Origin of the sequence: Staphylococcus agnetis (assembly GCF_002901865.1) — a bacterium.
In the GTDB taxonomy this organism is placed as follows: domain Bacteria; phylum Bacillota; class Bacilli; order Staphylococcales; family Staphylococcaceae; genus Staphylococcus; species Staphylococcus agnetis.
Window position 1 is genome coordinate 1 of sequence record NZ_PPQF01000080.1, and the last position, 57,671, is coordinate 57,671.

Here is a 57,671-nt window from a genome sequence, read left to right on the forward strand (position 1 = left end):
CTTTCTAATAGTGTTTTAAATAAATTATACAATATTCTGTCATTAACATATATACATTTTACAATTAAATAAATGGAGTTCATATGTTTAGTAAAAATTATTAAATTTTAGATATACGTATTCTAACTATATACAGAAAAATAAATCCTTTAGTGACGTGTTTGACATTATGTAAATATAATTAATATCTCATACCATTGCATCTCGGCCACCTTTTGAGTGGCCGGTAAAAGCTTCAATCTCATGCTTCTTTTTGATTTTATTAATGAACTTATTCGTTTCATTGAAATATGGGTCATTTGCATCAACCAAGCTTAAACCAATGTTAAAATCTGCACCAACATCCTTTAGCATATCGCTTGGATTACCTGACCCTACATTCGTCCCGGCAAAGCCAATCGTCACCTTATTAGTATTAGTGTCTTTAAATGCAACGCCACTCATCCCCGTTTTCTTATCAAGGAAAGAATCATAATATTGGAGGTTGGGTGGAAAATATAGTTTTTTAGCATCATTATTCAACCGACGTTTAATATCCTTTTTAGAGACGTTATTAAGCATACTCGTCTCAACTTCATATGATTTATAAGAAATAGCACTGTTCTTTTCCGTGTATATATTAATAGGTGTTATGTTATTCATAATTTAGACTCCTTTTAGCCCTATAAGCAACTGAAGAACTTAAGTATCCTTCAGCATCGTCATCAAATGCATATTCTATAGTATTTGAATTAAAAGTATCACTTTTAAAATTACCGTCACCATAAATTTCAACTCTAGGCTTCTTGCCAATTTTCACACCAAAATGTTTTTGAATCTGTTTTAAATTATCATCACTTGGATTTAAATGATAACTTATTGAGTAATTAGGTGCTTGAGAATTATATGTTTCATTCCTAGTTTTATTACGATTCAAATTTTTTAAGTTTCCGAACTGAACAAAAAATTTAAAGTTATTTACTTTTTTCTTGATATCTTCATTTACATTTTTATCTTTAAGTATTAATTCATTATCTTTCATAGTTATAAGATATTTCTTTTTGAAATTTTTACGTTTATCTTTACTCTCATTTTCTACATAATAATAACCATCACTTGATTTGGTATTTCTATCAATAAATAAAATAACTCCTTCACTTCTTAATTTCCCTTCATCATTTTGTCTTTCTATCGCCGTAAATATTGACCAAACACCTTTATCATCTTTACTAAAGTTACTATCTCTATATCCTTCTTTATCATAGAAGTCTTCTAAATTCTTTGTTGGATATACTGACAAAGGTTCTTTCAATCCTGATTCTATTTTCTCTCTTGTCGACATACTACAGCCGCTTGTCATTAATGTTAATATGCATAGACATATGCTGATATAAATTTTCCTCACTGATTAGAGTCCCCTCACCATTTACACACAATGTTTTAAATTTATTATACAGTTTTCTATACTTTAAAATCTATCTTTTTTATGATATTTCGCACTTAATCATATCAACAGATTAAACGCTTTCTTTATACATTATTATTCGTGTTAAATTTGATGTTTGACTTTTATTATTTGAACGTCTATGACATTTTATGCATACTGTAGATGTACGATATTTTTAAAAGGAGTGAAATTATGAATCAACAACAACTAGATAAAATAAAAAATGGTAAAGGTTTTATTGCGGCTTTAGACCAAAGTGGCGGTAGTACTCCTAAAGCGTTACGTGGTTATGGTGTGAATGAAGATCAATATCATAATGATGATGAAATGTTCAACCTTGTTCACGATATGCGTACACGTATTGTCACATCACCATCTTTTACTTCTGATAAAATCATTGGTACGATTCTTTTCGAACAAACAATGGATCGTGAAGTCGAAGGCCAACATACAGGTGATTATTTAGCGAATAAAGGGATTGTCCCATTTTTAAAAATAGATAAAGGGCTTGCCGAAGAAAAAGACGGTGTTCAGCTCATGAAACCAATGCCTGAACTTGATGACTTATTAAATCGAGCTACAGAACATAAAATTTTTGGGACTAAAATGCGTTCAAATATTCTTGAGTTCAATAAAGAAGGTATTGACCAAGTTATCGCACAACAATTTGAGGTGGCAAAACAAATTATTGCTAAAGGTTTAGTACCAATTATTGAGCCAGAAGTAAATATTGACGCTGAAGATAAGGCTGGTATTGAGGCATATTTAACAGAAGTGATTCATGCTCATTTAGATCAATTAAAAGAAGATGAATTGGTGATGCTTAAATTAACGATTCCAACGCATAAAAATCAATTTGAAGCGTTAATTAATCATCCAAATGTCGTGCGTGTCGTTGCTTTATCTGGAGGATATAGTCGCGAACATGCGAATGAAGTATTAAAAACAAATGACGGGCTCATCGCAAGCTTCTCCCGCGCATTAATCAATGATTTACGTGTCAGTCAATCTGATGAAGCGTTTGATAAAATTCTTAGTGAAACGATTGATTCTATTTACGACGCTTCTGTAAACAAAGTTCAATAATAGAAAAGGCCACATCCCATCGCGGATGTGGCACTTTTTTATTTATCCAATGCTTTTTCAATGTTTTTAATATTTTCTTTCATTAAAGATTGATATGTCGCATCGTCACTTTGTGATTTTGAAACGGATTCCATATTATTGAATTTTAATGGCTCTGCATCTGTTTCTTGACGAATCGTATCTGTGACTTTATTCGATACATTTTCTTCATATAAAATGTATTTTGTTTTAGAAGATTTGATTGCTTTCACAATGTCAGTGAGTGCTTTTTGTGATGGATCTTCAGCATTCATATTTTGAACACCTTGTTGTTTGAACCCGTAATGGTTCGCAAGATAACCTAATGATTCATGAGACACATAGACTGTTTCACCTTGGTGATCTTTAGTTGCTTTTTGCATGTCTTTATCAATGTCATCAAGTTCTTTTAATAACTTATCTGCATTTTTCTTATATTCTGCTTTATGATCAGGGTCTTTTTTACTTAATTCCTCACGGATAGCTTTTACCATTGTTTCATTCATTTTTGGATCTAACCAAATGTGTGGGTCATACATACCGTGATGGTGCCCTTCGTGATCATGACCTTCATGATCGTGCTCATCTTCTTTGTGCTCGCCATCATGATCATGGTCGTGTTCTTTATGGTCTGCATCATGGTCATGTGCTTTATCTCCATGCTCATGGTCATGATCTTCGCCCTCATGATGGTGCGCATCTTTTAATAAGTCTTGTTTACTTAAATGTTTCTCTAATGACAATTTCTTTTGATCATCTTTAATCGCACCTGCGACTTTTTTCGCAACAGGATCTAAATTATCCCCTGTATAAATAAATAAATCCGCTTTACTTGCATCTAAAATATCTTTTTGTGACGGTTCATAACTATGTAAGTCTGTCCCTTTTGGATAAATGGATTCGACGTCAACATGATCGCCACCAATTTGTTTAACGAATGATTCTACTGGAAACACAGTTGTTTTCACTTGGAGTTTGTCATTTGAAGATGATTTTTTTCCAGAATCAGATTGTCCGCATGCGACAAGTAAAATACTCACGACTGCGATAGTTAAAAAAGCAAAAATACGTTTCTTCATTTTCGCACAATCTCCTTCTACTCAAATAGTAATTATTACGATTTAAAATTATACCCTACCTCTGACAAGCTTGCAATACTTTTTATATTCACTTTGCTTTTTAAACGCTACGTATCATAGTAAAATAACGATAGATTATGTACGTTCACTTTATTATAAGATAATAATAAGTTTAATTTTCAAACAAGGAGGCATCATGATGAAACATCTTCAATCTTTGGGTAAAGTCGCCTTAGGCACGACGACAGCAATAACTGCATCGCTTTACACGTTAAATCAGCTTACACCCATGCCAGGTGTAATATTATCTAAAATTTTATTTAATCAGCCTTCTAAAAAGGCTTATATTAAAGATACTGTGCGTCAAGATGCACGTTTCAAACAAATCGCATCTCGCGTTACGTCTCTTTACGATGTGGTTTATGATTCAACTGAAAAAACGGGCCTTATGGATATTTATATGCCAAACGGAGATCAAGAAACGTACCCGACACTATTTTGGGTGCATGGCGGTGGCTATATGAGTGGTGATAAGTCAGATGTCACACCGTACTTACAACTGCTTGCAAGTGAAGGATATACTGTCGTCAACCTTAATTATGCCCTAGTTCCTGAAGCACACTATCCAGAGCCAATTTATAGTTTAGAAAAAGCCTATGTCGCTGTTCAAAAAAACGCCCAAGCGTATAAAGCGGACTTGTCACATGTTGCTTTTGGCGGTGACTCTGCGGGAGGTCAAATTATCGGTCAGTTTATCAATATTCAAGTTAACGATGCCTATCGTGATACAACTGCATTTAAACAAACTGTCCCACCTGAAACGATCAAAACCGCCATCTTTTATTCCTCACTTTTAAATACACAACGCATGGATAAAACTGATGACATGATGGCAAACAAACTTTTCAGTCGATTGGCATGGGCATATTTTGATGATAAACATTGGCGTGTAAGTCCTAAGACGATGGAAGCAAGTGTGACGCTTAACATGGATCACCATTTTCCACCGAGTTATATTACGGATGCGAAACATCGCTCTTTTGAGGATCAAGCACGTCAATTTGTCGCGACGTTAGAACACCACGATATCCCTGTCAAAGGCACATTTTACGATAGCCCACTATATCATGAATATCAATTTGATATGTCGCTCTATGAATCAAAAGTCAATTACGAGCGTTTAGTTTACTTTCTCAAACAGCATCTATCCAAATAAAATAAGGATTCGCATTGCGTCAAGACGCATGCGAATCCTTTTGTCGTTCTCGTATTAGAATAATCACAGCAGCAACTAATCCGACGGCCATCATAGCTGCTAAATATAGAAATTGCATCGACCACGCTGGTGTACGTTGCGCTAAACCTAATGTTAAAGGGGCAACTGCTGTACCAAAAAAGATGACAAATGTATTTAGCGTGATATAAAAACCTTTATGATGTTTCACGGATAATACGACTTTAGAAATAAGTGTCGGTAACGCAAAGCCAATGCCTCCGCCAAAAATCACACTTAATATAATATAACCTATAATACTTGTATTCAGTGCCATAAGTATGATTGAAAGTACTGTCACCGTTAATGCCCCGACAAGTACTTTTGTGACCGAATAGTGATTGGATAAACGGCCTGCCATCAAGGAAATGATAATCCCACCAACACCAAAAAACTTACTCACCGCTGCAAGGGTTTGAATATGTTGGCCATGTTGAACGAGGACACTCTCTCCTAAAACCACATATACGTTAATAAAGGTCATTAAAAACACAAAGCCAATTAAATAGCAAAGCATCAATATTGGATTTTGAAATATGGACGCAATATCTCGTCCAAAATCTTTGAAATGAATTGCTGTTTCCTGTAATGGGGCTTTAGGTAATAACCAAAGATTTACAACAGCTAGTACAGCATAGCAATTCCCTAATATAAGGAAGACCATACGCCAATCATATGCGTTCGCAATCATTTCACTAATCACTTGTCCGAAAATGCCCGCAAACAAAAAGCCCATTGTCATAAAACTTGTCGCTGTCACGCGTTTATTTTCAGGAAATAAGTCTGAAATGTAAGCAATGATGATCGGCGCATAGGCGGCCGCGGCTAAACCTTGAGCGCCTCTGAATACCACAAGCATCATAAAGGACGTAGAAAAAACGGATAGCAACGTAAAAATAGTATGTGCAATTAAACCATATAACATGATTTGTTTGCGCCCAAATTTATCCGAAAGTATCCCATATATTAAACATCCTAGCGCAAATGTGAACGAAAATGCCATGCTGGCCAATGGTGTATTTGTGACTGGTACGGAAAAGTCTTGCGCAATTGATGCACCTATCGTTATCGTGCTGTATAAACTAAACATGACTAAGAGCCCTGTAATAAATAACACAAAGGTTATCCCATGATAATGGACCCGTTCCATAAATGTCACCCCTCAAAAATATAGTGTTAAGATTAAACAAAATATTATAGAATAAGATACTTTATTTTCCCATATTACCTCAGTCGAATGCCATTCGAAAACCTTTTTTGATTTACCGCAATATAAAAAGCAACATCATAAATAATTCATGACGTTGCTTTCAAAACCCTTAATTCATACAAGGAGGCAAACCATTATTTGGACGCTAATGCATCTTTAACCGCTTCAGCTACTTTCTTCGCCGACGCTGGATTTTGACCTGTAATCAGGTTGCCATCTACTTGGATAAAACCTTTCATAGGCACTTTAGATTTCGTATATTGCGCACCTTTAAGTTTCAATTCTGATTCGAGTTCAAAAGGTACTATTTTTTTGCGGTTCGCTAATACTTCTTCAGCGTTTGAAAATCCTGTTAATTTTTTCCCGTCGATAAGGAAATAATGATTCGGTCTCTTCACTTCGAGTAAGGCCGCTGCCCCGTGACATACAGATGCCACGATACCTCCCTTATCATAAATCGTGTTAATCGCTTGTTGTACATGCGCATTTCCTGGGAAATCATACATCACACCATGTCCGCCCGTAAAATAAATGACGTCATATGCGGATGGATCTGCAGTATCAATACTTGGCGTTAACTTTAATTGATCCATAAACAATTCATTTTCATAATAACTTTTTGTCAGCTTGTCTAATATACCTGGTGTTAAACTAACAGGATCTAAAGGTGTTTCGCCACCTTTAATGTTGTATAAATCGATTTGATAATCTTCATTACCATGAAAGACATCATAGAAATGGACTAATTCACTTAACCATAAGCCAGTGGGTTTATCTGTGCCGTCAAATTGTGTATGGCTCGTATTGACAATCATAATTTTTTTCATGTCGCATTCACCACTTTTTCAAAGATTTGTGTTCATTATAATGAAGTTTTGGGTTGATGACGAATGATTTGTTTATACTTTGTCTGTACCCTTATTAAAATTGGGTGCACACCCCACTTTTAATAAGTTTCCTCTGTTTTTAATTTTGTTTGAATCGCTGCTTCATATTCTTTTATTTTTGTTTCTTTCATCATATGCGCTGCTTTATTGATAGGCACATAGGCAAGCCATTCTTCTTTTTTGGCTTTCAACGTTTCTAAATTTTGATTTTGTATCGATGTCACATAGATCCCCCATTTATTTAATCGCAGCAAAACCTTTTGCCAAATCGTTTAAAATATCATCAATATGTTCAAGGCCAATAGATAAACGAATCGTCTCTGGCGCAATCCCTGCCGCTGCTTGTTCTTCAACGGTTAATTGTTGATGGGTCGTGGAAGCTGGATGGATGACTAATGATTTGGCATCTCCTACATTGGCAAGTAATGAAAATAACTCTAACGCTTCTATAAATTGTTTTCCTGCCTCATATCCACCTTTGACACCAAATGTAAATACAGCTCCAGCACCTTGAGGCAAATACTTTGTTTTAAGGTCGTAATATGGACTCGTTTCAAGTCCCGCATATTTTACCCACGCAACTTTAGCATGTTTCGATAAATAATGTGCTACTTTTTCCGCATTTTCAACATGACGTTCCATACGTAATGACAATGTTTCTAACCCTTGTGTTAATTGAAATGCGTTAAATGGTGACAATGCAGCACCTGTATCACGTAATAATGTCGTGCGAATTTTAAAGGCCAGTGCAGCGTCACCAAACTTTTCGCTAAAGATGATGCCATGATACGATGGATCAGGTTCACTCAATCCAGGAAACTTACCATTATTCCAGTCGAAGTTCCCACCATCTACAATGACGCCACCCATTGATGTCCCATGGCCTCCGATAAATTTGGTCGCAGAATGAACAACGATATTTGCGCCGTATTCAATCGGTCTAAAAAGATACGGTGATGCAAATGTATTATCCACGATTAGAGGAATACCATGCGCTTTAGTGATTGCACTTAGTTTTTCAAAATCTTCTATGTTGCCTTCGGGGTTACCAATGGTTTCAACAAATAGTGCTTTTGTATTCGCTTTTATGGCCGCAGTTACATTTTGTGGGTCTTTCGTATCGACAAGTGTTACCTCTATCCCAAATTTAGGTAACGTATGCGTCAATAATGTGTGCGTGCCTCCGTATAACGTTTCACATGCGATAATATGGTCACCTGCATGAGCGACAGATTGAATCGCATACGTGATTGCTGCCATTCCCGAAGCAACCGCCACACTAGCAATCCCACCTTCAAGCTCAGCCACTCGTGTTTCAAGTACAGCAGTCGTTGGATTCATGAGCCGGGTATAAATATTCCCCAACTCTTCCAATCCAAATAAATTGGCCGCGTGATCCGTGTCATTAAAATTAAATGAGGTCGTTTGATAAATCGGCACTGCGCGTGCATTCGTTGCTGCATCCACTTCTTGTCCTGCGTGCAATTGTCGCGTCTCAAATCGGTAATCGTGTGTCATCTTTATTCCCCCTAAAAATTAAAAAAGCCTACCTTGAAAGATAGACGTGACGTAATCAGACTCATCTCTCAGGTTTCACACCTGCAGGAATTAGCACCTAACTTAAAAGGTTGCCTGGCTTCGTAGGGCCTGTCCCTCCACCATTCTGGATAAGTGTTATGAAATTAAAACTAGTGTATTATAATCATTTATTGAAGTCAACAAAAAATTCAGATAACTCTGATAAAAACTGTGCATTTGCATCATTCGTTTATTGCAAAGTGTCGGTTTGACGCCTATTACAAAAAAAGAAATTTGTAAACTTTATGAACAGCTTTGTGAAAGCGTTTACATTTCTGTGCCTATTTGCTAATATAAACAAAAGTTTAATTTTCAAACTTTTGTTTATTAGGAGGTGCCATGTTGAACAAAAATGAAAAATTGATTCTTGAACGTATTCAAGACAATCCATTCATCTCTCAACAGGAGTTAGCCAAAGCTGTTGGTCTCTCTCGCCCTGCCGTTGCCAACATTATCTCTGGCCTTATACGAAAAGAATATGTACTCGGTAAAGCGTATGTGCTCAATGATGATTTTCCTATCGTCTGTATAGGTGCGACAAATCTCGACCGTAAGTTTTATGTCAATCAAGCACTACAACAAGGAACTTCAAATCCGGTCACATCGACACGTTCCGTTGGAGGTGTCGCCCGAAACATTGCTGAAAACCTGGGTCGTTTAGGAGATAACGTCGCAATTCTTTCGGCCAGTGGCAACGACAGTGAATGGGACATGATTAAACATTTATCTAGCCCCTTTATGAGTCTTGACCACGTTCAACAAGTAGAAAACGCTAATACAGGATCGTATACGGCTTTAATCGATAAGGATGGCAATATGGAGTATGGACTTGCAGATATGGAAGTGTATAAAGAAATCACGCCTGAGTTTTTAATTAAGCGTACACACTTACTGCGGAAAGCTAAATGTATCATTGTCGACCTTAATCTGCCCAAAGATTCACTTGATTTCTTATGTGCCTACAGTGAAAAGCATCACATCAAACTCGTCGTCATACCAGTGTCGTCACCGAAAATGATAAACATGCCCGATTCTTTACATGCGATCGACTGGCTTATTATTAATCGTGATGAAACGGAAACGTTTTTAAAGATGACCATTAATGATACTGAAGATTTAAAACGCGCTGCCAAACAATTAAATGATCTTGGCATTAGTCACGTGATTATTACGAATGGTACAAAAGCACTGATTTATAGCAGTCCTACAGAAAGCATCATTAAAGACATTGTACCTTCAAAACAAGTTGAGGACGTGACGGGTGCTGGAGATGCGTTTACGAGTGCGGTCATTTTTAGTTGGTTAAAAGGATTCGATATTGAAGACACGTTAATTGCCGGTTTAGTAAATGCCCGTAAAACCATCGAAACAAAATACACTGTACGACAAAATTTAGATAAAAAACAGTTATTACGAGATATGGAGGAATATCAAAATGAAACAATACATTGAGTTGTCTCAAGAAGTTGAAAATGCCAAATCAAATCACCAACCTATCGTAGCCTTAGAGTCGACGATTATCTCTCATGGGATGCCTTACCCACAAAATGTACAAATGGCGAAAAATGTAGAACAAATCATTCGTGACCATGGCGCAGTACCTGCAACAATCGCATTAATAGATGGCAAGATTAAAATCGGTTTAGAGGACAATGAGTTAGAATTACTCGCCAAAAGTGATAATGTCGCAAAAGTATCGCGTCGTGATTTAGCAGAAGTTATTGCACAAAAAAGAATCGGTGCGACAACAGTGGCTTCTACAATGATATGTGCAGCGCTCGCAGATATTAAGTTTTTTGTGACAGGTGGCATTGGAGGCGTACACCGTGGTTCTGAAGAAACGATGGATATTTCTGCTGATTTGGATGAACTTTCAAAAACAGATGTCACTGTTATTTGTGCTGGAGCCAAATCGATTTTAGATTTACCAAAAACGATGGAGTATCTTGAAACAAAAGGTGTTCCTGTGATTGGCTATCAAACCGAAGAACTTCCAGCCTTTTTCACACGTAAAAGCGGCGTCAAATTAAATTCAACGGCACATCATGTCGATGACATCGCTTCGATTTGTAAAGTGAAACATGACATCCAACTTGAAGGTGGCATGGTGATCGCAAATCCTGTTCCTGAAGCTGATCAATTAGACAAAGATTATATTGATACAATTATTAATGACGCTGTGAAAGAGGCCGAACACAAAGGCATTCATGGTAAAGATTCTACACCGTTTTTATTAAGTAAAATTGTTGAAAAAACGGATGGTAAGTCCCTTGCAACAAATATTAAACTTGTCGAAAATAATGCAGTCGTTGGCGCACAAATCGCAGTATCATATTCTAAACTGTAGGTGATGTTTATGTCCATACTATTTACGATGACAGGGGTGGTATTTGCATTATTTATCGCCTATATCGTCAGTTTTGATCGCAAACATATTGATTTTAAAAAGACGCTCATTATGCTTGTCATTCAAGTCTTACTGATTTTGTTTATGATGAACACGTCTATCGGTCTCAATATCTTAACAGCACTCGGTAAATTTTTTGAAGGGTTAATGAACATCAGTAAAGCAGGCATCGATTTTGTATTTGGCGATTTAGAAAATAAAGGCGGCTTTACATTTTTTATGCACGTCTTACTCCCTTTAGTTTTTATATCTGTATTAATAGGTATTTTAAATTACTTCAAAATCCTACCATTTATTATTAAATACGTTGGTTTGGTCATTAATAAAATAACGCGAATGGGTGGCTTAGAAAGTTATTTTGCCATCTCAACAAGTATGTTGGGACAACCAGAGGTCTTTTTAACGATTAAAGACCTTATACCGAAACTTTCCAAAGCCAAATTATACACAATTACCACTTCCGCAATGAGTGCTGTAAGCATGGCCATGTTAGGCTCGTATATGCAAATGATAGAACCAAAGTATGTCGTAACCGCAGTGATGTTAAACATTTTTAGTGCACTCATCATTGCGAGTGTCATTAATCCATATGAAGCGAACGATGCAGATGTGGAAATTGAAAACCTTACTGAAACACCTACAAAGCACCAATCACGGACACCATTTTTCCAAATGATTGGCGACAGTGCGATAGATGGTTTTAAAATTGCGATTACTGTTGCCATTATGTTGTTAGCCTTCATTTCATTAATGGAAGCGATTAATGTCATTTTTAGCGCTGTAGGGCTAAACTTTAAACAGCTGATAGGATACATTTTTGCGCCTATCGCCTTCATTATAGGTGTCCCATGGAGTGAAGCTGTACAAGCAGGCTCGATTATGGCAACAAAATTAATCACAAATGAGTTTGTAGCGATGCTAGATTTTAAAGATATGGCGAAAGATTTAAGTGACCGTACGGTAGGGATTATTTCTGTGTACTTGGTCAGCTTTGCCAACTTCGGCACTGTAGGTATCATTGTAGGGGCTATCAAAGGCATCAGCGGTGAGCAAGGCAATAAAGTGGCAGCCTTCGCTTTAAAACTATTACTCGGTGCCACTCTAGCTTCTATCATTTCTGCTGCTATGGTTGGATTAGTCTTATAAAATCCTTCATATTCCCAAGTCAATAAAATAGTCAAAATAACATTAAAGTAGCCTTCAAAATTCATTGGTTGATGAACTTTGAAGGCTTTAATATTGAACACATGTTTAGTGTGCTTAATTCATTATGAAACGGTTTTGTTGCTGCGTTTTTGTAAGCATACCGCAGCTGCTGCGATAATTACTATCATAATGACTACGCCGATAACACCTAATGATTTAACGATATTGCCAAAGACGATACCTACAACTAAGAAATCTGTATCGGAGAATGTTGTCGCTGCTAAGCCTAAATCGCCTAAAAACGGTAAGAATAATAATGGTAAGAATGTAATCAACACACCATTCATTATCGCGCCAAAAACGGCACCTTTAATACCACCACGCGCATTCCCAAATACGCCTGAAGCTGCACCTAAGAAAAAGTGCGGCACAACGCCTGGAAGAATGACAACCCCACCAAGTAGAAACATCACAAACATGCCGAACACGCCTGTTAAAAAGCTAATGAAAAATCCGATTAACACTGCATTTTGAGCGTAAGGAAACACAATTGGACAATCTAAGGCCGGTTTAGAATGTGGCACCAACTTTTCTGAGATACCTTTAAATGCAGGTACGATTTCAGCAAGAATGAGACGAACGCCTGTTAAAATAATAAAGACTCCTGCCGCAAATGTGACCCCTTGAATCAAGGAAAAGACAATAAAGTTTTGGTCATGGCTAATAGATTTATGGACATAGTCTACACCCGCAAAAAGAGATGCAATGAGGTACAACAGAACCATCGTAATCGAAATACTAATTGTACTTTCACGTAAAAAACTTAATCCTTTTGGAAACTGTATATCTTCCGTTGATTTAGATTTCCCTTTAAACAACTTACCAATTTCACCCGCAGCCCAATAACTCACTGTTCCGAAATGTCCAAGTGCTACTTGATCATTTCCCGTGATTTTACGCATCGTGGGTTGAGCGAGCGCTGGAAACACAGACATAATCAATCCTAATATCAACGCACCAATAACAATCGTTAATGTATTGTTAACTTTACCGACAGTTAAAATAATTGCTAAAAAGGCAGCCATATAGAACGTGTGATGCCCTGTTAAGAAAATATATTTTAAATTTGTGAAACGTGCGATCATAATATTCACCAACATGCCAAACACCATAATTAATGCGGCAGTTGTGCCATATTTTTCTAATGCGATTGAAATGATGGCTTCGTTGTTAGGCACCACCCCTTGAACACCAAACGCATGTTGGAAAATTTTCCCAAAGGGTTCAAGTGATTGCACTACGACACCAGCACCTGCACTTAAAATTAAAAAACCTAATAGCGTTTTAATCGTTCCAGTCGTTACAACCGAAGCTGGTTTCTTTTGAACCATTAAACCTATAAACGCAATCAGTGCGACTAATATCGCTGGCTGGCTTAAAATATCAACGATGAAATCAAGAATGCTTTTCATATGAACACCCCAAACATTAAATTTTATTCATTTCTTTTAACTTTGCTGTCAATTTATCTTCAAGTTCTTGCTTGTCTAAAATATTATCTAGTATTAAAACATCCCCTAAACGCGCCGCATTTTCTTCCAAGTCACGTCCACATATAAATAAATCAGCCATTTCAGGACTTGCTGTCATAATATCGCTATGTTCTACATCAATGATTGATTCAACGTTTAACGTCTTTAAAACCTCTTGAACATTCATTTCTACCATAAAACTACTTCCTAATCCGTGACCACATACAACTAAAATTTTCATATTAATCGTCTCCTTTAAAAATTGTAATCATTGATGCTTTATCTTGAGCACGCATTAACGCTTCGATACGTTGCGTGTCCCCTAACACTTGTGCCAATTGCTGTAAAATTGTTAAATGTGATGTATGATCAGTGGAACAGAAAACAAAAACTAAAGCCGCTTCATGCCCCTTTTCTGAAAAATTTATTGGGACACCAAGTTTTAACAAACTTATGCCGACTTTGTTCACATGATCATCTGGCCGTGCGTGCGCAATCGCCACGTTAGGCGCAATCACAATATATGGACCTAACGTCTTGACACTGTCAATCATGGCTTCCACATATCCTGGCTCAATATAACTCTGAGCCACCAATGGTTCAGCTGCGATGTGAATGGCTTCTTCCCAATCATTCACTTTCTCTCTAATCGTAATTTTGTCTTCAGTTAAGACATCTAAAGCCACGTTGCTTCTCCCTCCATTTGTGTTACATATTGTTGAAATTCCGTTAACTTACCGTCAATTAATTGTTGGCGCACATCGTTATTTGTTAATAATTCCGTGAGCTGTTTTAACGCTTTTAAGTGCAACTTCGTGTTTTCTGTTGCTAAACATATCACCACATAGATAGGGTCATAGTGGGGATGTTTAAATGAAATGCCTTTTTCAAAATGAATCAGACTCATGCCTACCCCATGCACATGTGACGTACTTCCATGTATTAAAGCGATATGTGGACTAATGACCATGTAAGGTCCTAACGTCTGCAGTTTATTCATAATTTCCTGTTTGTAGTCATAACTGACGACACCATCCCGTTCTAATGGACGCACACTTTCAGTAATCGCTTGTTGACATGACATAGATTGGTGAATTTTAAACACCCGTGTATGTAAAACATCTGATAAAGATAATCCACGCACTTCAGGTTGAACCAATGTTGCGACTCGTCTCTCATTAACGATGGCATTCAAAGTATCGAGGTCACCACGTGTCAATAACGGAGAAATAGTGACGGTATCAATCGTTTGATACGGTGTCGGTACTGTTGAAATCACTAAATCTACATTCATATCACTTAACTCATCTTCACTGATGTCATAGATGGAATACGCATCTATAATGTCGAATTCCGGATACACATGAGATAACTTCACATTGAGAAGCTGTGAGGTTCCGACACCCGATCCACATACGACGACAACTTTCAATTTGTGATGGCGTTGTGTCATCAATCGTTCAAAACTAGAGGCAAAATGTAACGTGATATAACTGATTTCATGTGCATGAAATTGCAGTTGATAGGCCTCTTCAAGAATATTAATATTTTTCACAATCACCTCATACAATTCTTGATATTCATGAATAATATTGTCATGTAACGGATTCGCTTGATAGATATGATTTTGCAGTCGATACAAAGCGGGTGACAAATGAATACTGAGCCCTTGAATGAGTTTGCCATCCGTAAAAAATGCCACTCCCATTTCAGCGCCAATATGTTCGACAAACTTTTCAATCGTCTGATGCATATAGGCTTCATTGACACGTGTTGAACTTAAAGTTGCACGCTTAGAGCTCAATAAATGGAGCACCATGACATCTCTTTCAGAATCAGGAAAAACTATGTTAAAATGTGATTCAATTTCTAATTTAATTGCTGATGCTACTGCGTAGGAAACGTCATCCTTCTTAGCTACATGCGTTGTAGTAGGTTCAGGTAAAGGGTTATTTTGTTTCATACGTCTTACTGCAATTAAAAGATGTAAAATCAAACCTTCAATCGCCGTTTGAACCAATGGGTAGTGTTCACGTTTCAGCACCTTGATGACACTTTCACGAATTTGTTTCAAATCTGATGTCGCATTCAATTGTGCAATCATCACATCATTCATATTGTCATAATACGCATGTAACAATCGCGCATACGCTTGACGATAATGGGCTTCATTGCCTTCAACGACGTACCCTTTGTTGTTGATATACGTCAGTGTGAGATAATGATGACTGTACCATTTTGAAACAGCTTTAATATCCGATAGTATCGTGCGTCGGCTCACATTTAATTCTTCCGCTAATTGCTTTGTACTCATAGGACTTTCATGTTCTAAAAGCATTAACTTTAACAAGGTTTGCCGTTCATCTTTTGAAAAGTGAAAATGATGACCCTGCCCATCTGTTTGAATCCATTCATGAGAAGCATCAGTTTCTTTCATAGCTTTAATGCCCATGGTTTTATGCCTAACAATATGATAGCCACCTGTTTCCGCCATTGACTCGATATACTCAATATCGTATTGAATGGTTCTCTCAGAAAGATGAAATGTTTTTGCGAGTGTGTGGATTGTCATAAATTGAGATGCTTCAAGGAGCAATGACAAAATTTGTTGTTGTCGATTACTTAACACATCCATGCCTCCTATATTGTTATTGTAAGCGGTTTCTATCTTTAACGGATATGCAATCTATTGCTCATTAGAATCCGCAAAACTTCATACCTAAAATGATGATTAATAATATCCTATAAAAACATTTGACAGAAATAGTGCAATTATACATAATTGTAGTTAGAATTATTTGAATATTCTAATATGGAGTGAGTCGATGTCTTGCGTTCAGGATACTTTATTAACTATGACACCTTTATCATTTAATGAAATGAATGAGATTGCGCTCGTTTCACAGCAATTACAATTGATTGCCAACGTCAATCAATGTTATGCATTCATTGATTGTCAAAGTGATATCACTCAAAATCTTATTGTCGTCGATGAAGCATTTCCTGAGGCAACTGAACATCCTTTATACCATTCGTCTGTCATTGGTGAATCGGTGTTAGAATCATTTGAGCTAGCCGTTTATCAATCATTTAAAAAAGGTATCACAGTCCATAACCATCGTGGCTTAAACCAGGAAGGCTTGTTAATTGAACAAAATGTAAGTCCTATTATTTATAATGCGCGTGTCATTGGTGTACTTGTTTTAGAGAAGAATATACGCAACTTACATATTGAAAATTACAATAGAGACGTCATTAATCGTATGACCTCACTTTATAGCTACGCTGAAACTGTAGGTTCTGATTTTGATATGACTTTATCTAATATTATTGAAGATGCTGTATTTTGTATTAATGAAGCATCAGAGATAAAGTACTTTAATATTGCTGCCGAAACACTATTAAGACAAATTGGCACTGAAAACAAAGCGTTTTTAAACTTAAAGTTTGATAAAGTTTTTCCTGATTTAGAACGTTTTATTCATTCTAAACATTCCATTGAAATGATGGAATTAGAACTAAATCAAAAATTCTATGTTATCAAAAAGATTCATACGTCATTTGGACCAGAAAAACAAATTTTTGTTCTATTTAAAGATGTTTCAAAACTGAGGCATACTGAAAAAGCTTTAACTTCAAAAACAGTAGCAATGAAAGAAGTTCACCATAGAGTAAAAAACAACCTACAAACCATTGCTTCATTAATACGCCTTCAAATGCGCCATGACATTCCAGAAAACTTGCAAGTTTATTTTAAAGATACGCTCAATCGTATTTTAAGTATTGCATCCGTTTATGAAATTATTCTTTATGAATCGTCCAATGACAGTGCTGATATTGCGACGTTACTCAAAAAAATTGGAAATATGGTTATGACGACCCTCACCACTCACAGCAATATTCAAATCACCTATCAACTTCAGCCATCCGTATATTTATCATCTAATCAATCTGTCGCATTGGCTATCGTATATAATGAAGTATTGCAAAACTGTCTCAAACATGCATTTCAACAAACACAACATGGTGAAATTAAGGTGCAATTATCCACTGTTAATCAAAATCAAATTATACTCTCTATAGAAGATAACGGGGATGGGATTTCGCAAAGTAGTCAGACATCATTTGGGAGTAAAATCATACAATTAATAGTAGAAAATGATTTGGAAGGCACGCTCAACATCAACTCATGCCAAAAAGGAACTCAAGTCATCGTCATGTTTGACGTACATAAGGGGTGAAATGATGTCTAAAAACGTTCTCGTAGTTGAAGATGAAGCGATTATTAGATTAGATATTATTGAAATGATTAAAGATTTGGGGTATAAGGTGATCGGTGCTGTTTCAACTGGTGAAAAAGCAATCGAATTTGTTCATCAAAATCAACCAGATTTAATTTTAATGGATATTAAACTACCACAACTCAATGGCATTAAAGCGAGTAAGATTATTAGTAAAAAGTTTGATATTCCAATATTAATATTAACTGCCTATAGTCAACCTGAATATATTGAAGAAGCAAAAAAAGCCAATATCATGGGCTATTTAATTAAACCCATTACAGAATCACAATTGCTACCGGCTATGGAAATTATTTTTTCTCAAAGTAAAAAACAACTTCAATTAAAACATGAGATTCAACATAAAGACACCGATTTAAAACATCGTAAATGCATTAAAAAAGCGAAAGGTTTACTCATGGAACATCAACATAATTCAGAGCAACAAGCTTACCGTAAAATGCGTAAACTCAGTATGCACCATCAAATGGAAATGTATAAGGTAGCCACTCAAATTATTAAGAAGTTAGATCATTAATGTTAAAAGTGAATAAAACCAAGCAACGGCGCTTATTTGAAAATCAAATAGGCGTTTTTATGTTTTTTAGGGGGCATTTTTATGGAATTTGTAGGGAACGTCATTATTTATATTATTATGATTTGTGCAGTACTTGGTGCATTTGGGGCCATCAAAGATGCGAACACAGGCATTGGGAAAGAATTTATGGAAGGGATTTATACCATTGGGCCTATTTTTGCGAACTCAGCCGGCATCATGGCTTCCATTCCTTTTATATCAAAATTTATAGAAAATGTTTTTGGACCTTTCTTTGAAAAAATAGGTGCAGATCCTGCCATTGCAGCGACATCCATTTTAGCGACTGATATGGGTGGTTATCAGTTAGCAAATGTATTAAAAGATTCTTATGAAGGATGGTTAATGGCCATGATTATTGGCTTTATGGCAGGTGCAACGATTGTTTTTTCTATTCCTTTAGGGTTACCAATGTTGGATAAACGAGACCATAAATATATGGCCCTTGGCATACTTTCGGGTCTGTTGGCCATCCCTTTTGGAGCCTTTATTTCAACGCTTATCATTATTGTCAGTCATTTAAAATTTCGAAATGTCATTGAAACTAAGGGCGCTGCCGCTAGCGTATTTGAACTGAGTTTGTCGTCTGTATGCATTAATTTATTACCTTTAATCATTTTTGTCGTCATCACGGCGGCTGGGTTGTACTTTTTCTCGGATATTATGATTAAATTATTTATCATATTTGGAAAGGTGTTAGATACCGCGATTAAATTAGTGTTTGTGTTTTCAGTCGTTGAAATTTTCACTGGATTTTTCACGCATACCTTTGGTGTTTGGGGATTTGACCCTATCATGGCAGATGACAAAGACCGTTTCAGAGCTTTAGAGAATGCTGGAAATATCGCCATAATGTTATCCGGTGCGTTTCCAATGGTGTACTTGATTCGTAAATATTTTACGCATTTCCTCACTAAATTTGGTAAACTCATTGGATTAAGTGAAGTAGGCAGTGCGGGATTAATCGCAACGATAGCGAATATTTTAGCCATGTTCAAATTGGTGAAAGATATGCCACCAAAAGATAAAGTCATTAATATCGCCTTTGGGGTATCCGCTGCGTTCTTATTAGGTGATCACCTATCGTATACCGCAAACTTTCAACCGTCTCTTATTCCAGCAGTAATGATTGGAAAGTTATCTGCAGGTATTTTAGGCATTATTTTCGCATATGTATTATGTGTTCCTAAGGCAAAAAAGCTAGAGGAAATTGATCGTAGGCTTGGCATAATTAAAGAAGATGAGTATATAAAATAAGAGGCATAAATAGTTAATACCGTAGATAAATATAATTAAAGAATAACACCTCACTACAACTCAGGCTCTTTATATGATTTGTAGTAGTTTGATCCACCGATACTTAAAGCTGTTAAGCAATAACATACGTAACACCTTTAGACATGCATATAAGCACTCATTGCCACGCATTCGACAACGCAATGAACACATACAACATCAACTCAAATACACATTTTAAAAGCGGACCGAAAGTTAAACTTTTTTGTCCGCTTTTAAAATTTTGTTTTCAATATATTGACGCATGATTAAAAATAGTTAGACGTGATGCCTCCATCAACATTAATGTTCGCGCCATTCGTCCAATCCGATTCATCTGAGGCAAGATAAATGGCACAGTTCACGATGTCTTCCGGTTTACCGAACCTTCCAGAGGGTTGACGTCCTAATCTGACATTCTTCGCTTCTTCATCTGAAACAAGCCATTCCATTAACAGTGGTGTTTCAATAGGTCCAGGACTGATCGCGTTTGTCCGGATGCCTTTAGGTCTAAATTGAATCGCAAGTGATTTTGTGAGTGCTACAACAGCACCTTTAGACGCAGTATACGCATCTTGTGGTACGGAACATCCCATTTCTGCCACAAACGATGCAATGTTAATAATAGATCCTGACTGGTGTTTTTCCATTTCTGGAATAACATATTTGGTCATAAAGAATATGCCTTTGACATTAATATTCATCACTAGATCCCATACTTCTTCTGACGTGTCTACAACAGAATGATCTGCGGCCGGCATCACACCTGCGTTGTTATAAAGTACATCAATTTTACCAAAATCAGTGACGACACGCCCAACAGCTTCTTGTACTTGTTGCTCATTTGAAATATCCACTTCATAAAAACGGGCCTCTCCGCCTTGACGCGTGATTTCCTGCGCAGTAAGTTCACCAGCATCTTTATTTTTTTCGAAGACTGCTATGCGCGCGCCCTCTTTAGCAAACATAGTTGCAGCAGTTTTCCCCATGCCACCCCCTGCACCTGTAATAATACACACTTTGTCTTTTAATCTCATATTGGCTCACTCCCATACTATGTTCTAATTAACTTTGTTCAAAATAGCGTTGTCTTTCCCAAGTAGTGACATAAGAATCAAAATCATTTAATTCGAGTTGTGCTGTGTGGAGATAATGTTTCCAAACATCCTCCCCTAGCACTTCTTTAACAACATCACTTTGTTTCCAATGTTGTATCGCTTCATGTAAGGAAGATGGAATTTGTTTTACCGATTGATTTAAATAGGCATTACCTTTAAGTTCCTCAGGTAACTCTAATTGGTGTTCAATGCCATAAAGTCCAGCACCGATTAACGCGGAATACGCTAAATAAGGGTTCATATCTGACCCAGGAATACGAGATTCAAATCGCAACGCGTGTTGATTACCTACAACACGATAACCGGCGGAACGATTATCTCTACTCCATGCGATGCTAACAGGCGCCCAACTATTAGGTGCAAATCGTTTATAGGAGTTCACATGTGGTGCAAAGAGTAAGGCAAACTCTTGTGTATATGTCATCACACCTGCTAAAAAATGTTGCATCGTTTCAGACATCGGTTGCGCATCATGACCTGAATAAAAGGCATTTTCCTTCGTTCCTTTTTTCATTAAACTAATATGGATGTGACCACTAGACCCCGTCCATTCTTGAAAAGGCTTAGCCATAAACGTGACAGAATGATCATTTTGAATACAAATTTCTTTCATTCCATGTTTAAATAACACATGTTGGTCTGCAGCTTTTAACGCTTTTGAATATTTTAAGTTGATTTCATGTTGTCCTTTATACGCTTCGCCTTTAGACGATTCGATAAAAATGTTCATTTTTGACATTAAATGACGAATTTTTTGATACAACGGTTCGTTTTTAGTCCCTTGTAATAAGTTATAATCTTCATTGAGATGCCCCGCTGGATTTAATGTGTTATATCCTCTATTGTTGATCGCTTCAAAGGTATCTTTAAATAGGTAAAATTCCAGTTCACTTGCCAAATAAGGGTCGAAGCCGTACTGACTCGCTTTCTCCAATTGCTTTTTTAGAATGTTACGTGGCGCAATCGCTATCAATGATGACCCATCTTCGGTGTAGACATCACATAAAACGAGCGCCGTCTTATCGAACCAAGGCACTACTTTCAAAGTGTCCCAATCAGGAACAGCAAGGTAATCCCCATATCCTTTGTCCCAGTTCATGTATTCATATCCATCATTTGTATCCATTTCAAAATTGGTGCCGAGTAAATAATTACAAAAATGTGTTCCTTCTGAAATATCATTTTCTAAACAATAATCTCCGGTCATACGCTTACCCATGATACGTCCTTGCATATCACAAAAACCAAGAACGACAGTATCAATGTCCCCTTGTTTAATTGCTGCTAACAATTCATCTTTTGAAATATTTCCTTCTAACGGTTGATTATGATTTGATTCATGTAACATAACCCATCACCACCTCTATTTGTTTAACGTTAATGATATGAACTTTAATTCTAAATATTCGTCTAAACCGTAATGACCACCTTCTCTACCGAAACCACTTTCATCTATGCCGCCAAAAGGTGCTTGTGGTAAACTGAGTTGCGTCCCGTTTACACCCACCATCCCAAACGCTAATTGTTCTGCTACTTGATGGACTTTATTGACATCAGAAGTAAAGAAATATGCCGCTAACCCTTGATGTGTGCGATTCGCGATTTCTATAGCCTCTTCATCTGATTTAAACGTGACGATAGGTGCGACTGGACCAAATATTTCTTGTTCTAAAATGGCCATTTCTTTTTCAACTCCATCTAAAATGGTAGGTTCAAAAAAGCTCCCTTTTCTATCCATTTTATGTCCACCCAACACTAATGATGCCCCTTGAGTAGTGGCTTCTGAAACAATATGAGCGACATTTTCTTGCGCTTTCGCGTTTATGAGCGGGCCGACATTTACGTTTTTGTCATTCCATTGGCCAACTTTAAGTGCTTTTACTTTATCAATTAAGCGAGTTAAAAAGCGCGCTTTTAAAGCCTCATGGACTAAAATATAATTAATGCCATTACACATTTGACCGTTATTTTCAAATTTATTTTCAACAATATCTGACACTACTTGTTCTAAGTCAGCATCTTCAAAAACGATTGCAGGTGCATTACCCCCTAACTCTAATGACAATCGGTTCAAATTTTGCGCTGATTTTTCGACTAACAATTTTCCTACTTCCGTCGATCCCGTAAATGAAATTTTTTTAATCACTTTGTGAGATAAAAACGCATCAGAAATCATGCTTGATGCCCCAGTTACGATATTTGCCACACCGTTCGGTATGCCTGTCTGATTGAGTAAATCGATGAATGCAATCGCAATTTGTGGCGTTTCACTTGAAGGTTTTAAAACAAATGCACACCCCGTAGCTATGGCGGGTGCCACTTTCCGAGCTACCATAGCTGCTGGAAAGTTCCAAGGTGTAATTAATGCACATACCCCTACTGGTTGTCTGATGACCGATAATCTTTGGTGAGACTTAGAAGGCACCAAAATATCACCATTCATGCGCTTAGCTTCCTCTGCTGACCATCTAATAAATTTGGCACACACTTGTACTTCTCCTAAAGCTTCGTTAAGAGGTTTGCCTTGCTCTTGACTCAATAATTCTGCAAGCATGTCTTGGTTTTCCAGTATCTTATCAGCCCAAGACAACATATAGGTTTCTCTTTCTTCGGCTGTGTATGTTGACCATATTTCAAACCCTTGTTGTGCCGCATGAATGGCTTCGTCTACTTGATGAGGTGTCACTTTCGGCACCTGACCTATGACCGCTTCAGTAGCTGGGTTTATCACAGTCATTGACTCTGATGCCGTCACATGTTGCCCGTTGATAATGTTAAAATTAAACTCCATATTTCCCCTCCTTACGCACAAAAAGGCACTAACAGTAGTCTGAACTACTCATTAGCGCCTTTGCTAAACTCTATTCACTTGATAAAATTGCTTCGTATGCTAAAACCTTACTAAATTTTCAGAAACTTGTCAATATTCTTTACTTATGGTTAAATGCATTTAAATGTAAACAAGGGGGCATTGACAATGACAGAGACACAACAATTATTGGAACAATTCGTATCAGTAGACAGTTCAAATATCGAAAATACCAATCATCTCATACACATGTGCAACGCATGGCTGCAACAAAATAACATTGAAACGACCATTTTATCTAATCAAGGTTATGACATTTTAATCGCCAAAATAGGCAAAGGGGACAAAAAAATCATCTTGAATGGTCATTTAGATGTTGTACCCGCACAATCAAAACTTTTCACTCCAAAGATTCAAGATGATAAAATGTACGGTCGTGGCACCGCAGATATGAAAGGTGGTGTCGTAGGGTTATTATTAACAATGAAACGCCTTCATCATCTTGATTTAAATACTCAAGTTGAATTACACCTTGTGCCAGATGAAGAAACTGGTGGTCAATTTGGTGCACATTATTTATGTGAGCAAAACATAGATGCGCAGTTAGTCATTTGTAGCGAACCTACCGACTTAGGCATTGGTGTTCAAGCGAAAGGTATTTTACAATTTGATTTAGTCATTAAGGGCAGCGCAGCACATAGTAGTCGACCGTGGGAAGGAGACAATGCGATTACAAAAGCACTCGACATACATCAGCGTCTACTCAACTTGCCATTTGCGAAAGCGTCATCAGAATTGTACGCATGCCCTTCTATCAATTTAGCCAAAATCACAGGAGGCGACGTGTATAATAAAGTACCCGATACATGCGTAATGTCTTACGATATTCGATATTTACCCTCTCAATCAAAAGCCGACATTATTCAACAAATCGAAGCTTTGACACATACGCAGTTAGACATTCATTTAACTGGTCCACCAGTAACAAATGATTTAAACCATCCTGACTTTAAGTTGCTACAACAATACATTCTCAAGCACTCCCCTGAATCCACCGCGCACATGTTTGGACAGCATGGATTTGCAGATACACGCTATTATTCTGCTAAGGGCATACCCGCCATTGAATTTGGACCATCAGGGGCGCATTGGCACGGAGAAGATGAGTATGTTATTCTGAGCTCCATCGATACTTATACTTCAATTCTTGTAGACTTCATTCAACATTATCAATAAAAGTCACTGATGTTAACGCGTCGTTCTTCAAAAAATAACAGCCAACAAAATCCATATGCGCATGAATTTTGTTGGCTGTATTCATTGGGTCAAACGTGATGTCAGAGCCGGATGCCACCGATTTAAAATGTAAATAAGAGGTGACCCATGAGTGCAATGATTGGTAATGCGATGACGGTACGCATTAAGAAAATCGCAAACAGTTTCGTTAAGCTTACTGGAATTTTTGAGCCTAAGATCACGCCACCGACTTCTGATAAGTAAATCAACTGACTGACACTTAACGCACCCACAACAAAGCGTGTTAAGTCATCTTTAACACCTTCAATGAGTAATGACGGTAAAAACATATCCGCAAAACCAATGAGTACTGTTTCAGAAGCTTCTTTTGCTGATGGTACTTGCAACAACTCAAATAACGGTAAAAATGGCAATCCTAATACGCGAAATATTGGCGTATATGTAGCTAAAATTGTAGCGATAGTCCCAATCGTCATAACAACTGGTAAGACAGCGAGCCACATATCAACGACTGTTTTCGTACCATCTTTGAAAAATTGTTTTACTCCAGGTGCTTTCATACCTTGAACTGTTGCTTGTTCAAAGCCATAAGCGACCGGATTTTTATTACCTAAATTGTCTTCTCTTAACGTTTCATGTTTCAAATTGTTTTTAAACGTATCTGGTACACGGTTCAAAGGCCAGAGACGCGGTAAAATGATGGCACAAGCCAAGCACGCTAAAATGACAGTCAGATAAAAGTAATAAAAGTGCTCAGATAAATGAATCGTTTCAGCAATGACAATGACAAATGTGATCGATACAACACTAAACATCGTCGCAATGGTCGTTGCTTCTCGACGCGTGTAATACCCTTGATTATACTGCTCACTGGCAATCATTACACCAATCGTCCCATCGCCTAAAAACGACGCTAAGTTAATGACTGTTGAGCGTCCAGGTAGCTTAAATAATGGACGCATAATAGGTCTAAAAATGGGTCCAAAAAATTCTAGCAGGCCGTAAGACATTAAAAACGGTAAAAATAATCCTGCAAAGAAGAAAATTGTTACGAGTGTTGGCAGTAAACTACTAAAAACAAGATCACCAGTGTCTGCAGAATAAATGACTTCTGAGCCAACTTTTAAATAAATGAGCCATGCGAAAACAACTGCTAATAACCGTACAATCACCCATAAAGGACCTACGCTAAATGTTTTCGCCATTTGACGTTCTGGATTCAATCTATTTTTGTATAAAGTACTACATAAAATCGTTAATATTCCTGATAATGTAATGATTCCTAAAATAATAAAAGGCATCGCATCACCAATGATTGTTTTCATTGTGCTTGCTAGCCAAGCAATCGGTAATGTAGTTTCAGACTCTCCCTTATCATTTGTGACGCCGATCGGTAATAAAAATAAAAATATACCTATTAAAGACATGATTATAAATTTCAAGCGACCACGAACGATATCTTTCTTCTGATATGTCGTCATAATGTACTCCCCTTTACATTTGAAATCCCTTTCATCAATTGTGCCATAAAATAATAGTTAAAGGGGATTTTTTTTGCACAATACTCCAAAACTATAGCATTGCACACATTTATATTTATTTCTTTATGTGTATAAGTATCATTCACGCGCAAAGTAACTCCTAACGTTTACGTATAAATATGCATTAAAACGCTTATTTTCACTTTTCTATTTTACATGAAATAGGCCTCAAATGCACCATTTTGAATAAATTGAAAATATGTAATTTTTTACTTTCATTCAATTTGGATGACGATGCAACGTAGATACGACATGATTGATTCATATATCGTTTACATACCTCAAAACATCGATAAAAGCCCTCAATATTCATCCGTAAAATGAATATTGAAGGCTTACATTGTCCTTTTGACATTGACACATTTCAATTATTTGAGATCTATTTATCCGCTAAAATCTCATTGTAACTAATTTCTTCACGTAGTCTTACCGCAATATCATGTTCAGTAATCTCGCCGTTTAATACCATTTCATCTAATACTTCTCTTTGAGTATAGACTGCATATAATTTCATACGACGCATCTGCTCATTCGCTTGACGTTCTTTAGGTTTTAAACGTGATTGACGATGGATACGTGTAAAATATGAAGTATTAATCATTCCTATTTCAAGCATATTGTGACTGTTACGTTCTTTTGATAAACGTTCTGATACGCGACGATATACTTGATCTAAAGTTTTATCAAGCGCTGGAATATCAATGTTTTTCTTTAATTTTCCTGTGCGCGCACGATAACGTAACACCATCATTTTAATTGTCATTTTAACTTTATCAATAAAGTCTGCTTCTTTAAATTGTTGAGAATTATCGACAATAATTCGATATTGTGATAATCCTTGTTTGTCAATTTTCCCTTCATCTACAAGTGCACTTAACGTCTCTTGTTCTACTTCTCTAGCTATTTCACTTAACCTACGGAATTCACGTGCATCTTTACGATGACTTTGGTTTCTAAGTAAAAACATGTATTCACTATAGTATTCTTGAACAACGGGTCCAAATGATTTTAATGTACACGCCTCAGGTGTCATTTTCATCCGATGAATGACTTCAGCTAAAATTTTAATTTTCGCATCAATATATGTGAGCCCACGATTGGGTTCGATTACTGCTGATTGCGTAATGAATGGTAAAACGACTTGAGCAATAATCAAACTCATTAACACCATCATCGTGGCGATAAAAATAAGGTCATTCCTAAAATCGAATAATTGTTGTTGGCTTAAATATACAGGTAACGTTAACGCTAGAGAAACTGAAATCGTACCATGTATACCACACATCGTCATAATAAACGCATAATGTAAACGATTCATCGGTTCGGGTTGTGTCATATTTCCAAATGAAAAACGCGTATTTTGAGGATAGTAAAATGTATTAAAAAACGCATACACCCATAGAAAACGACAGACATATATTGCAATGGCGATCATAACTGTTACGCCTAATAAAAAGAGTAATTTCTCAGGTTCATTTTGAATAATTTCGACAATCACACTCGGAACGATATAACCTAAAATCACAAACACAAATCCATTTAAGGCATAGCTTACCGTGCTCCAAATTTGCCCGTAGCTCATTTGGATTTCTGGTTGCGCACGTACGAGACGTTCACGTTCAAAACCATGAATAAGTCCTGCAATCACGACTGCAATAATACCTGACGCGTGCACTAATTCAGCGACAATATACACGACAAAAGGGGTTAATAATTGTATATAAATCAGCGTGTTATTATCTTTCAGCCCTTTAGTTTGTAAAATAATACGCAACCGCACTACGAGAATTCCGATGATTAACCCTATAATTAAACCTAATAGCGTTGATACTACAAATTTTTCTATTGCTTCTACTGCTGAAAATGTATGTACGATAAGTGCCGTGATTGCGATTTTGTAAGAAATAATCCCAGCTGCGTCATTCAATAACGATTCGCCTTCTAAAATTGTCATGGCCCCTTTAGGAAGCAGCTTCCCTTTCGTCATTGCTTTAACTGCGACGGCATCGGTAGGGCACAGTATAGCAGCAATTGCGAAAGCTGCTGCCATTGGTAAATCAGGCCACACCCAGTGTAAGAAAAAGCCGGCACCGATAACTGTCACGAAAACAAGCGCCATCGCCATTAATGTAATGGGTTTAATATATTGCAGTAACTTTTCACGATGAATATTCGACCCTTCAACGAATAATAAGGGCGCGATTACTGCAAGCATAAACACCTCTGAACTAAATTCAAAATGGATAGTAATCGGCACTAAAAAGAGGAACGCACCGAATAGAATTTGAATGAAAGCTACGGGCACTTTAGGTATCTTCACACTCACAATAGAACTTAATATTACTGCGACAATAAAAAAGATATACGCTTCTAACAACTGCATTGTGCATCACCCCTATAAAATATTTTTATCTGTGCTTTATGCCAACACTTTTTATGATTTGAATAAATGTTTAGGAATGTGACAGTAATCATTTGGGAAGTGATCTATACGATCTTGATGTTCAGGTGCACTTGGTACATAGCGCGAAAGTGCACATACTTCGACTTTAATTTTAGGCGCATCTGCTCGTTCTGCAATGAATTGACGTGCCTTTTGAAGATGTGTTTCACACGTGCTATAAATTCCTGTACGATATTTCGGGCCTACGTCATCTCCTTGCCGATTGACCGCATACGGATCAATCACATCAAATAACGCTGACATAAGCGCTTCGACTGACGTAAGCTTCGGATCAAATTCGGTTTTCACACACTCGACATATCCATCATAAGGCCCTTCTAATGACGCCGTAGCACCATTTGCGCGTCCTGCTTCAGTATTAATGACGCCAGGTAATGTTTTCACAAATGCTTGTACGCCCCACAAACATCCCCCAGCAAGATAAATGGTTTCCATATGCATCTCCTTTAACATGTGTTAATTTTATTATACATAACAATCCAACCCCACTACATTTCTCAAAACAAAATTATTTTATCCATATATGAATTATTTCAAATACCCAAGGTTTTAACCTTTAATTTCTTCTTCACAAAACGTTCAAATTTCTCTCGAATCACCGCCACAAAACCATATAAAACAACTGTTTCAAGATTATTTTTAGGTTAACCTAACTTTTTATTTTACATGATCGAAAAATTATGTTATCTTAAAAGTGTTCAAGATGATACCCTTACATTTTGAACACATTTCCCTTCAAAAGTATGAGCTGTGTTTTTTCTGGCATTACATCCTCCAAAAATGCATCGTAATTCAGAAATTACTCACACACGCTCGTCGTCCAAATCTGAAGACCTTAGAGGTAGGTTGGGTCCCCTACATAACATCCACCTCACCCGTATAAGGTCAACCTAATAGGGTGGTTATTGCGACAAAAAGCGATACACACATATGGTTCTCCTAAAAATGCGGTATGTTACATACGGTGTAACAGCCGATACGTTCAACCTATTTTAAAACCCTCAATAATATCCCTGACGTCTGGTCACGTCAGGGATTTGTTGTGAGCATGCGTTGGGCTGGGACATAACACCTTTGATAATTAAAAATAAGCCAACAAAATTCAATAATACATGAACTTTATTGGCTAATATCTATCTGTATTAATAAATTTAATTTTTAGTGATGGACCATGTAATGAATTGTAATTGATCCCTTAGCCGAGACTTCTGAGGCATTATCCCGCAAACGAAAATCCATTTTGAGGTAAGACGCCTAGAAAAGCGAGGCGTTAAGGACAATCATAAATTGAAACGATTGATGTCCCCTCATACCGCATGTTTTATTTTTGTGTTTTTAACTTTAAAGGTATTTTGATTTCTTTGTCTACTTTTTTGCCATCCATTAATTTAAGAATGGTTTGTACAGCTTCTTTACCCATAAGATGGGGTTGTTGTGCAACAGTAGCTTCTAATTTATGGTTTTGAATGGCTTTCATCGCATCTTCATTACCATCAAATCCCACTACAACTATATCCTTATCCCCAATTGCTTCAATAGCACCTAAAGCCATTTCATCATTATGTGCGAAAATCGCTTTAATATCAGGATGTGCTTGAATCATATTTTGAGTCACATTCAAACCTTCTGCACGATCAAATTTCGCACTTTGTTTGGAAACGATATTTAAATCTTTATCAGCAATCTCATGGAATCCTTTACCGCGTTCGCGTGTCGCACTGGCTCCGGGTACGCCTTCTAATTCTGCAACTTTGGCATGTTTGCCTACTTTGTCCACGATGTATTGACCGCCCATTTTACCTCCTTCGACATTATCAGAGGCAATAAATGACGCGACATCACCTTTATCTACGGAACGGTCTAGTGTAATAACCGGAATGCCTTCATGATTGGCTGACTCCACTGCACTTGAAATGGCACTAGAATCAGTAGGATTGACGATTAAATAATCGACCTGTTGTTGCACAAGGTCCTCGATATCATTCGTTTGTTTTGCTGAGTCGTCACGCGCATCAACCACTTTTACTTTCATTCCTTGTTGTTTCGCTTCTTTTTCAATATTGTCTTTAATCGTCACAAAGAATGGATTGTTTAACGTTGATATACTTACGCCAATCGTAATGTCAGATTTTTTCTTTGTCGTTTTGCCACTATTATCTTTTTTAACAGGAGATTCTAATGAACATCCTGCAAGTATCATGACACATGCTAAAAATAAAATGACTGCTTTTTTCATTTATGCTGCCCACTTTCCATTATTTTTTGCGATCAATTAATACCGCGATTAAGATGACGACACCTTTAACAACTTGTTGGTAGAAGGAAGAAACTCCTAGTAAATTCAAGCCATTATTTAAAACACCAATAATTAATACACCTATTAACGTCCCAACGATGCGTCCTTTCCCACCTGTTAACGATGTGCCCCCTAGCACAACCGCCGCAATCGCATCTAATTCATATGCTGTGCCAGCTGTAGGCTGTGCGGAGTTTAAGCGCGATGTTAATATTGCACCTGCTAATGCAGACATTAATCCTGAAATACCATAAATTAAAATTTTCACTCGATTGACTTTGATACCTGAAATTTTTGAAGCAATTTCATTGCCACCAATCGCATACGTATGACGACCGAAAGTTGTTTTATGTAATAAAATAAATAACACGATGAAAACTATAGTCATCGTTACAGCGGGGACAGGTACCCCGAAAAAATACCCTTTACCAAATAATTGAAATAAATAGTTATCCCCGAGATTTGTAATTGGGTTACCATCAGTCACGACAAGCGTTAATCCTCTAAATATCGTCATAGTTGCCAAAGTAGCGATGAACGGTGCCATATTGCCTTTTGTCACAAACAGTCCGTTGACAACACCTAAAATAAAACCAATCAGTACACCAAGTATTATCGCTATAATTGGATCGACACCACTTGTAATCATCAATGCGATACACGCTGAAGAGAGCGCTAAAATAGAACCTACGGATAAATCTATTCCTCCTGTTAAAATGACAAACGTCATTCCAAACGCGATTAAACCATTAATGGAGATTTGTCTTAGTAAGTTCAGTAAATTGGATAAATCTAAAAATGCCGGATTGAGTACACTAATCATAATAATGAGTAAAATAAGTCCTAAAAAAGGAATCAATTTTTCAAGCCACGTCGTTTTAGCTGTTAACTGTTTCATCTAATTTTCCTCCTGTCGCAAGTGTCATAATGTTTTCTTCTGTAATACGTTCACCTGTTAAGTCACCTTGGATATGCCCTTCATGAACAACCATCACTCGGTCACTCATTCCGATAATTTCGGGTAATTCGGATGAAATCATAATAATAGACACACCCCGTTCAGTGAGCTCATTCATAAGTTGATAAATTTCTCTTTTTGCACCAACATCAATCCCACGTGTAGGTTCATCAAAAATGATAATACGCGGTGCGGTGCCAATCCATTTTGCTAAAACAACTTTTTGTTGATTTCCTCCAGATAGCGTAGAGGCCGGACGTTGATGTGGTGTTTTAATATTGAGTCGTTCATGCATTGAATTAACAAATTGATTTGCTTCTTTCTCTTTTACGAAGCCGTATTTTGAGAAACTTCTTAAGGACGGGAGTACCATATTGTCACGAATCGAAAAATCTAAAATGAGCCCTTCATCTTTACGATTTTCAGTAATCAATGCGAGTCCATGTTTCATCGCATCTTCTGGAGAGTGAATCTCAACACTTTTTCCCGCTATTGCTACATCGCGACTGCCTTTATCCACACCAAAAAGACTGCGCATCATTTCTGTACGCCCTGCTCCCATTAAGCCACTCACGCCAAGAATTTCACCTTTACGTAAATGGAAGGCGATGTCTTGAATTTGATGTTTCTCATTCGAAAGGCCTTTAACATCTAAAATGATCGCTTCTGGATGATAATGACGTTTTGGATATTGATCTTCTAAATCTCTTCCAACCATGGCTTTCACGATATCGTTGTAAGCGGTTTCTTCAACAGGTTTAAAAAATACTGTTTTCCCATCACGCATGACTGTGATATCGTCGGCAATTTCAAATATTTCAGCCATACGATGCGAAATATAGACAAACGCTACGCCTTGCGCTTTTAAACGGCGTATCATATTAAAAAGTTGAGAAATCTCTTTATCGGTTAATGTCGCCGTTGGTTCGTCCATCACAATGACTTTCGCATCTGTCATAAGAGCTTTAGCGATTTCGATCATTTGTTGTTCGCCTATAGAGCAGTGTTTAGCTGTTTTATGTAAAGGGATATTGAAATGTAATTGTTTAAAAATAGCTGACGCTTGACGTGCCATGTCAGCAGTTTTGAGTACCCCAAATTTGTTTTTAATTTCTTTACCGATAAACATATTTTCTAACACTGTTAATTCTGGCCAAATATTCAATTCTTGATGTATAAATGTAACCCCTTCTTGTTCCGCTTCTTTCGGATTTTTGAACGCTTTAGATTGTCCAAAAAATTGTATATCCCCTTCGTCTTTTTGATGAATACCGACTAATATTTTCATCAAGGTGGATTTACCTGCACCATTTTCACCCATCAAGGCATGGACGGTGCCTGGTTTTAAAGTAAAGTCGACACCTTGTAACACTTTATTTTCTCCAAATGCTTTATGAATATGACGCATTGTTATCATGTCGCATTCCTCCTAAAATAAAACCGCACTTTGTAAAATAATATTGGCATAGGGTGTGGCTTCACCCGTACGTATAATTGCTTTGACGTGCTGCGATTGTAATTTCAATTCATCATGGGATACACTGTTCAAATTGGGGATGTCATTGTTCAAATCATCAAATAATACGGCATTGTGGGTTTTCATTTCTTCTGCAACGATAGCTGTTTCAATCGCCATATGTTTTGACACTTCTGTGTAAACATCCCAAAATGAGGGTTGCCCAAATGTCAATGCAAGGTCAATGCGCTTAACACCATCAGGAATCGGCAAACCACAATCTGCAATCAAAATTTGATCTGTATGACCCAATTGACTTAACACTGTTGAAATGTCACTGTTTAAAGTTCCGGTTTTATACATTAAATTCACCTTCTATATCTTGCCATGTCGGCATACCACCTTGCGCGCCCATGCCTGTCACTGAATAACTCGCTGCGAGATTCGCAAGTTCAATGGCTTTATCTAAAGCAAATCCTTTTTGTAACCCTACCGCGAGCGCACCGTTAAAAGTGTCTCCCGCACCAGTAGTATCTTTAACGTCGCGCTTAAATCCTTTTACCGTCACATGGTTTTCTCCGTTAAAATAACGCGCGCCTTTATCACCAATTGTGACGATGAGTTTATTTGGATAACGTTCTAATGCTTCATCAAGATCTTCTTTAAATAAGGCAGCACTTTCCGTTTCATTAGGTGTAAGATAATCTGCATTGTCAATGACCACCTCATCAATGTCACGATATGGCGCAGGATTTAATATAGAAACTACTCCATGTTGTTTACAATAGGCGAGTACCCTTGCCACCGTGTCAGCTGGAATTTCTTGTTGAAGTAATACAATGTCACCTTCTTCAAGTTGTGCTAATTGGTCTTTAATATTCCTAAACGTCACTTCGTTATTTGCGGAAGGGACCACAATAATACTATTATCATTGTCCGCCAACGTAATATGTGCGGTTCCTGTCGCCATATGCGGTACGATATTCAAATGAGTCACATCCACTTGATTACGTTCGAAATTCTCAACAATCTCTTGTCCAAAATCATCATCGCCGATACGCCCAATCATATGGACATTTTCGCCGAGTCGTGCTGCAGCTACAGCTTGATTGGCTCCTTTACCTCCAGTTGTTCTAAAAAACGATTCACCGAGAGCGGTTTCACCTTTTTTAGGTACCACTCTTGTTGAGACGACTAAATCTATTGATACACTGCCAATGACATAAATTCTTTTCATTTTTGAGACCTCCTCGTTGATTGCCTGTGAATGACTGTCACGTCTAACTTTGAAGCCAATTTTGACGTGCGCCCTTCTAATTGATCAATTAATTGTTCTGCTGCTTGTTGTCCAAGTTCATAAGCAGGTTGACGCACGGTTGTTAAACTCGGTAAAAACATCTCCGCAAAAGGAATATCATCATAACCAATAACTTGAACATCATCCGGCACTACTTTCCCGAGACTATGCAACCATTTCATCACTTTAAACGCCATGACATCGTTACTACAAATGACACTATCAATACGGCGATCACGTATGTAGTATTCAAATTTTTCCACATCTAATACTGCTTTATCTTCCGTTTCAATATGTGCATTCGCTTCTTGTAGTACAGCTTCGGCTGCTTTAAACCGCGCGCGAAAAGACGTATACGTTAAATCTTGATGCAATAGTAAAACGTTAGAAGCCTGACCGCGTAATATCGTGTTCGCTTGTAAGGTACCGCCTTTCGTGTGATCTGCTTCAATACATGCGTCACCTTCAGTCACACGATCAATGAGAATATATGGAGTCTGGAATGCCTGTAACGTTTGAAACGCCTTAGCGGTTGAAAGTTGAGAAGCAATCATGCCGCTACATTGATTCATTTGAAACATCGATAAATAGTTTAATTCTTTTGTTTCATCCATGGCGCCGTTACCAATCATAATGTAATAGCCCCGTTCCATCGCCTTATCCTCAACCCCTCGCGCTACGATTGTAAAAAAAGGATTGCTCATATCAGGCAACAATAACCCAAGCACTTTTGATTTTTTCATATTTAATGTGCGTGCAACTTCATTAGGTTGATAGTTCAATTTTTTGATTGCCGCATCAATTTTGTCACGTGTTTCTTTTTTGACATAACCATTGCCATTAATCGCTCGCGATACGGTCGCAACAGACACTTTCGCATGCTGTGCGACTTCTTTAATTGTCGCCAAATGATCACCTCATCAATGTGTAAACGTTTACATATAAATTAGCACGCTTTTACACATTTATCAAATTTATATTTTTTCAATAAAAAATAAGGCCAAAACGATAGTCTTGACCTTAAATAAAAAGTACATTACATCTTTATACGTTATTTTTGATTGTTTCAGGCATGGCTTGATACCCTTCACGAACGTTGATAATGTGTTGAAAGCCTTTTTGTTCTAAAATTCCAACTGCGATAGAACTTCTGACGCCAGATTGACAATGTACATAAAGCGGTGCTGATTTGTCAAAGTCTATTGCGGTTTCCAACAATTGACCGTGCGGAATATGCAACGCTCGGTTTAAATGTCCGGCTGCCCATTCTTTGTCATTCCGAACATCAATGACATGGGTTTCCTCACCAGTCATTTCACCACTATGAATTGATGTAGTCACCATTTCAAATGTAGGCGCTTTATAACTTTTAACGCGATCAAATCCAATCAGTTGTAATGTTTGAATGGCTTGTTTAATGGTTTCATAGTCTCCAATCAGCTGAATTTCTTGATCGTAATTCAAGTACCAACCGATTTGGTTAATAAAGTTTTTATTATACGGCACATTGATAGACCCTAACGTATGTCCACCATGATATGCTTCTTTCGAACGTAAATCGAATGCTGGTGTGGTCTTATCATTTTCAAGGTATACGCGATAAGGTTGAAATCCTTGTGTGCCCCATTGATTAATACGCTTCATTTCAGCAAAGTGTTTCGGCGGCGCCGGTTGATCTGTTGTCAGCGCCTTTATAAATGCTGTCTTATCTTCAGCTTGAAACGCCCAATTGTTGATTTTTTCATAGCCTAAAGTCGACATTGGAATAGCACCTAACGCTTTACCACATGGACTGCCTGCACCGTGCCCTGGCCAAATTTGAATATAATCTGGATATGCTTTAATCATTTGAATCGATTCATACATCTGATTGGCGCCTTTTTCGGTAGACCCTGCGATTTGAACCGCTTTTTCTAATAAATCTGGACGCCCGACATCGCCAACAAATATAAAATCACCACTGAAGAGGCCCATAGGTACAGTTGCGCCACCACCAAAATCTGTTAACAAGAAACTGATACTCTCTGGGGTATGGCCAGGTGTATGCAATACCTTTAATTCAATATTACCTACATGAATTGTATCCTGATGACCCACAAATACAGTTTGTTCCGGCATATTGCGATACCCAAGACTTTCTTCACCTTCTTTAGACACATAAATGGTCGCGTCTAATCGATTGGCCACCTCACGAATACCTGAGGCATAGTCGGCATGAATGTGTGTTTCTGCTGCTTTCGTAATTTTGAACCCTTCTTGTTCCGCGAGTGCAACATATTGTGATAAATCCCGAATCGGATCAATTATCATGGCTTCACCCGTACGTTGACACCCAATTAAATAAGATGCTTGAGATAAGTACTCATTATAAAATTGCTTGAAAAACATCTTTCCGCCTCCTAAATAAATAGATTATGTCGTGCCTGTTCCGTATCGCCGATATACGCACCTACACCACCATAAGTCACTTCTTCTCTTAATTCTTCTTTTGAAATGCCCATCACATCCATACTCATCGTACATGCGATTAATTTCACACCTTGTTCGATTGCTTGATCGATTAATGCAGGTAACGTTTCAATATTTTTCTTTTTCATGACATAGCGCATCATGACATTTCCTAATCCAAACATATTCATTTTAGAAATTGGCATAAACTCCGGTTGACTTGGTAACATCTTATCAAACATTTTCGCAATCCCTGTTTTCTTTACCGGTGTTTGATTCACTTTTTTAAGCGCGTTGAGTCCCCAGAATGTAAAGAAAATACTGACATCACGGCCTGCAGCTTTCGCACCATTTGCGATAATAAGTGCTGCAAGTGCTTTATCTAACTCACCGCTAAATAACACTATCGTTGTACCATTTTCGGAGTGTTTGACAGCCATATCCTTATCTTTTGTTTTTTCAATAATCGCATGAATATGATCCTCTTTTTCTTCTAAAGTGACTAAGGTATATCCTCTTTGTTTTACCCAACTTTGAATATCTTGTTTAAACCCGAGGTCTGTAACCGTCACTTCAAGTTGTGTACCTTCTGGCATTTGCATCATTTCTTTATTGATTTCAACGATGGGTCCTGGGCATTGCAATCCACTATAATCACGTATCACACGCTTTGATTGTGAGGCATCTTGTGATATAGATTCACTTGACGTTGATGATGCTGACTCAATTGCTAAAAAGCCACCATCTAAATTTACGACCTCATAGCCTCTAGTTGCTAATGCTTCAGCCGCGTTATGACTACGGTGGCCACTACGACAATAAATATAATACGTACGATCTTTTGGTAAATCGAACGTTTCGATTTGTTGTACCGGGTGCAACAACGCCCCTTGTACATGTCCGAGTTCATACTCTTCCGCTGTTCTTACATCTATAAGTTGTTGGTTTTTCGCCAATGTTTCAAGTTCATTTCGTGTCCAATCCGTAATATGTTGTGTTTTAAAGTTCGGCATTTTATTCCTCCTCCATAATACCTTTAGGGGTATCATAAAACAGAATGATATAAAAGTCAAATACCATATAGGGTATTTGACAAACTTCAAGTTCCCCTTTATCCTTGAGTTATTAAAATCAATTGGGGAGGCTAACGATTTTGATTTATGATAAAAAATTAGTGAATCGCATTAAGCGTGTACAGGGGCAATTAAATGGTGTCATTAAAATGATGGAAGAAGAAAAAGATTGTAAAGATGTCGTAACACAATTGAGCGCATCAAAAGGCTCTATTCAACGCTTAATTAGCATTATTATTAGTGAAAATTTAATTGAATGTGTCAAACAAGCCGAAGATCATGATGAAGATGCGCAACAATTGATTCAAGAAGCTGTAGAATTGTTAGTGAAGGCGAAATAATGATGTGGTCTGAATTGATACTACTGTTTGTGATCGGTATCTTCGGTGGTTTTATTTCAGGGTTAGTAGGCATTGGCGGTGCAATCATCATTTATCCCGCATTGTTACTCATCCCACCTCTTTTTGGCTATCCCGTAATGACAGCTTATGTCGCTTCTGGATTAACGTCCGCACAAGTCTTTTTTAGTACGTTAAGTGGGGCATTTTCTGCGCGAAAAAAAGATGCGTTTTCATTACAACTTGTCCTTTATATGGGAAGTGGGATGTTGATAGGAAGTAGCTTAGGCGCGATTGTTGCACATTTAATCAATGCTGATTTTGTGACATATGTGTATATTGGTGTTGCGATGCTTGCACTTGTTTTACTCTTTTTTAAAGTAACACCGCGTCATGAGACACCGACATTTCATCGACTTTTACTCATTTTAATCGGAGGAAGTGTGGGGATTGTGTCAGGTATTGTCGGTGCTGGTGGTGCTTTTATCATTACACCGATACTTTTAGCTGTATTTAAATTACCGATGAATACCGTTGTCGCAAATAGCATCGTCATCGCATTCATTTCATCAATAGGTACGTTCGTGACCAAAGCCTTTCAAGGCTATATTCCTCTAGATTTGGCATGTGCGATAGTACTTGGAAGTATTATTTTTGCACCTATAGGATTACATGTCGGACGCCATATCCCTAGTAGTGTTCAAAAAGGCATTATAAGCTTATTGATTATACTCGCCATTACACAACTTATTTTTTAAATACAGTAAGATAACTAAACAACCTACCACAATCACTTTAAACATGAATGTGGTAGGTTGTTTATTATACGCGCATGTGATGAATATCACTTTTAAATTTTAAATAAGTCATTAAAAGATTCTGCCATGGTCGGATGCGTGTACATCATATCACGTAGTACATCATAGGTTGTACCTTGTTTCATCGCTAAATGAATGAGATTAATCAATTCCTCAGACTGTGCACCGTACAGCGATGCTCCTAATATGAGGTTCGTATTGGCATCAATAACCACTTTAAATAACCCTCGTGGGTCAGCATTAATTTTATGACGTGGTATTTGTTTTACCGGAAGTTGCCCTTCTTTAATCGTATAACCTTGTTTTTGTGCAGCGGTTGCAGTTAAGCCTACACGTGATAACGGCGGATCGATGAATACCGTATAAGGTATCTCACCACGGTTCTCGGTTGTACGTTGTCTTGTCCCAAATACATGATCATGTACGATACGAAAATCATCTAGAGAGACGTACGTAAACTGTGGTCCGCCTTTGACATCTCCCACTGCATAAATATGAGGCACAGCCGTTTGAAGATGTGCATTTACTTTAATTTCACCTTTGTCACCAAGTGCGATTCCTACGTTTTCTAAGCCGATATCGGTATTCGGTGTTCGACCTGTTGCAACTAATATCGCATCTGCGTGAAATGCGCCATTAGAAGTTTCAATGACCGCTTCTTGTGCAGTGTCACTTATTTTTTCAACCTCTACATCTGTCACAATACGCACACCTTTGTTTTCTAAATCTTGAATCACTTCTTTAGCGATAGCGTCATCTTCATTGACGAGCACTTGCGTATGACGCTCAAGTACAGTCACTTCTGTACCAAAACTTGCGAAAAGGGAAGCAAATTCTAAGGCAATATAACCGCCACCAATGATGACTAAGCGTTGCGGTTGAGAAGGAAGTGCCATCACTCCCGTAGAATCATAAACAAATTGAGACGTCTTGATGCCGTCAATCTCAGGTATCACAGGTGTTGCACCAGTATTAATAATTATCACGTCCCCATGTATGATTGTTTCCGCAGTCATACCTTCGATACGTACCTCATGTTCTGATTGAAATGTTGCTTTTCCATCATACACATCGATATGAGGATCATCTGCAAGATTAAGATAATTTTTTTGATTTAACGCTTGTACCACTTCCGCTTTACGTGTCATCGCTTCGGTAAATGGCAACGTTTTACTCGCTTGGATTAATGTTTTAGATGGGATACAGCCAATATTGATACATGTACCACCATACATTTTAGGGGATTGTTCAATCACTGCGACTTTTTTCCCTCTACTTGCCGCCGTTTTAGCAAATGTTTTTCCAGCTTTACCAAATCCAATTACGACAAAATCATATGTTTTCATAGTGTGGACTCCTTTAATATTTTTTCTAAAATTGTTCGTATTGTTTGTCCTTCATAAACTGCTTTTGACCGTGCAAATTCCGCATCATAATAAGTAGTCATGAGGCCCCCTATTTCTCTTGAAATAAGACATGCATTTTCGGACGCTCCGGTTAATAAACGTTGATCAGTCATGTGTTGTGGGACGAACATGTCATACAAAGATGTTAATGACGCATCCACTGTGTGTTGATTGGCTTGATAGCCACCTTGCTTTCCACGGTGCGTTTCAATCAGCCCCGCTTCAATTAATTGCGTTGTCACACGGCGAATTTGGACGGGATGTATACAGACAGACTCCGACAATGCCTTACTGCTCCATCGTTCACCCTTATGTTTCACTAAAAAACACATCACATGAATGGCAATATTAAATTCAAGGTTCATCTTATCACCTCTTAATGTAACTATTATAGTTACATTTAAGCATATATCTATTCATTACACCACTTAAACGCTTTATAACGCTAAAAATTCCGGGTTAACATCGCATCCTTTTAACTCAAAAAGCCGACAAAATCCATTTGTACATGAATGATATGCTCCCTATAAAGTAGACACTTAAAAAGTGAAAACTTTATAGGGAGTTTTTGTATGAGGAAAAGTAAACTAACACTTGAGCAATATCACCAAATCTTTCGTTTATATGAAAAAGGATATTCCTTTCAATCTATTATCGAAAAGCTCAATCTAGATATCGATAAATCTGTATTATCGCATGCTTACAATAAATATATTAATCATGGTGTAGACTCTTTGTTAATTCGGAGAACAAACTATACTTATACGGCAGAGTTTAAAAAAAAGGTTATTGAAGAACATTTAGTTAGCGGAAAATCCATGAGTTCAATTGCAGCTAAATATAATATCCCCTCTCGTGAAACTGTACGAAAATGGATAATTAAGTATACTGAAGGAAAAGAGAATAAAAATTATTCTCCTATTCCGGAGGTCTATAGTATGAAATCAAAAAATACAACACTTGAAGAGCGTATAGAAATTGTAAAATATTGCTTGAATAACGGATTGAATTACAAAGAGACAGCTAAGCACTTTAATATCAAATATTCTCAAATATATGCTTGGGTAAAAAAATATCGCGAACATGGTGAATCAGGACTTTATGATAGACGAGGCAAAGGTAAGCCAACTGAAATTTTAAGTACAGAAGAACAATTAAAATTGAAAATCAAAGAATTACAGTCAAAAAATAAATTTCTTGAAATGGAAAATGAAGCTTTAAAAAAGAAAAAACAAATCGAAAGGCAGTTGATGAATCAAAAGTACGACACATAGCCTCTTATATGACAGTAGACGAACTTAAACATCATTATCCTATAAAATGGTTGTGTAAAATTTTAAGTATATCTAGATCAAGTTATTATAAGTGGTTAAATCGAGAAACCCCAAGTCTAGAAATTGAAAACGAGAAGTTAAAAGAAGAAATTCTTCGAGTTTTCAATTTATCGGGTGGTATCTACGGTTATAGAAGGATTTATATCCATCTAAGATTATTCACTGATTTTCAGGTTAATCATAAAAGAGTACAACGTATCACTCAAAAATATCACATTAAAGCTTTAATTCGACAAAAAAAGAAAAAATATGTTTCTAGCACACCCGAAACAACAGCTTCAAACGTGTTAAATAGAGAGTTCAAAATAGATGAGCCTAACAAAATTTGGTTAACTGACGTAACAGAGTTTAAATTAAGAAATGGTCAAAAAGTATATTTGAGTGCAATATACGATTTAGGTTCTAAAAAAGTTATCAGCCATGAAATTTCAAAAAGAAACGATAACGAATTAGTATTCAAAACCTTCGACAAAGCTATGATAAATAATAACCCTCAAGGTATTCTTTTTCATAGTGATAGAGGATTTCAATACACAAGTAGAAAGTTTCAAAAAAGGCTTAATGAAACTGGCATGATTCAAAGTATGTCAAGAGTGAGTAGATGTATTGATAATGGTCCAATGGAATGCTTCTGGGGATTATTAAAATCGGAGATATTTAAAAGTAAGAAATACATTTTCAATGATTTTAAGCACGCAAAGAATAAAATTAATAATTACATCAAATTTTTTAATGAGGATAGAATCTCATTAAAAATGGCTGCACTTATAGAAGCGCAGCCAAGTAACTAACTTTTATTTTTTCCGTGTCTACTTTACAGGGTGATGTTCAAACTCTGATGGCTCTTTCAGTCCATATAAATGTATCGGGCTGCTTTTCATTTTGATATTACTTAAAATGCTCTTTCAGCAAAAATTACTTTTGCGTTTTCATAACTCAAAATGACAGTTTGATTTTCATATTTAATTTCAAGCATTTGGTTCGTTTCATCTTTTTGTAAAATTTCTACCGTGTCACCCATTTGAATTGATTTACTTGAAAGATAAATTAATAGTTCTGTTTTGTCTCTGATGCGTTTAATAATCACTTTATCCCCTGCATCGTAATCAATTAAAGGTGTCTTGTAACGTTCTTCAAAGTCATGCCCTCTTGGAATCATACCACCATGTGGACATGTCTCAGGATATTGAAGCAACTCATCTAAGCGCTCTACAAAGAGATCAGATACGCGATGTTCTAACACTTCTGCTTCCGCGTGTACTTCTTCCCATGTGTAATTCATCACTTCGATTAAAAATAATTCAATCAAACGGTGTCTCTTAATAATATCTAGAGTAGCTGAGACACCTTTTTCAGATAGCTTTACACCTTTATAGGGTTTTGTTTCAACAAAGCCTTCTTTTTCTAATCTTCCCACCATTTCACTTACAGATGGCGGTTTTATATTCAGAAACTGAGAGAGCGTTTTATTCGAAACATAATGCGTTTTTCCGTCGTGACTTAGTATCGCTTTAAGATAATCCTCTTTTTCCTCAGTTAACATTTTTTCACCTCTTAAAAAGATTCACCTTATTGTATCACGAAACATCTTGACTTTGACAGATTTCATTCTATAATATAAATTTATTAGGGTAACCTAAATTACTTAAAAGGTTGTGTTAAAATGATTGAAATTAACAACTTAAACCTTACCCTTCAACATAAGCATGTTCTTAAAGATATTTCATTAAAGTTACCGTTAAATGGTGAAATTATAGGTATTATGGGACCAAACGGTAGCGGTAAGTCTACTTTAGTTAAAGCATTAGTAGGAGAGTTGCAATATAAAGGTACGATTACTTTAAACGGTAAACCATTAAGTCAACTCAAGCGTCATGTCGCATACGTGCCTCAAAAAATGACTTTAGACCTTGATTTCCCAATTGATGTTGAATCTTTAGTGTTATCAGGGTGCTATGGTGAAATCGGTTGGTTTAAACGGGTACCACACCAAAAACGCCAACAATGTCATTTGTTGTTACAAGAATTAGAGCTATTCGATTTGCGAAAACGTCCACTACATACATTAAGTGGTGGCCAGTTACAACGTGTGATTTTAGCGCGTACATTAATGCGTACACATGACGTTTATATCTTAGATGAGCCTTTTGTAGGCATTGATTTCAAGAGCGAGAAAATGATTATCCAAAAGTTAAATGCGCTCAAAGAAGAAGGCAAACTCATCATCATCGTTCATCATGATTTGTCGACAGCATCAGACTATTTTGATCGTGTCTTATTGCTTAATCAGAGTGTTCAATTTTTTGGTAATACCCGTGAGGTATTAATCCCATCAAATATTGAACAAACGTTCCTAGCCTCATTACATGTGAGCGAAGCCATGACACATATGAATCAACGAAAGGAGCAATCTAACAATGGAATTCCTACAACATCTCGTTGATTATCCGTTTTTAACACGTGCCTTACTCACGGCTATTCTCGTTGGTGCGGTATGTGGTATTGTCGGCTGTTTCATTCTATTAAGAGGTCTGTCTTTAATGGGAGATGCAATGAGTCATGCTGTATTGCCAGGTGTTGCGATTTCGTTTCTACTTAATATTCCAATGTTTATCGGCGCTTTAGTGACAGGTGTTTTAAGTAGCTTATGTATTGGTTACATTTCTGACACAACCAAAACTAAAAAAGATGCAGCCATTGGTATTATTTTCACCACTTTTCTGGCTACAGGTATTATTTTAATCAGTGCGATACAGTCCACAACCGATTTGTATCATATTTTATTCGGTAATATTTTAGCCATTACAGATGATGCCTTCTATACAACACTTTGGATTAGTCTGTGCGTAATTGGTGTTATACTGTTTCTTTACCGTCCGTTAAAAATTTCGACATTCGATCCTATTTTCAGCAGAATGAACGGTATCCCTACACGCTTCATTCACTATTTGGTTATGTTGCTTTTAGCACTCGTCATTGTTACGAGTGTCCAAACGGTAGGGGTTATTTTAGTTGTTGCATTGTTAATTACACCCGCATCGACTGCCTACCTTATCGCCAACAAACTGTCAACGATGCTAATGATTTCATGTATCTGTAGTATGATTAGCGCTACACTCGGCATATACATTAGTTTTCAACTTAATTTACCAAGTGGTGCAGTGATTGTGCTTATCGCCGCAACACTATATGTATTAAGTTTTATTTACATCAAAATCAAATCAAAATTACTCAAAGGAGCTGTCCATACATCATGATTAAGCGTATTATTACCCTTTTACTTGTCGCAGTAATGCTTACAGCCTGTGGATTTGGTAAAAGCGAAAAACAAAACAAATTAAAAGTGGTAACAACGAATTCAATTCTTTATGACATGACTAAAAACGTTGCTGGTGAACATGCGGAGATACATAGTATTGTCCCTATTGGTCAAGATCCACATGAATACGAAATTAAACCTCAAGATATTAAAGCATTAGCTGATGCCGACGTAGTCATTTACAATGGTTTTAATTTGGAAAGTGGTAATGGTTGGTTTGAAAAAGCATTAAAAGAAGCCAATAAATCACTAAAAGATAAAAATGTCATCCAAGCTTCTGAAAAAGTAGAACCTATCTATTTAAATGGTAACGAAAAGTCAGATGCACATATCGATCCACATGCATGGTTAAGCTTAGGTAACGGTATTAAATATGTTGAACGCATTAAAGAAGGATTAGAATCAGCGGACAAAGACCACAAAAAAGATTACCAAAAACAAGGTGACAAATATTTATCAGAACTTAAGTCATTAAACGAGAAAAGTCATAACCAATTTCATGATATTCCAAAAGACAAACGTGTCATGATTACAAGTGAAGGTGCGTTTAAGTACTTCGCAAAACAATATGACATCAAAGCCGGTTTTATTTGGGAAATTAATACAGAAAACCAAGGTACGCCTCAACAAATGAAACAAGCCATTGACTTTGTAAAAGCCAATCACATGAAACACCTTCTCCAAGAAACAAGCGTAAGCGATAAAGCAATGAAACGCTTAAGTGGAGATACTGATGCTAAAATATTTGGTACAGTTTATACAGACTCAATTGGTAAAGAAGGTAGCGATGGAGACTCATATTACAAAATGATGGCTTCAAATATTAAAACGATACATGATAGTATGAAATAAGAAAAAGGAGTGATACGGGTACTTAAACCGTTCACTCCTTTTTTATTGATCAGCGATAGATGCGGTGAGTACACCATTATACATGTTACTAGAATACAACTCGCTTACTTTGTTTGCTCAATAAAATGATACAACCGTGTAATGTCTTCTAATTGACCATTGCATGCCACACTATCATAGCAAATGTAGTCACCCTTTTTTGTGTACGTTCCTTCTTTTTTATTATGTTTAGATTGATTTAGAAATAAAGAAACATACGATTCAGCATTACATATCTTACAAAATCCTTTAACCTTAGTTGGAGAGAGGTCACCATACATACCTTTAAGTTGATTGCCCTCTCTATAAACAATGTATTTTCGATGAGACGCTAAATCATTCCAACCTAAAAATGTTGTCTCTTTGAGATCTATATGGTCAGTCTCCGGTAATTTAAGTTTTTTCACTTTGCGAAAACACTTATGCAACGCGTTAGAGGTTGGCAATTCAAATGCCTCTACATGTACTTTTAAATTTTCTAATAACATGGATGCTTTCTTTTTCGTCAAAGTCACATCATCGATTTGATTGATAAAATCATCAATATAAATATGTTGTGCTTCGAAAATCTCTTTAATTTCATTAAATATGATTTGTTTTTGCATCGCGTGAGTTTGAATATCATTCGTTTTATATAATCGTATAAGTTGATTGACGCGCTGTTTTACTTTTATAAATTCATACGCTTTAATTTGATTCATTTCTCATGCCTCCATTTTATTGAGAAGTACTTTAAGAAATGAATATTTGCCCTAAAGTACTTCAAAATTTGTAATGAATGTACTATGGCGTATGATATAAGACACATTAACATGTCTCATACAATCATCTCCTCGTATAATAATACACTTTATTATATCAGTTTCATTAGACGAGTGATATCATCAAGGATTAATTTCGAATGGAGGAGACATGAACTCAAACCAAGTTTTAAACACATCAATTGCACGCGTTAGGTATCAACCCATTAACATCATTTAATCGTCATCTAGCCGTGAATAAACTTCTTTACGACGTTTGGCTCGCTTTTCCACTCTGATTTGACGTTTGGCTTCATCATCTAAATCCGCTTTGTTAAGATCTGCATCTTCTTCATTTGTCACATGTTTTTGATACATATATGCGCCAGTTCGATAAGCTGCACGGGAAATCAAATGACCACCTACCGGAGAAGTGATATTAATAAAAACCAATGCTAACAATGTGCGGACACTGACATAACCTTGTTCAAATATAAAATAGATAAATACACCTAATAACGTTAATAAAACGGCCAGCGTAGAGGCTTTGGTCGCGGCATGAATCCGTAAAAACACATCTTGGAAGCGAACTAACCCCACTGCACTAATAAGTGCAATGATACTCCCAGCAAACACTAAAAAAGCGGCGAATAGTTTAATGATGTCGTTTATTGTTTCCATTAAACACATTCCCCCCTTCTATAAAGCGAGAAATAGTTACGGAACTTAAAAATGATATAATCGCGATTAAAACGACCGAATCTAAAAACGAGAACGTTTTAAACAATAAACTAAGGACACCTACTGTGGACATTAATATCGCACTGATCGCATCAAATGCGACGACACGGTCAGCCGTTGTCGGTCCTTTTATTAAACGAAACAACACTACAACAAGTGAAATTGCAAAAATAATTAACGCACCGGATAAAAGTAACTCTGTCACTGTTGAAATCATTTCGTCACCTCCACAATAAGTTCCTCATATTTTTTAATACTTCTTAATAATTGTTTTTTCTCTTTCGCTGTAATATCAATCGCGTGGATCAGAAATACATTCGGATTACGGTTCACCCTAATGATTGTTGATCCTGGCGTAATAATGATAAGTATCGTTAAAAATGTAATTTCCCAATCTGTATCTAATTTCGTTTCATAAGATACGAGTCCTGGATCCATTTTATGCGTCTTAAACAATACATAATTGATGATAGAAAATGTAGATGTTACTAATTGATATAAGTATGTCATTAAAAATTTAAAGGATACCCATATCTTTTTAGGATAAAACTCTTGGTCGAAAAACTTATGAAGCAAATAAATAATGATTAAACCGATCATATATCCCACTGCAAATGTAGGAAACTTAAACGCATCTTCATCTTGAAAAAGTACCCAAAGCATAGCTATCATAATATTTAAGGCGATTTGTCTCATTTAGCATCACCTCTTAACTCGGGATTAACCATTTTTATATATTGATTTACGTTCATATTCATAGCAGTTGCACGTTCTGTGACTTGCATGATTACAGGTGCTGCGAGTCCAATTATTAAAACCATCCACGTCATTATCATAATGATGCGTTTACGAACAGGTCGTATAGGATGGAAAGTAATTTCAGCGCCCTTCTCTTGATTGCCTGCGTACATATAGAAAAACACTCTAAATAAGCTATACATACCTACTAGACTCGTTAGAATCATTAATGTTAATCCTATATAGTGTCGATGTTCAATAGCACCCATAAAAATAAATAATTTCCCAGGAAATCCACTGAATGGTGGGACACCACCAATTGCCAGTGTTACAACGATTAAGGCGATACCTAACCAAGGTTCTTTTTGCGCTAAACCTTTCAAATGACGATATTGACGATAACCTGTCGTATACACAATAATACCTATAACAAAAAACAATAAAGCTTTAACAACAATATCATTCACGAGGTAAAAAATCGCACCATTCACACCATGAACCGTATGAGTTCCTAGACCTAAAATAACAAAACCGATGGATAGTACAACTTGATACGCAGCAATTTTCTTAATATCTTTATACGCAACAGTACCGACTGCACCAATCACCATTGTGATACACGCCATAACAATGAGTAGAGGCTCTGTAACATCATTACTTTGATTGAAAATCAGTGTGAAAAAGCGTATAAGTGCATAAGCACCCACCTTTGTCATTAAGGAAGCAAATAACGCGGCAAGTTCAGTGTTTAACACGGCATAAGCTTTAGGAAGCCACATGAATAACACTAAAGCCGCTTTTGAACCAAAGGCCACAATAAATGACATCGCGACTAAATGTATCGCAGTCGGATCCTCAAGTTCATTAATGCGCATCGCTATATGCGTATAATTCAAAGTTCCTAGTTGACGGTATAACAAACCAATACCTATTAAAAAGATCCATGAACCAATGACATTGAGTACGACATAAATGATACTTGCGCGCAATTGTTCAACTGATTGCCCCAGCGTAACAAGTACAAATGATGCTAATAACATAATCTCAAACATCACGTATAAATTGAATAAATCTGCAGTTAAGAAAGACCCTACAACACCGACCGTTAAAAACAAAATAAAGGATGGCAAGTAATAACGATTGGCACGCTTTTCACCTCGACCGAATCCAAACCCTATAATCATAAAGACGACAAAATGTGTTGTAGTAACAAGTAATAAGCTCAAAGGATCCCCAACATATTGGATGCCAAATGGTGCAAACCATCCTGAAAAATCCAATTTAAGCGGTTGATGATACATCACATAAATCAACAACATTAAAGACGAAATAAATGATATAAAAAGGATGACCAACGCAATCATACGTGAAATTTTCACTTGTTTATTCAACATCACTAAAATTAATGCCCCTACAAGTGGTAATAAAAATGGAATTGCTAACATATTATCGTTCATCTTCTTCACCACCTGTTAAAACATTAATTTCATCTTCTTTTGTCACTTTAAAGGTACGATACACTAATACGAGTAAAAATGCGGTAATCGCAAAACCGATAACAATAGCCGTAAGTACAATCGCCTGTAACAATGGATCCACAAAATCTTCTTTACCCGTAACAATTAACGGTTCTGTCTTATTCGCTGTGTATTCTCCCATACTCATAATAATCAGATTGCCTGCATGTGTAAAAATCGCGATACCAATCACAATTCTAATCAAATTTTTGGATAGAATCATATACGTTGCAATAAAAACTAAAAAGCCTATTGTGAGGAGTAATATAATATTCATGATCTCCCCCCACTCAATGATAAAATCGTAGTGACTACCACACCCACGACACTGAGTGTGATACCCGCTTCAAACAATGTAATTGTAGAAAGATGCACTTCACCAAAATAAGGAAAACTAAAATATGCATCAGCTTGATATAAAATGTTTTTACCAAAGAACACGGGAACCAGTGCTGTTGTAAGTGATACAAACGCACCCAATATCATCAATTTTCTAAAATCGATAGGTAACGCTTCAATTACACGTTGAACATCAAAAGCTAAAAACATTAATATAAATGCAGAACTCAATATCAAACCAGCTATGAAACCACCACCTGGATTGTTATGCCCGGCAAAAAAGAGATAGAAACCGAAAGTCAAAATGATAAATATGACAATACGTGTGACGGTTTTTAAAACTAAATCATTCTCTTTCATCTTGTCCCCTCCTATCTCTAAAGTTGAGTAACGTATAGATACCTAGTCCTGCAATAATTAATACCAATCCTTCAGCCATCGTATCGAGTGATCTAAAATCACCTAATATGGCATTGACGACATTTTTACCACCAGACTTTTCATAAGCATCGTGATAGAACACAGATATGGTTTCTAATGCACTCGCTTGTTGAATCATAAATACAAAACCTACGACGGTAAGTGCAGTGATTAAGGATACGATGATTTTTACAGATTCTCTTTTCATATTAAAGGTACCACGCGGAATATTGGGTAATCTTGAAAAACTGACAATAAAAAGCACAGTGGTAATCGTTTCTGTCACAAGCTGCGTTAATGCTAAATCTGGAGCACGCATGAGTATAAAGAATAATGCAACAGCATAACCGATCCCACCGGTTAAAATAACCATCGTAAGACGTTGACGAATAAAAATTAACGCAAAACCAATAACTATAACGGTAATTAATAAAAGAACATGAAAAATATGATAGTTCGTAACATCAATACGATACATTTCAGGTACACCTACACGTATCAAGCCATATACGTTAATCCCAAAATAAATCATTAGCGTGAGAATAATATATGAGTTAAGTCGATTATTCATCAACGTGCGTAAACCATAACCTGAATAAGCTTCTAGAGACATATATGATTCCTGATAAACATTAAGACTAGACCAACGGCTTTCTTTCGATTGAATCCATGAATTCCAGTTGATACATAAGACACTGAGTGTTCCAATGATGATAATCAATACACTCATGATTAACGGTAGTGTCACGCCATGCCATTGGGTTAACTTTGGTGCATACGTTGCTAGAGATTCGGATGCAACAATTGTGGTAAATGCTGCTTTTAAAACAGTATTTCCTATAAGTTGTGGCATTATAAAAAATAAAGGTAAGCCTAAAGCAGTGAACACTGCCGGTAATACAAAATATTTCGGCTCATGAATAGATTTATTCGTTTTCAACTTCCCAAAAAACGTCTCTTTAATCATATTTAATGAATATATGAACGTGAAAATACTCGCAATAAAACCAATTAAGGTGATAACAATCGTTGATAATAGATTAAAATCTTTAAATTGATACGCCTGAACAAGCCCCTCAAAAAACATTTCCTTACTAAGAAATCCATTTAAAAATGGCACGCCGGCCATGGCAAGCGCTGCTAACGTCATGACTACCATCGTTATTGGTAGTACAGATTTTAAGCCTCCAAGTTCACGGATATCACGTGTTCCTGTTTCGTGATCAATTAATCCGACACTCATAAATAACGTCCCTTTAAATAACGCATGATTAAACAAATGAAAAAGCGCTGCAAATAAGACATATGCATAGGCTTCACTCATGGCAGGTTCCGTTGCTGTCGCAATACCACCGCCGAGACCAACCATTGCTGTAATCATGCCCAGTTGGCTAATCGTAGAATAGGCAAGAATACTCTTAAGATCATATTGACGAACCGCTACGATAGCACCAAATATCATCGTTAACAATCCAATTCCCGTCACTATATAAATGTAAAAAGTACTTTGACCTAATATCGGTGTAAAACGCAACAACAGAAATATACCCGCTTTGACCATTGTAGCTGAGTGTAGATATGCACTGACCGGGGTCGGTGCGGCCATTGCTCGTGGTAGCCAAAAATGGAATGGCCATTGTGCCGATTTAGTGAATGCACCGAGTAATAACATCAAAACAATCGGAATAAAGAGCGAATGTGACACAATTACACGTCTTTGAGCAATGAGTTCAGTAATGGTGTTTGTACCTGTTACGACATAAAGCATAATAAATCCAACCAGCATCGCTAAGCCACCAAATACTGTAATCATAAATGAAGTAACAGCGCCACGTTGACTCTCAGATTTGTCAAACCAATAGCTAATTAATAAAAATGAAGAAACACTTGTTAATTCCCAAAAGACATATAACAAAATGGTATTATTCGAAAGTACAATCCCCAACATGCTAAACATGAAAAGGATTAAATACATGTAAAAACGTGGTAAATCATTATGTTTATGAGATAAGTATTGGGTCGCGTAGAAAAAGACTACGATGCCAATTACAGATATTAACAGTCCAAAAAATAAACTTAATCCATCAAGCCTAAAGTCTATATTGATATCATAAGCAGGTAACCATTTTAAGGTGTATGTGACGTATTGATGATTGAGGACATTGGGTATGTGTGTAATAAAAAATAAAGAGGCTACAATAGGTGCTAATAATGCGATATAACCTGGCCATTGTTTAAAATCCCACTTTATCATAATTGACAAAAATAGAATCATTAGAATTAAAAATATCATTAATCCTATAATGTGCATAAATCATCCTCCCTTGTTTAAAATTATAAATTTAAGGCGATTGTGGTATTGATCTCTTTCTTAGTAATACCGATAAATTTCATCGTTTCATATGAAGTTTGATGCCCTAAATATTTTTGAATAATTGAAATGGATACACCGGAACGATACGTATGATAAGCAAATGTTTTACGTAACGTCGTCAATCCAATATGTTCAATCCCTACTCTAGTTGCGGCAGCATTAATAATACGATACGCTTGTTGGCGACTTAAGCCTTTTTTAGTGCGCTTAGATTGAAATAACAAATCGTCACACTGCAACTTCTCCTGATCAATAAACCACTTCAATTCATTTCTTAACTTCTCTGGTATAATGACGCGAATTTCTTCAGATGAACTCGCAACCCAAACATGGACGATTTCATGATGGTCGTTATAAACATCTTTCACCGCAAGATTTAGAAGTTCGTTTAATTTGATTCCTGTATGAATCGCAAACTTAAACAATAAGTAATCTCGCATAGATTGACTTTGCAAATAGACATACATTTTATGAATATCAGATTTATCTCTAATTGGATCTACAAAATTCACTTATCACACCTCATTTAATGTTTCTTATACAATGATATAATATATTTTTGTAACATTAAAGGGTTAAGTTCAAATTTTTCAAAAAAGTTTTGACCTTTTGCTTCTTTTTTAACGATATATAAAGTGAAAGGAGGTCAGACATCATGAACAATTCAAATTTAACACTTATTCTGACACAAACCACTTTATCACCGGAGGGAAAAGCTACTAAAATGAGCCGTCGATTTAATCAAATTAAAGGCTCTGCCACGACACAAGAATTGCTTTCATTCGCTAAAGTGATTGAAGCTCTGACTGGTGAACATTATGACACTATTGAAACTGTAAAAACTGAACAAATCGGATAATTCTGGAGGTACTCAATGAACACTAAAACATTAGAAATCACATTTGAGAATGCATTACAAAAGCCCTTTAAGTTTCAACTTCCTAAGTTAGCAACGACGATTACACGAGAGCTCGTAGAAATTCAAGCGGACAAGATTGTTAAATTAAATATTTTAAATAACAATGGCACGCCGATTACAAAAGTTAAATCTGCACAGTTGATAGACCGCAATATTACAGTATTGTTCTAGATTCATATTTCAAAACATCGTCACTTCCCCTTAAATCCCCAGCTTCATAGCACTTATGCTTGATGTCAAAATTTTTAATAAAGATTTTGATATGAAAGTAAAAGTATTATGATCACACAAATACAGTGCAGCATTTCCTTATATGTATTTTAATAGCCTTCAAAGTTCATTTTAGAATGAATTTTGAAGGCCTTTTTGTTTAAGTAGCATCACAACTGATTAAGCATATTATCGTATGATGAATACAATATGTTATTCAAGTATCCTAACCTTTTCCCCATAAAACACTTTTGATGTGTCAATCGTTTTACATACTATGTATTTGTCATATACTTCACATACGCGTGCTATAATTTGATAAGGTGATTCCACGCGTAATACTTCTACGTAATCATTACTTTGGAATGCACCCTCGACGGCATTGTTTACGATAAACTTTTCTTCATTAATCAGTCTTACCACTTCAAACTCAGACAACAAAAATCACCGCACTCTCTTTAAGTTATTACTATCGTACTAAAACTTGTACATACCATGTAAACTTTAATAGAAATTTATTTTAATCTTTACATTCATTTAATAAGCTTAATACCTTTAGTGCAGTCCCATTTTTCACTTGTCTATATGCCGTTTTAAAATGTGAAAGACATCTTTTATAAATTAAATGCATCATATTACAAACAAAGGAGCTATTATGATTTTCGTTTTAATGTTACTTACACTTTTAGCTGGTACAGTGATTCCTATTCAAACATCCATTAACACACGTTTACGTCAATATACGCAATCTGCATTTTACGCATCTACAGTGTCTTTTTTTACAGGAACGTGTGTTTTAGCGATCATCATTATACTATCGCAACCCCAATATTTTTCGCTCAATATATTCAATTCCTATACGCTTGATTATCGATGGATTATTGGAGGATTAATGGGGGTCATCTTTTTAACAGGTAACCTTCTTTTACTCCCGCGTATTGGTGCGTCTTTGACCGTGATCACAACACTTTCGGGTCAAATGATGATGGGAGTGATTATTGATACGTTCGGCTTGTTTCAGATGCCAGTGCAAACCATAACGGTTCTCAAAATCGTTGGCTTTTTCATTCTTATACTTGGCATCCTATTGATGAACTATCAACCTAAATCAGCGGTAGACACTCGTCAAAAAAACGTCATTTGGATGCTTATTGGCATCATGTTTGGATTTGCGCCCCCCATTCAAACAGCTGTTAACAGCAGCCTAGGTCAGCTCACGCACTCATCTTTATTTGCAGCTTTTGTTTCATTTTTAGTAGGTACATTCACACTTATGCTATTAACCCTTATCGTGCATCGCCGTTTCAAAATCATCACGCACCACGATACTTACGGACCCTTACGCATATGGCATTTTATTGGTGGACCACTAGGTGTTTTATTTGTTACAACGAATATCATCGTGGCGCCTCTATTAGGCATCACCATAACGTTAATCATCGTTATGTTAGGTCAAATTGTTATGGGGTTATGCATCGATCATTTTGGATGGATGGGAATGACCAAACGTTCCATTGATCGCCAACGTCTAGTTGGGCTTTTATGTATCATTACAGCTATTATCTTGATTCAGTTTCATTAACGAACTAACCCCTTTCAACCATCAGTTTCGCCTGTCGGGGCTGGGACATAGCAGACCTTTTAATAAAAAATAAGCTAACAAAATTCCTTTATACATGAACTTTGTTAGCTATTATTTATCTATATAAATCGATTTCGTCTTAGTGATGAACACTATGATGCATTGTGATTAATCCCTTAGCCGAGACTTCTGAGGCATTGAGCCGCAACCGAAAATCCATTTTGAGGTAAGGCGCCTAGAAAAGCGAGGCGTTAGGGACAATCATAGGTTTAATGATCTATGTCACATTCCAAGACGAATTACTTTTTTCAAACCAGTAATTCTTATTCAAAAACTCAGAAAATTAGATATAATCTGTACAATTTGAAAAGTTTTATATCAAATGGAACACATTATCAAGATTTTTTTCATTTTTCTCGAATGTTGTTTTAATTATATTTAGAATTCTGTTTATAACCACCATACTTCTATTGCACAAAAACATTATTAGAGTATAATTTTCATCAACTACATTTCGAGGTGATAAAATGAAAAAGTCCTTTATCCTCTTTATTTCATCAAGTTTAATTTTATTAATTTTAATTCTAAGCATTTCTGTTTATTTTATTTACCAACTAAACAAACCAAATATTCAAACGATACGTGCCACGTTCACATACCCTCAATATTTGAAAGGCATTGTGCAATCTGACTATAACTATATATTAAAATATAATGAGAATTTAGGTTTTGTTCAAGATATTCATGTGAAAGATAATGAAAAAGTAACTATAGATCAACCATTAATCACCTATCACAATCCCTCGAAAATACCTTTGATTCACGCTTTAAATCAATTATTATCCTCTCAATTAAACGCCAACCAAATCTTCGAAATCAATAAAGAAATTATACAACTGAAATCAGATTTGTATCATACAATACCATCACCTGCAGAAGGAATCGTGCGTTTGCATGAATTTGTTCCAGACAAAAATAAAGAAAAAATTTTAGAAATATCATCTAAAGAACAACATATTCTGGTTAAAGTTCCCGAACATTTATATACAAAATTTAAAAAAGCGCAACCCGTTACACTCCGTTCTACTTTAATGGATAAAACCGTTAAAGGCACTGTAGTATCAACACATTTCACCCCTACATATTCCCCTGAAATTTCTAGAAAAACGTACTATTTTATTAAAATTAAGACACCTAAAACCTACCCTATTGGCACTCATTTTGAAGTCCAATTTTCAAAGCCACAAATGATATTACCGCGTGACATTTTACTGGATGAAAATTCCGTGTTGATTTATAAGAAAAGCAAATTGGTTAAACGAATAATAAGTTATGATAGAATAAATGAGCAACTTATAATTAAGAATGGAATATTTGCAGGGGAGAAAGTCGTACGATATCCACATGAAATAAATGCGCACTAAAATAGAGAAGCATGATCATGTTGCTTTAAGGTGACGGAATCCACTATTTTAC

At 36.5% G+C, this 57,671-nt stretch carries 57 protein-coding genes and 1 riboswitch; of the genes, 19 read left to right on the forward strand and 38 right to left on the reverse strand.

Annotated features, from left to right (window positions below):
- Positions 1-189: 189 nt before the first annotated feature.
- Together CD172_RS10660 and CD172_RS10665 are read right to left on the reverse strand one after the other, a co-directional pair.
- Complete coding sequence (locus CD172_RS10660; RefSeq protein ID WP_103346338.1) at positions 190-642, reverse strand: hypothetical protein; 453 nt, start codon at positions 640-642, stop codon at positions 190-192.
- Entirely contained in the window at positions 635-1,384 is a 750-nt protein-coding gene (locus CD172_RS10665; RefSeq protein ID WP_103346339.1) for a tandem-type lipoprotein, read from the reverse strand. Before CD172_RS10665 ends, CD172_RS10660 begins: the two co-directional genes overlap by 8 nt.
- A gap of 234 nt (positions 1,385-1,618) precedes the next feature.
- On the opposite strand from CD172_RS10665, the gene CD172_RS10670 reads away from it, so the two are divergent.
- A complete protein-coding gene (locus CD172_RS10670; protein WP_103346340.1) occupies positions 1,619-2,512 on the forward strand; it encodes a fructose bisphosphate aldolase in 894 nt (297 codons plus the stop codon).
- A gap of 38 nt (positions 2,513-2,550) precedes the next feature.
- On the opposite strand, the gene CD172_RS10675 is transcribed toward CD172_RS10670, so the two are convergent.
- Positions 2,551-3,609 carry a metal ABC transporter solute-binding protein, Zn/Mn family gene (locus tag CD172_RS10675; protein WP_103346341.1) on the reverse strand — a complete coding sequence of 353 codons (1,059 nt, stop codon included), beginning with the start codon at positions 3,607-3,609 and terminating at the stop codon, positions 2,551-2,553.
- A gap of 199 nt (positions 3,610-3,808) precedes the next feature.
- Here CD172_RS10675 and CD172_RS10680 point away from each other — a divergent pair, with 199 nt between their 5' ends.
- On the forward strand, positions 3,809-4,825 hold the full coding sequence (locus CD172_RS10680; protein WP_158694776.1) for an alpha/beta hydrolase: 1,017 nt from the start codon (positions 3,809-3,811) through the stop codon (positions 4,823-4,825).
- Between the two features lie 19 nt (positions 4,826-4,844).
- On the opposite strand, the gene CD172_RS10685 is transcribed toward CD172_RS10680, so the two are convergent.
- The 4 genes from CD172_RS10685 to CD172_RS10695 all read right to left on the reverse strand — a co-directional run bounded on the left by CD172_RS10685 (position 4,845) and on the right by CD172_RS10695 (position 8,497).
- Positions 4,845-6,032 carry an MFS transporter gene (locus CD172_RS10685; RefSeq protein ID WP_103346343.1) on the reverse strand — a complete coding sequence of 396 codons (1,188 nt, stop codon included), beginning with the start codon at positions 6,030-6,032 and terminating at the stop codon, positions 4,845-4,847.
- Between the two features lie 194 nt (positions 6,033-6,226).
- Positions 6,227-6,919, reverse strand: a complete 693-nt coding sequence (locus CD172_RS10690) for a type 1 glutamine amidotransferase domain-containing protein (protein ID WP_060551939.1) — start codon at positions 6,917-6,919, stop codon at positions 6,227-6,229.
- A gap of 119 nt (positions 6,920-7,038) precedes the next feature.
- Positions 7,039-7,203 carry a hypothetical protein gene (locus CD172_RS12770; RefSeq protein WP_157950624.1) on the reverse strand — a complete coding sequence of 55 codons (165 nt, stop codon included), beginning with the start codon at positions 7,201-7,203 and terminating at the stop codon, positions 7,039-7,041.
- Positions 7,204-7,216: 13 nt separating this feature from the next.
- Positions 7,217-8,497: an O-acetylhomoserine aminocarboxypropyltransferase/cysteine synthase family protein gene (locus CD172_RS10695; RefSeq protein ID WP_103346344.1), complete on the reverse strand. Its 1,281-nt coding sequence runs from the start codon at positions 8,495-8,497 to the stop codon at positions 7,217-7,219.
- A 58-nt stretch (positions 8,498-8,555) separates the two neighbouring features.
- Positions 8,556-8,653: riboswitch (SAM riboswitch) on the reverse strand.
- Positions 8,654-8,896: 243 nt separating this feature from the next.
- On the opposite strand from CD172_RS10695, the gene CD172_RS10700 reads away from it, so the two are divergent.
- Genes CD172_RS10700 through CD172_RS10710 form a run of 3 tightly spaced genes read left to right on the forward strand, consistent with a single transcriptional unit; the run spans position 8,897 to position 12,110 of the window.
- Positions 8,897-10,009: a carbohydrate kinase gene (locus tag CD172_RS10700; RefSeq protein ID WP_415410171.1), complete on the forward strand. Its 1,113-nt coding sequence runs from the start codon at positions 8,897-8,899 to the stop codon at positions 10,007-10,009.
- The gene (locus tag CD172_RS10705; protein WP_103346345.1) at positions 9,993-10,904 is read left to right on the forward strand and encodes a pseudouridine-5'-phosphate glycosidase; all 912 of its coding nucleotides are present in this window, start codon (positions 9,993-9,995) and stop codon (positions 10,902-10,904) included. Before CD172_RS10700 ends, CD172_RS10705 begins: the two co-directional genes overlap by 17 nt.
- Positions 10,905-10,913: 9 nt before the next feature.
- Positions 10,914-12,110 (forward strand): NupC/NupG family nucleoside CNT transporter, encoded by a 1,197-nt coding sequence (locus CD172_RS10710; protein WP_103346346.1) that lies wholly within the window; start codon positions 10,914-10,916, stop codon positions 12,108-12,110.
- A gap of 122 nt (positions 12,111-12,232) precedes the next feature.
- Here CD172_RS10710 and CD172_RS10715 read toward each other — a convergent pair whose 3' ends face one another.
- Genes CD172_RS10715 through CD172_RS10730 form a run of 4 tightly spaced genes read right to left on the reverse strand, consistent with a single transcriptional unit; the run spans position 12,233 to position 16,271 of the window.
- On the reverse strand, positions 12,233-13,582 hold the full coding sequence (locus tag CD172_RS10715; protein ID WP_103346347.1) for a PTS ascorbate transporter subunit IIC: 1,350 nt from the start codon (positions 13,580-13,582) through the stop codon (positions 12,233-12,235).
- A 16-nt stretch (positions 13,583-13,598) separates the two neighbouring features.
- Complete coding sequence (locus CD172_RS10720) at positions 13,599-13,883, reverse strand: PTS sugar transporter subunit IIB (RefSeq protein ID WP_103346348.1); 285 nt, start codon at positions 13,881-13,883, stop codon at positions 13,599-13,601.
- A gap of 1 nt (position 13,884) precedes the next feature.
- A complete protein-coding gene (locus CD172_RS10725; RefSeq protein WP_103346349.1) occupies positions 13,885-14,328 on the reverse strand; it encodes a PTS sugar transporter subunit IIA in 444 nt (147 codons plus the stop codon).
- Positions 14,319-16,271 carry a BglG family transcription antiterminator gene (locus CD172_RS10730; protein ID WP_158694775.1) on the reverse strand — a complete coding sequence of 651 codons (1,953 nt, stop codon included), beginning with the start codon at positions 16,269-16,271 and terminating at the stop codon, positions 14,319-14,321. Before CD172_RS10730 ends, CD172_RS10725 begins: the two co-directional genes overlap by 10 nt.
- Positions 16,272-16,467: 196 nt before the next feature.
- Between CD172_RS10730 and CD172_RS10735 the strand changes: the two genes are divergently transcribed.
- The 3 genes from CD172_RS10735 (at position 16,468) to eutH (ending at position 19,774) form a co-directional block, all read left to right on the forward strand.
- Positions 16,468-17,883: a sensor histidine kinase gene (locus CD172_RS10735; RefSeq protein ID WP_103346351.1), complete on the forward strand. Its 1,416-nt coding sequence runs from the start codon at positions 16,468-16,470 to the stop codon at positions 17,881-17,883.
- A 4-nt stretch (positions 17,884-17,887) separates the two neighbouring features.
- Positions 17,888-18,460 (forward strand): ANTAR domain-containing response regulator, encoded by a 573-nt coding sequence (locus CD172_RS10740; protein ID WP_103346352.1) that lies wholly within the window; start codon positions 17,888-17,890, stop codon positions 18,458-18,460.
- 81 nt (positions 18,461-18,541) lie between these two features.
- A complete protein-coding gene (eutH, locus tag CD172_RS10745; protein ID WP_103346353.1) occupies positions 18,542-19,774 on the forward strand; it encodes an ethanolamine utilization protein EutH in 1,233 nt (410 codons plus the stop codon).
- 287 nt (positions 19,775-20,061) lie between these two features.
- On the opposite strand, the gene CD172_RS10750 is transcribed toward eutH, so the two are convergent.
- Genes CD172_RS10750 through CD172_RS10760 form a run of 3 tightly spaced genes read right to left on the reverse strand, consistent with a single transcriptional unit; the run spans position 20,062 to position 23,701 of the window.
- Positions 20,062-20,829 (reverse strand): SDR family NAD(P)-dependent oxidoreductase, encoded by a 768-nt coding sequence (locus tag CD172_RS10750; protein ID WP_103346354.1) that lies wholly within the window; start codon positions 20,827-20,829, stop codon positions 20,062-20,064.
- 28 nt (positions 20,830-20,857) lie between these two features.
- Positions 20,858-22,258, reverse strand: coding sequence for a glutamine synthetase family protein (locus CD172_RS10755; RefSeq protein WP_103346355.1), 1,401 nt, complete (start codon positions 22,256-22,258; stop codon positions 20,858-20,860).
- A gap of 15 nt (positions 22,259-22,273) precedes the next feature.
- Positions 22,274-23,701: an NAD-dependent succinate-semialdehyde dehydrogenase gene (locus tag CD172_RS10760; RefSeq protein ID WP_103346356.1), complete on the reverse strand. Its 1,428-nt coding sequence runs from the start codon at positions 23,699-23,701 to the stop codon at positions 22,274-22,276.
- A 186-nt stretch (positions 23,702-23,887) separates the two neighbouring features.
- Here CD172_RS10760 and CD172_RS10765 point away from each other — a divergent pair, with 186 nt between their 5' ends.
- Positions 23,888-24,955: a M20 family metallopeptidase gene (locus CD172_RS10765; protein ID WP_103346357.1), complete on the forward strand. Its 1,068-nt coding sequence runs from the start codon at positions 23,888-23,890 to the stop codon at positions 24,953-24,955.
- 122 nt (positions 24,956-25,077) lie between these two features.
- On the opposite strand, the gene CD172_RS10770 is transcribed toward CD172_RS10765, so the two are convergent.
- The 11 genes from CD172_RS10770 to CD172_RS10820 all read right to left on the reverse strand — a co-directional run bounded on the left by CD172_RS10770 (position 25,078) and on the right by CD172_RS10820 (position 38,449).
- Positions 25,078-26,457 carry a YjiH family protein gene (locus CD172_RS10770; RefSeq protein ID WP_037565736.1) on the reverse strand — a complete coding sequence of 460 codons (1,380 nt, stop codon included), beginning with the start codon at positions 26,455-26,457 and terminating at the stop codon, positions 25,078-25,080.
- Between the two features lie 439 nt (positions 26,458-26,896).
- Positions 26,897-28,900 (reverse strand): cation:proton antiporter, encoded by a 2,004-nt coding sequence (locus CD172_RS10775; RefSeq protein ID WP_060551975.1) that lies wholly within the window; start codon positions 28,898-28,900, stop codon positions 26,897-26,899.
- 51 nt (positions 28,901-28,951) lie between these two features.
- Positions 28,952-29,416: a peptide-methionine (S)-S-oxide reductase gene (locus CD172_RS10780; protein WP_103346358.1), complete on the reverse strand. Its 465-nt coding sequence runs from the start codon at positions 29,414-29,416 to the stop codon at positions 28,952-28,954.
- A gap of 886 nt (positions 29,417-30,302) precedes the next feature.
- Positions 30,303-31,217 (reverse strand): D-ribose ABC transporter substrate-binding protein, encoded by a 915-nt coding sequence (locus tag CD172_RS10785; RefSeq protein ID WP_103346359.1) that lies wholly within the window; start codon positions 31,215-31,217, stop codon positions 30,303-30,305.
- A 19-nt stretch (positions 31,218-31,236) separates the two neighbouring features.
- Positions 31,237-32,175, reverse strand: coding sequence for an ABC transporter permease subunit (locus CD172_RS10790; protein ID WP_037565731.1), 939 nt, complete (start codon positions 32,173-32,175; stop codon positions 31,237-31,239).
- Positions 32,156-33,652: a sugar ABC transporter ATP-binding protein gene (locus CD172_RS10795; protein WP_103346360.1), complete on the reverse strand. Its 1,497-nt coding sequence runs from the start codon at positions 33,650-33,652 to the stop codon at positions 32,156-32,158. Before CD172_RS10795 ends, CD172_RS10790 begins: the two co-directional genes overlap by 20 nt.
- 12 nt (positions 33,653-33,664) lie before the next feature.
- Positions 33,665-34,054, reverse strand: a complete 390-nt coding sequence (gene rbsD, locus CD172_RS10800; protein WP_103346361.1) for a D-ribose pyranase — start codon at positions 34,052-34,054, stop codon at positions 33,665-33,667.
- Positions 34,047-34,928, reverse strand: coding sequence for a ribokinase (rbsK, locus tag CD172_RS10805; RefSeq protein WP_103346362.1), 882 nt, complete (start codon positions 34,926-34,928; stop codon positions 34,047-34,049). The genes rbsD and rbsK overlap by 8 nt, the downstream gene beginning before the upstream one ends.
- Positions 34,925-35,896 carry a LacI family DNA-binding transcriptional regulator gene (locus CD172_RS10810; RefSeq protein WP_103346363.1) on the reverse strand — a complete coding sequence of 324 codons (972 nt, stop codon included), beginning with the start codon at positions 35,894-35,896 and terminating at the stop codon, positions 34,925-34,927. The genes rbsK and CD172_RS10810 overlap by 4 nt, the downstream gene beginning before the upstream one ends.
- Positions 35,897-36,032: 136 nt before the next feature.
- The gene (gene cstB, locus CD172_RS10815; protein ID WP_103346364.1) at positions 36,033-37,376 is read right to left on the reverse strand and encodes a persulfide dioxygenase-sulfurtransferase CstB; all 1,344 of its coding nucleotides are present in this window, start codon (positions 37,374-37,376) and stop codon (positions 36,033-36,035) included.
- Between the two features lie 11 nt (positions 37,377-37,387).
- On the reverse strand, positions 37,388-38,449 hold the full coding sequence (locus tag CD172_RS10820; RefSeq protein WP_103346365.1) for a DsrE/DsrF/DrsH-like family protein: 1,062 nt from the start codon (positions 38,447-38,449) through the stop codon (positions 37,388-37,390).
- Positions 38,450-38,589: 140 nt separating this feature from the next.
- On the opposite strand from CD172_RS10820, the gene cstR reads away from it, so the two are divergent.
- On the forward strand, positions 38,590-38,850 hold the full coding sequence (cstR, locus tag CD172_RS10825) for a persulfide-sensing transcriptional repressor CstR (RefSeq protein WP_037565722.1): 261 nt from the start codon (positions 38,590-38,592) through the stop codon (positions 38,848-38,850).
- Positions 38,851-38,852: 2 nt separating this feature from the next.
- Positions 38,853-39,605 carry a sulfite exporter TauE/SafE family protein gene (locus CD172_RS10830; RefSeq protein WP_404829380.1) on the forward strand — a complete coding sequence of 251 codons (753 nt, stop codon included), beginning with the start codon at positions 38,853-38,855 and terminating at the stop codon, positions 39,603-39,605.
- Positions 39,606-39,697: 92 nt separating this feature from the next.
- Here the strand turns inward: CD172_RS10830 and merA are convergent, their stop codons facing one another.
- Both merA and hypR read right to left on the reverse strand, forming a co-directional pair.
- Positions 39,698-41,011: a hypothiocyanous acid reductase MerA gene (merA, locus tag CD172_RS10835; RefSeq protein ID WP_103346367.1), complete on the reverse strand. Its 1,314-nt coding sequence runs from the start codon at positions 41,009-41,011 to the stop codon at positions 39,698-39,700.
- Complete coding sequence (gene hypR / locus CD172_RS10840; protein ID WP_037565719.1) at positions 41,008-41,436, reverse strand: redox-sensitive transcriptional regulator HypR; 429 nt, start codon at positions 41,434-41,436, stop codon at positions 41,008-41,010. The genes merA and hypR overlap by 4 nt, the downstream gene beginning before the upstream one ends.
- Before the next feature lie 207 nt (positions 41,437-41,643).
- Here hypR and CD172_RS13150 point away from each other — a divergent pair.
- Positions 41,644-43,196, forward strand: a protein-coding gene (locus tag CD172_RS13150; protein WP_420915925.1) for an IS3 family transposase whose coding sequence is annotated in 2 segments (ribosomal slippage) — positions 41,644-42,318 and positions 42,321-43,196 — 1,551 coding nt in all. Because the reading frame shifts where the segments join, the coding sequence is not laid out codon by codon here.
- A 101-nt stretch (positions 43,197-43,297) separates the two neighbouring features.
- On the opposite strand, the gene CD172_RS10855 is transcribed toward CD172_RS13150, so the two are convergent.
- Entirely contained in the window at positions 43,298-43,948 is a 651-nt protein-coding gene (locus tag CD172_RS10855; protein ID WP_103346370.1) for a metal-dependent transcriptional regulator, read from the reverse strand.
- 120 nt (positions 43,949-44,068) lie between these two features.
- Here CD172_RS10855 and CD172_RS10860 point away from each other — a divergent pair, with 120 nt between their 5' ends.
- Genes CD172_RS10860 through mntC form a run of 3 tightly spaced genes read left to right on the forward strand, consistent with a single transcriptional unit; the run spans position 44,069 to position 46,576 of the window.
- The gene (locus CD172_RS10860) at positions 44,069-44,848 is read left to right on the forward strand and encodes a metal ABC transporter ATP-binding protein (protein WP_103346371.1); all 780 of its coding nucleotides are present in this window, start codon (positions 44,069-44,071) and stop codon (positions 44,846-44,848) included.
- Positions 44,823-45,662: a metal ABC transporter permease gene (locus CD172_RS10865; RefSeq protein ID WP_037566395.1), complete on the forward strand. Its 840-nt coding sequence runs from the start codon at positions 44,823-44,825 to the stop codon at positions 45,660-45,662. The genes CD172_RS10860 and CD172_RS10865 overlap by 26 nt, the downstream gene beginning before the upstream one ends.
- Positions 45,662-46,576 carry a manganese ABC transporter substrate-binding lipoprotein MntC gene (gene mntC / locus CD172_RS10870; protein ID WP_060552533.1) on the forward strand — a complete coding sequence of 305 codons (915 nt, stop codon included), beginning with the start codon at positions 45,662-45,664 and terminating at the stop codon, positions 46,574-46,576. The genes CD172_RS10865 and mntC overlap by 1 nt, the downstream gene beginning before the upstream one ends.
- A gap of 104 nt (positions 46,577-46,680) precedes the next feature.
- Here the strand turns inward: mntC and CD172_RS10875 are convergent, their stop codons facing one another.
- The 9 genes from CD172_RS10875 to CD172_RS10915 form a co-directional block, all read right to left on the reverse strand.
- Positions 46,681-47,316, reverse strand: a complete 636-nt coding sequence (locus tag CD172_RS10875; RefSeq protein ID WP_103346372.1) for a FusB/FusC family EF-G-binding protein — start codon at positions 47,314-47,316, stop codon at positions 46,681-46,683.
- Between the two features lie 276 nt (positions 47,317-47,592).
- Positions 47,593-48,036, reverse strand: coding sequence for a Na+/H+ antiporter subunit G (locus tag CD172_RS10880; protein WP_060552382.1), 444 nt, complete (start codon positions 48,034-48,036; stop codon positions 47,593-47,595).
- Positions 48,011-48,313 (reverse strand): monovalent cation/H+ antiporter complex subunit F, encoded by a 303-nt coding sequence (locus CD172_RS10885; RefSeq protein WP_037566390.1) that lies wholly within the window; start codon positions 48,311-48,313, stop codon positions 48,011-48,013. Before CD172_RS10885 ends, CD172_RS10880 begins: the two co-directional genes overlap by 26 nt.
- A complete protein-coding gene (locus tag CD172_RS10890; protein WP_037566388.1) occupies positions 48,310-48,792 on the reverse strand; it encodes a Na+/H+ antiporter subunit E in 483 nt (160 codons plus the stop codon). The genes CD172_RS10885 and CD172_RS10890 overlap by 4 nt, the downstream gene beginning before the upstream one ends.
- A complete protein-coding gene (locus tag CD172_RS10895; RefSeq protein WP_103346373.1) occupies positions 48,789-50,291 on the reverse strand; it encodes a Na+/H+ antiporter subunit D in 1,503 nt (500 codons plus the stop codon). The genes CD172_RS10890 and CD172_RS10895 overlap by 4 nt, the downstream gene beginning before the upstream one ends.
- The gene (gene mnhC2 / locus CD172_RS10900) at positions 50,281-50,628 is read right to left on the reverse strand and encodes a Na+/H+ antiporter Mnh2 subunit C (RefSeq protein WP_037566386.1); all 348 of its coding nucleotides are present in this window, start codon (positions 50,626-50,628) and stop codon (positions 50,281-50,283) included. Before mnhC2 ends, CD172_RS10895 begins: the two co-directional genes overlap by 11 nt.
- Entirely contained in the window at positions 50,625-51,050 is a 426-nt protein-coding gene (locus CD172_RS10905) for a monovalent cation/H+ antiporter subunit B (RefSeq protein ID WP_037566385.1), read from the reverse strand. Before CD172_RS10905 ends, mnhC2 begins: the two co-directional genes overlap by 4 nt.
- Positions 51,037-53,421, reverse strand: coding sequence for a DUF4040 family protein (locus CD172_RS10910; protein ID WP_103346374.1), 2,385 nt, complete (start codon positions 53,419-53,421; stop codon positions 51,037-51,039). Before CD172_RS10910 ends, CD172_RS10905 begins: the two co-directional genes overlap by 14 nt.
- 23 nt (positions 53,422-53,444) lie before the next feature.
- Complete coding sequence (locus CD172_RS10915) at positions 53,445-53,996, reverse strand: tyrosine-type recombinase/integrase (protein ID WP_037566382.1); 552 nt, start codon at positions 53,994-53,996, stop codon at positions 53,445-53,447.
- A 143-nt stretch (positions 53,997-54,139) separates the two neighbouring features.
- On the opposite strand from CD172_RS10915, the gene sroA reads away from it, so the two are divergent.
- Together sroA and CD172_RS10925 are read left to right on the forward strand one after the other, a co-directional pair.
- On the forward strand, positions 54,140-54,343 hold the full coding sequence (gene sroA / locus CD172_RS10920; RefSeq protein WP_037566381.1) for a sigS mRNA-stabilizing protein SroA: 204 nt from the start codon (positions 54,140-54,142) through the stop codon (positions 54,341-54,343).
- Between the two features lie 15 nt (positions 54,344-54,358).
- A complete protein-coding gene (locus tag CD172_RS10925; protein ID WP_060552377.1) occupies positions 54,359-54,574 on the forward strand; it encodes a DUF2922 domain-containing protein in 216 nt (71 codons plus the stop codon).
- Positions 54,575-54,826: 252 nt separating this feature from the next.
- On the opposite strand, the gene CD172_RS10930 is transcribed toward CD172_RS10925, so the two are convergent.
- Positions 54,827-55,051 (reverse strand): hypothetical protein, encoded by a 225-nt coding sequence (locus CD172_RS10930; protein WP_103346375.1) that lies wholly within the window; start codon positions 55,049-55,051, stop codon positions 54,827-54,829.
- Positions 55,052-55,271: 220 nt separating this feature from the next.
- Here CD172_RS10930 and CD172_RS10935 point away from each other — a divergent pair, with 220 nt between their 5' ends.
- Complete coding sequence (locus CD172_RS10935) at positions 55,272-56,195, forward strand: DMT family transporter (RefSeq protein WP_172616728.1); 924 nt, start codon at positions 55,272-55,274, stop codon at positions 56,193-56,195.
- A gap of 527 nt (positions 56,196-56,722) precedes the next feature.
- Positions 56,723-57,619, forward strand: a complete 897-nt coding sequence (locus tag CD172_RS10940) for an efflux RND transporter periplasmic adaptor subunit (RefSeq protein ID WP_085622161.1) — start codon at positions 56,723-56,725, stop codon at positions 57,617-57,619.
- Positions 57,620-57,671 lie beyond the last annotated feature (52 nt).

Excerpts from the sequence above, each read along its gene's own strand:
- CD172_RS10790 (WP_037565731.1), bottom strand. The coding sequence starts at position 32,175 with ATGAAACAGTTAACAGCTAAAACGACGTGGCTTGAAAAATTGATTCCT.
- CD172_RS10760 (WP_103346356.1), bottom strand. The coding sequence starts at position 23,701 with ATGGAGTTTAATTTTAACATTATCAACGGGCAACATGTGACGGCATCA.
- CD172_RS10875 (WP_103346372.1), bottom strand. The coding sequence starts at position 47,316 with ATGAATCAAATTAAAGCGTATGAATTTATAAAAGTAAAACAGCGCGTC.
- CD172_RS10925 (WP_060552377.1), top strand. The coding sequence starts at position 54,359 with ATGAACACTAAAACATTAGAAATCACATTTGAGAATGCATTACAAAAG.
- CD172_RS10740 (WP_103346352.1), top strand. The coding sequence starts at position 17,888 with ATGTCTAAAAACGTTCTCGTAGTTGAAGATGAAGCGATTATTAGATTA.
- hypR (WP_037565719.1), bottom strand. The coding sequence starts at position 41,436 with ATGAACCTTGAATTTAATATTGCCATTCATGTGATGTGTTTTTTAGTG.
- CD172_RS10690 (WP_060551939.1), bottom strand. The coding sequence starts at position 6,919 with ATGAAAAAAATTATGATTGTCAATACGAGCCATACACAATTTGACGGC.
- CD172_RS10685 (WP_103346343.1), bottom strand. The coding sequence starts at position 6,032 with ATGGAACGGGTCCATTATCATGGGATAACCTTTGTGTTATTTATTACA.
- CD172_RS10910 (WP_103346374.1), bottom strand. The coding sequence starts at position 53,421 with ATGCACATTATAGGATTAATGATATTTTTAATTCTAATGATTCTATTT.
- CD172_RS10940 (WP_085622161.1), top strand. The coding sequence starts at position 56,723 with ATGAAAAAGTCCTTTATCCTCTTTATTTCATCAAGTTTAATTTTATTA.
- cstB (WP_103346364.1), bottom strand. The coding sequence starts at position 37,376 with ATGTTTTTCAAGCAATTTTATAATGAGTACTTATCTCAAGCATCTTAT.
- CD172_RS10715 (WP_103346347.1), bottom strand. The coding sequence starts at position 13,582 with ATGAAAAGCATTCTTGATTTCATCGTTGATATTTTAAGCCAGCCAGCG.
- CD172_RS10905 (WP_037566385.1), bottom strand. The coding sequence starts at position 51,050 with ATGAAAGAGAATGATTTAGTTTTAAAAACCGTCACACGTATTGTCATA.
- CD172_RS10885 (WP_037566390.1), bottom strand. The coding sequence starts at position 48,313 with ATGATTTCAACAGTGACAGAGTTACTTTTATCCGGTGCGTTAATTATT.
- eutH (WP_103346353.1), top strand. The coding sequence starts at position 18,542 with ATGGAATTTGTAGGGAACGTCATTATTTATATTATTATGATTTGTGCA.
- mnhC2 (WP_037566386.1), bottom strand. The coding sequence starts at position 50,628 with ATGAATATTATATTACTCCTCACAATAGGCTTTTTAGTTTTTATTGCA.
- CD172_RS10765 (WP_103346357.1), top strand. The coding sequence starts at position 23,888 with ATGACAGAGACACAACAATTATTGGAACAATTCGTATCAGTAGACAGT.
- CD172_RS10785 (WP_103346359.1), bottom strand. The coding sequence starts at position 31,217 with ATGAAAAAAGCAGTCATTTTATTTTTAGCATGTGTCATGATACTTGCA.
- CD172_RS10865 (WP_037566395.1), top strand. The coding sequence starts at position 44,823 with ATGGAATTCCTACAACATCTCGTTGATTATCCGTTTTTAACACGTGCC.
- CD172_RS10675 (WP_103346341.1), bottom strand. The coding sequence starts at position 3,609 with ATGAAGAAACGTATTTTTGCTTTTTTAACTATCGCAGTCGTGAGTATT.
- CD172_RS10680 (WP_158694776.1), top strand. The coding sequence starts at position 3,809 with ATGAAACATCTTCAATCTTTGGGTAAAGTCGCCTTAGGCACGACGACA.
- CD172_RS10860 (WP_103346371.1), top strand. The coding sequence starts at position 44,069 with ATGATTGAAATTAACAACTTAAACCTTACCCTTCAACATAAGCATGTT.
- CD172_RS10775 (WP_060551975.1), bottom strand. The coding sequence starts at position 28,900 with ATGCAGTTGTTAGAAGCGTATATCTTTTTTATTGTCGCAGTAATATTA.
- CD172_RS10770 (WP_037565736.1), bottom strand. The coding sequence starts at position 26,457 with ATGACGACATATCAGAAGAAAGATATCGTTCGTGGTCGCTTGAAATTT.
- CD172_RS10700 (WP_415410171.1), top strand. The coding sequence starts at position 8,897 with ATGTTGAACAAAAATGAAAAATTGATTCTTGAACGTATTCAAGACAAT.
- CD172_RS10890 (WP_037566388.1), bottom strand. The coding sequence starts at position 48,792 with ATGAGACAAATCGCCTTAAATATTATGATAGCTATGCTTTGGGTACTT.
- CD172_RS10830 (WP_404829380.1), top strand. The coding sequence starts at position 38,853 with ATGTGGTCTGAATTGATACTACTGTTTGTGATCGGTATCTTCGGTGGT.
- rbsD (WP_103346361.1), bottom strand. The coding sequence starts at position 34,054 with ATGTATAAAACCGGAACTTTAAACAGTGACATTTCAACAGTGTTAAGT.
- merA (WP_103346367.1), bottom strand. The coding sequence starts at position 41,011 with ATGAAAACATATGATTTTGTCGTAATTGGATTTGGTAAAGCTGGAAAA.
- CD172_RS10750 (WP_103346354.1), bottom strand. The coding sequence starts at position 20,829 with ATGAGATTAAAAGACAAAGTGTGTATTATTACAGGTGCAGGGGGTGGC.
- CD172_RS10820 (WP_103346365.1), bottom strand. The coding sequence starts at position 38,449 with ATGCCGAACTTTAAAACACAACATATTACGGATTGGACACGAAATGAA.
- CD172_RS10695 (WP_103346344.1), bottom strand. The coding sequence starts at position 8,497 with ATGACACACGATTACCGATTTGAGACGCGACAATTGCACGCAGGACAA.
- rbsK (WP_103346362.1), bottom strand. The coding sequence starts at position 34,928 with ATGAAAAGAATTTATGTCATTGGCAGTGTATCAATAGATTTAGTCGTC.
- CD172_RS10855 (WP_103346370.1), bottom strand. The coding sequence starts at position 43,948 with ATGTTAACTGAGGAAAAAGAGGATTATCTTAAAGCGATACTAAGTCAC.
- sroA (WP_037566381.1), top strand. The coding sequence starts at position 54,140 with ATGAACAATTCAAATTTAACACTTATTCTGACACAAACCACTTTATCA.
- CD172_RS10660 (WP_103346338.1), bottom strand. The coding sequence starts at position 642 with ATGAATAACATAACACCTATTAATATATACACGGAAAAGAACAGTGCT.
- CD172_RS10670 (WP_103346340.1), top strand. The coding sequence starts at position 1,619 with ATGAATCAACAACAACTAGATAAAATAAAAAATGGTAAAGGTTTTATT.
- CD172_RS10720 (WP_103346348.1), bottom strand. The coding sequence starts at position 13,883 with ATGAAAATTTTAGTTGTATGTGGTCACGGATTAGGAAGTAGTTTTATG.
- CD172_RS10755 (WP_103346355.1), bottom strand. The coding sequence starts at position 22,258 with ATGTTACATGAATCAAATCATAATCAACCGTTAGAAGGAAATATTTCA.
- CD172_RS10705 (WP_103346345.1), top strand. The coding sequence starts at position 9,993 with ATGAAACAATACATTGAGTTGTCTCAAGAAGTTGAAAATGCCAAATCA.
- CD172_RS10780 (WP_103346358.1), bottom strand. The coding sequence starts at position 29,416 with ATGGAAACCATTTATCTTGCTGGGGGATGTTTGTGGGGCGTACAAGCA.
- CD172_RS10710 (WP_103346346.1), top strand. The coding sequence starts at position 10,914 with ATGTCCATACTATTTACGATGACAGGGGTGGTATTTGCATTATTTATC.
- CD172_RS10880 (WP_060552382.1), bottom strand. The coding sequence starts at position 48,036 with ATGGAAACAATAAACGACATCATTAAACTATTCGCCGCTTTTTTAGTG.
- CD172_RS10735 (WP_103346351.1), top strand. The coding sequence starts at position 16,468 with ATGTCTTGCGTTCAGGATACTTTATTAACTATGACACCTTTATCATTT.
- CD172_RS10795 (WP_103346360.1), bottom strand. The coding sequence starts at position 33,652 with ATGATAACAATGCGTCATATTCATAAAGCATTTGGAGAAAATAAAGTG.
- CD172_RS10895 (WP_103346373.1), bottom strand. The coding sequence starts at position 50,291 with ATGAACGATAATATGTTAGCAATTCCATTTTTATTACCACTTGTAGGG.